Consider the following 57,104-nt stretch of genomic DNA (forward strand, 5'->3'; position numbering starts at 1 on the left):
TGCAAAAATACCCTTCGGCTGATATTTACGGCATTCAAGATGATGTGTTTGGAAGGTGGCTAGGAACTGCTGTAAGCATCATATTTATAATCTATTTCATATTGACAGCTGGAATCATTCTTCGCAGCTACATCGAAGTTGTCCAAACCTGGGTGTTCCCGAATTTACCTACGTGGATTTTAGCTGGAATCATCCTTTTTCTTGCGTTCTACACCATCGTGGGAGGGATAAGAGTCATAGCTGGCTATACGTTTTTTTCCATTATAGCAACGGCATGGCTAGTCTTTGATTTATATTTCCCTTTGGAATTCGCACGATGGGAATATTTGTTTCCGATTATGGATACCAGCTTTGAGAACCTTTTCAGAGGAATGATGGCCATGTCATTGACCAGTGTCGGTTTTGAGGTTCTCTATGTCGTCTATCCCTATGTACAGAATAAGGACAGGGTAAATAAAAGTGCACAGTTGGCGGTGCTGGTGACTTATCTTATCTATTTATTGGTCATGATCGTGACCTTGGTCTTTTTTAGCCAAGGTCAGCTCATGAGGACGATCTGGGCGACACTCAATCTGCAAAAGATGGTGTACCTGCCCATTCTGGAAAGATTTGAGCTGGTCGTTATCTCGCTGTGGCTTATCGTCATTTTGCCGAATATCATGCTGTATTTGTGGTGCTCGGCGCGAGGACTCAAGCGTTTGTTTTGCTTCAACTTGCGAAGTTCATTGTATTGGATTTTATCGGTGATTTATCTTGCTTCCTTGACGATGCTTTCCAGACAGCAGATGAATTGGCTTTATACTATGCATGGGAAAATTAGCATATGGGTTGTGTACTTGTACCCCTATTTTTTGTACGTTATGGTCTTGCTGAAGCAGCGAACGCAACGGGCAAAATCGAAGAGCAAAGGAGAGAGTGCCTGATGCTTGATGAGCGGAAAAAGAGGATGCCCTTTATCAAACGGTTTTTGGCGTTGTGGTGTTCTGGCGTCATGATAGTCACAGGCTGTGGAGATCGGCAGATTTTTGATGAAACTGGACTTGCCACAGCTGTCGGTTATGACTTGTTAAAGGATGGAAACATTCGTGGGACTGCAATCATGCCCTCCATTAATCCAGAGGCCAAAAAAAAGATACAGATTTTCTCAGCAACGGGGGAGACCAGCAAATCAATCCGGGATCGGGTTAATCTACAATCAGATAAAAGAGTATTGGGTGGGCAGATTCGTGTCGCCCTCTACAGTGAAAACTTGGCAAAACGCGGGCTTGGCAGTATCGTTGACACGCTGTATCGGGATTCCTCTATTTCCAGCAGGGTTTATCTTTGCCTGTTTGAAGGCGAAACATATGATATGTTAACGTATCCCTATTCTGAAGAAGGGAATATCGGAATCTATTTATACCGTATGATTGAGCAAAATATTGAAGGGGAAAAAATTCCGTCTTCCACCATGCATGAGTTTTTTCGGGCCTATTATGACAAAGGAATCGACCCGATCATGCCGTACATTGCAAGAAAGGGAAATGAGCTGCAAATCAAGGGTATCGCATTATTTCAAGGGGAGCGTTATGTAGGGTGGATCACACCAAAGGAAGCCTTTTTAATCAAGCTCATGCATGGAAAATTCAGCATTGGCAGCTACGATACTTCTGTTCCTGCTCATATTTTTGGGGAGGAGCCAAAGAGCCGCGGAAGTAAAAAAGATCGTGTGCAGCTTGTCTTTGACACCATTTCCAGCAAATCTCAAATTGATCTGACCCAAGTGTCCCCCCCGGTCTTTGATATTCATATCCGATTACATGCGAGAATTTTGGAATTAACCCTTCCGCTGAAGCTAGAGAATGCAAAGCTGATGAAAATCATGGAGAATGCACTGGAAAAAGAGATCGAAAAAGAATTGCAGAAAGTAGTCAGTAAATTGCAGGGCCTCGATGTCGATCCCGCTGGATTCGGGATGGTGTATCGTGCAAATAGAAGAGGGATGGCAAACATGACGCAGGCCGAGTGGAGAAAAATGTTCAAGGAAGCAAGGTTTCGCTTTCACGTAAAGTCGACAATCATCCGCAACGGCGTCATGGATTAAAAAACTTTTCCTGCTATTACTATTGACGTGATATTTTCAAAAAGGATATAATCCGTTTTGTATCATCATGAAATAGAAAAAACGAACATAATATACGTAGATATCTTTCTTATCAAGAGAGGCGGAGGGACAGGCCCTATGAAGCCCGGCAGCCGGTTCATTTTCGAATGAACGTCGCGGTGCCAATTCCTACAGGATTGTTTGGATCTTGTGTAGATGAGAAGGGTGGATGCGAACGTATACATTGCGTTGCAGCCCCTTTTTCGTTTATTGAAAAAGGGGTTTTCATATTTTATCAAGATTGTGGTCGGGAGGTGGATGCGTTGATCCAACTGCGTCATTTGCATAAAAGCTATCAAGTACAAGGTAAAACCATCCCAGCATTAACGGGGATCGACCTTTCCATAGAGCAAGGAGAAATATACGGGATTATCGGACACTCTGGTGCAGGGAAAAGTACGTTGATCCGGTGCATCAATTTGCTGGAGCGCCCAACTTCAGGGGAAGTTATTGTGGACGGCGTCGATTTGACTAGGCTGGATGAAGGGAAGCTGCAAGAAAAGCGCCGCTCAATCGGCATGATTTTTCAGCACTTCAACTTGCTGTCTTCTTCGACAGTCGGTGAAAATGTCGCTTTTCCGCTCAAGCTGGCCAAGCGTCCAAAGGCAGAGATTGATAAGAAAGTAAACGAGCTGCTGAAGCTGGTTGGCTTGGAGGCCCATAAGGACAAATATCCGTCCCAGTTGTCTGGCGGACAGAAGCAGCGTGTCGGGATCGCCCGGGCGCTCGCGAATGATCCAAAAGTGCTGCTCTGTGACGAAGCCACATCGGCTCTCGATCCGCAGACGACGAACTCCATTCTGGCACTGCTCTTGGACATCAACCGCAAGCTGGGCTTGACCATTGTGTTGATTACCCACGAGATGCACGTCATTCGCTCCATTTGTGATCGTGTCGGCGTAATTGACGGCGGAAAGATCGTCGAGTCGGGTAACGTACTGGATGTATTCCTTCGTCCGAAGCATCCAACGACACAAGAATTTGTGGAACAAGTAGCGGATTCTACAGAGCTGCGTGAAGCAGTCGAGCACGAAAAGGCTTCGGGGAACCGCACCATTGCTCGTGTCACCTTCCTCGGAGAAAAAACGTACCAGCCGATCCTGTTCCAAACGATGCAAGAGACTGGTACGGTGTTCAGCATTTTGCAGGGAACAATCTCCCGCATGAAAGATACGCCGTATGGTCAGTTGGTGATCGAGCTGGAAGGCGATGTTGCACAGAATCAAAAGACCATTGAGACGCTGCGCCAACGTGGCTTGGAAGTAGAGGTGATATAAATGGACTGGACATTCGAGAATGTGGATTGGGCTGAAATCGGCTTAGGTACGATGGACACGCTCACGATGCTCGGCTTTTCCACCCTGTTTACCGTCCTGATTGGTTTGCCATTGGGAATCATTCTGTTTTTGACTTCACGCGGACAGCTTCTGCAAAACCGCACTTTTTATACGATCGCATCATTCGTTGTCAACGTATTGCGCTCGGTACCGTTTATCATTTTGATGATTTTGCTGATTCCTGTGACGAAGATGATCGTAGGAACCTCACTCGGCGTATTGGGGGCCATTCCGCCGCTCGTATTTGGTGCCGCTCCGTTTTTTGCACGCTTGGTGGAAACCTCTCTGCGTGAGATTGATAAAGGCGTGATTGAGGCCGCACAATCTATGGGGGCTTCCAATTGGCAGATCGTCTGGAATGTCCTTTTGCCAGAGTCTAGATCTGGACTAATCGCGGGTATTACGATCACGACGGTTACGCTGGTCTCCTACACCGCGATGTCTGGGGTAATTGGCGGTGGTGGTTTGGGTGACTTGGCGATCCGATACGGTTATCAGCGTTTCCAAACCGATGTCATGATTGTGACTGTTGTTATTTTGCTGGTGATGGTACAGATCTTACAAACGCTGGGGGACCGTCTGGTTCTGAAATTCAGCCGCAAATAGGATCTTTCCATATAGATTTTCAAAAAATAAGATGAAATACATGCAAGGGGGAAATCATTCATGAAAAAGCTAGTCGTATCTGTACTTTCTACTGTATTGGCATTTTCTTTGGCAGCTTGCGGAGGCAAAACGGAAACAGCACCTGCTCCAGCTGAAGGCGGCGCACAAGGCGGACAACAGGAAGTAACATTGAAGGTAGGCGCTTCTCCCGTTCCACATGCAGCAATCTTGAAATTCGTTCAACCAAAACTGAAAGAACAAGGCGTGAACCTGGAAATTAAAGAGTTCACCGATTACGTACAACCTAACGTTCAAGTGAACGAGAAACAACTCGACGCTAACTTCTTCCAGCACAAGCCTTACCTGGAAGACTTCAATAAAGGACAAAACATGAATCTGGAGCCAGTAGTGGCTGTACACATCGAGCCATTCGGCGCTTACAGCAAAAAAGTAAAATCTGTGGATGAATTAGCTGATGGCGCAACAATCGCGCTGCCAAACGATCCAACAAACAGCGGTCGCGCACTCGCACTCTTGGAGAAAAACGGCGTGATCAAGCTGAAAGAAGGCGCTGGTATCAGCGGTACTGTGAAAGACGTTGTTGAGAACAAGAAAAACCTGAAGTTCAAAGAAGTAGAAGCAGCAATGCTGCCACGCGTTCTGGAAGAAGTAGATCTGGCGTTGATCAACACCAACTACGCGTTGGAAGCAAAGCTCGTTCCAACCAAAGACGCGCTGTTTATTGAAGATAAAGATACTCCATACGCAAACTTCCTGGTAGCTCGTCCTGACAACAAGGATTCCGAAGCAATTCAAAAGCTGGCAAAAGCACTGAACTCACCTGAAGTGAAAAAGTTCATTGAAGATGAATACAAAGGCGCGATTGTTCCAGCGTTCTAATAGTATAAATAATTGATCGATCAACAAAGTCCAACTGGCCGAAAAGCTGGTTGGGCTTTACTTTTGTTTATAATGTAGTGAATTTTCATAAAATTAAATTAAATCTACAGCAACCCCGTTTTCAACCCAATTCCGGTCGAGTATATTGTGTTTGAAATGAGAAAATATAGATAAGGTGGAATTTTCAGATGAAAAGAAATCTCAAGTTGTTTCTTGGCGCGATGCTGGTCGCCGGAAGCGTGTTAGCTGGATGCTCCACGAGTACGCAGCCATCAACAACAACCCCTCCAGCTGAGGGAACCGCAGCGCCCGCTGAAAAGCCTGTAAATGCAAAGCCGCAGGTATTTCGGGCGAACATCATGAGTGAGCCTTCGACAGCGGACCCCGGTCTTGCGAAGGATGCCACATCGGGAGCGATTGTTCGTGCTACGTTTGATGGTTTGACTCGCTTCGATGCAAACGCAAAGCCAGTGAATTCAGTAGCATCCGATATCAAAATCTCGGATGACAAACTGGTGTATACGTTCACGCTGCGCGATTCTAAATGGAGCAATGGTGATCCGGTGACTGCCCATGACTTCGTATATGCATGGAAACGTGCACTTAGCAAGACCCTCGGTGCGGAGTATGCCTATCAGCTATACTACATTAAAAATGCGAAGCTGATTCACGAAGGCAAGGCGAAACCCGACGAACTCGGTGTGAAGGCAATCGATGACAAAACACTGGAAGTCACGCTGGAGAATCCAACGCCTTACTTCCTGGAGCTGACGGCTTTCTACACGTACTACCCGGTTAACCAAAAAGTAGTGGAGGCCAATCCGAAATGGGCAAACGAAGCGGCGACGCACGTAAGCAACGGTCCATTTAAGATGACAGCGTGGGAGCACAAGAGCAAGATCGTATTGGAAAAGAACGAGCACTACTGGGATAAAGACGTAGTGAAGCTCGATCGCATTGAGTTCGCGATGATCGAGGACGATAATACAGCCCTGTCCATGTTCGAGAATGGTGAGCTGGATTGGGCAGGTCAGCCACTCGGTGGACTTCCCACCGATGCGATTCCGTCACTGAAAGACGCAGGCAAACTCGTTGTTCATCCAAAAGCGACGATGTACTGGTACAAGATGAATACGACAAAAGGGCCGCTCAGCAATGTGAAAATTCGTAAAGCATTGGCATACTCGGTAGATCGTCAAACCATCGTAGATAACATCACACAAGTGGGCCAAGTGCCAACGATGGGGATGCTGCCGCAATCCATGATTATCAAAAAAGAAGGATACTTCAAGGATAATGATGTAGAAACAGCGAAAAAGCTGCTGGAAGAAGGCATGAAGGAGCTCAACGTGACAACGCTACCTCCAATCACCTTGTCTTACAATCCAAGCGACAGACATAAGAAAATTGCCGAAGCGATTCAGGACCAATGGAAACAAAAGCTCGGCATTGAAATAAAAATCATGGTGAAGGAGTCCGCTGTTCATTTGCAGGATATGCATGAGCTCAATTACGAGATGGGTCGTATCGGTTGGAATGCGGACTTCAATGATCCGATGAACTACCTCGAAATGTTCCGAGATGGTAAAACAGGTAACAACGACACGGGTTGGGAAGATCCACGTTACCAAGAACTGCTGAAACAGTCATCGGTAGAAACTGATCCAGAGAAGCGCAAGCAACTGTTTGCAGAGGCTGAACAAATCTTTATGGATGCCATGCCGTTGATCCCGCTGTTCACGGATGTGGATGTGTGGGTGCAAAGTGACAAGGTGAAAGGCGTTCAAGTGGATGGACTCGGATTTATCGACCTAAAGTGGGCAGAAATGACAGAGTAAGAAAATAACAAAAATCCCGAGGTCAGGGTAACTCCTGGTCTCGGGACTCTTTTGTATTAGTAGCCAAAATCAAGTGTCTTGCCTGTCTCCGCATACGTCTTGATCGACGAGAGCATCATCGGCCAATTGTTGCTGGCACTTACGTGGGAGGGGTGGTTTTCTGTCCATTGATCTTGAATCAATGTCAGCTTGGTGCAGCCACCAACCGGTTCTAAGGTGATGGTGACACGAGACTGCAATTCCGCATGATTTTCGTAATAGGCAGGACCAGGATGTTCAGTGAAACTGAAAATACGATGAGGTTCGAACTGCAAGATTTTCCCGTATACATGCACCGTGTCGTCACCGGCTTTTCCCGGACCAACATAAGCCATCTCGTCGCCTACTTGAAAAGTCGAGCGGATCGTACAGCCAAAGAAAGTACTCTTTACACCTTCATCGGAAGTCAGGACATGCCAGACTTGCTCTGGCGTAGCACCAATGTAGAAATCGAAGCGAAGATCCATCGTTTTACCCCCTGATTTTTTCATTTGGGAATTGTAATCAAGTCTCCCAACTACTACTCTTACTATAAGAAGAATTCGGTAGTGTGTATTGTAAAAACACGACAGGAGGCGCACCTTGGAAAATCAGACTGCCAAACTCCCAAAGGGTGTACTGCATGCCATGATTGGACAGAAGAAATTTTCGCTGAACAGATACGAGCCATCTGCTGAAATCAGCTACTTCGTGCAGCACTACTGGGTCGTCCGGTGGGATTTACGTACGGAACTGCCTTACTCGCAAACTGTCCTGGCTCATCCCAATGTGAATCTCGTGTTTGAAAAAGGAGCAACTGGCATTTTTGGTGTAGCCCGCACGACTTCCTCGCATCTTTTAGAGGGGCAAGGTCACGTTTTCGGAGTAAAATTCAGACCCGGAGGTTTTTATCCGTTTCTGAATGCCCCGGTATCAGAGCTGAGTGGCACATCTACGAGTCTGGAAGCCGTATTTGGTGTTGCAACCGAGCAGCTTGAAAAAGAAGTGCTAGGCCTGCCAGATGATCAGCAAATGATGAAAAGAGTAGAAGCCTTTCTATTCGAACATTTGCCGAAGCCTGACCCGAATGTAGCGCGCATCAGTGAAATCGTCAGGATGATCCAGGCAGATCGATCCGTATTCAAAGTCGAGGATGCAGTACAATTGACCGGAATGAATATGCGGACGATGCAGCGCTTGTTTGATCGGTACGTAGGCGTCAGCCCGAAGTCGGTCATCCAACGATACCGACTACATGAAGCGGCAGAGCAGATTGACCAGGGAACGGTCCAAGATTGGCTGGACCTGTCTACCACACTTGGCTATTATGATCACTCTCACTTTATTCGAGATTTTCGAACAATCGTCGGTGTAGCACCGAACGAGTATCGACGGGCCCAAATGTAATCATAGTGAACCCCTTCGCCTATGGCCGGAGGGGTTGCTTTATTGCTGCATAAATTTTTATGTACGAGGCATACTTCATCATGATGAAAATACCGAATTTATTTCCTTTAATAGAATTTGATGTTTGAATAAAACATAATTAATTTTACTTAAAATGTCTTCAATATTACTAAAAATGCAGTATATTTGTGGAGTAGCTTTCAATGAAGTTTTACCGATAGAAATAAAGGGGGTCAACACCGTGAAAAAAAGCGTTTTTGCAGCAATGAGTTCTATCCTGGTTCTGAGTGCGGCGCTGGCAGGCTGTGGCGGCGGCGAGAAAGCAGGCGAGCAAGGTAGCAAACCTGCTGGTGAGCAAACAAGTGGTCCTAAAGAATTGAGAATGAACATGATGTCCGAGCCACCAACTGCTGACCCTGCATTGGCTGAGGATTCTACTTCCAGTGCGGTTCTGCGTGCAACATTTGATGGTCTCACTCGTATTGGCGAAGATGGCAAACCACATCCATCTGTAGCAGAAAAAATTGACGTATCCGAAGATGGTCTTACTTATACATTCACCCTGCGTGACAGCAAATGGAGCAATGGAGAGCCAGTTACTGCAAAGGATTTCGAATACGCTTGGAAGCGAGCGCTCGATCCGAAAACAGCATCTAACTACTCCTACCAATTGTATTACCTGAAAAACGCAGAAGAATACAACAAGGGTAAAGCAAAAGCTGATGATGTTGGCGTAAAAGCGACTGACGATAAAACACTCGTCGTAACTTTGAAAAATCCAACACCATTCTTCTTGGAGCTGACTGCGTTCTATACGTACTACCCAGTTAACCAAAAAGTAGTCGAAGGCAACGATAAATGGGCGGGCGAAGCAGCTACACACGTAGGTAACGGTCCATTCAAAATGGAAACATGGGAACATAAGAGCAAATTGGTTCTCGTGAAGAGCGATACCTACTGGGATAAAGACGTTGTAAAACTCGACAAGCTCAACTTCTCCATGGTTGAAGACGCAAATACAGAGCTGTCCATGTTCGACAATGACGATCTGGATTGGTCCGGAGCGCCTTTGAGCTCACTTCCTACCGATGCGATTCCTGCATTGAAAGAATCCGGCCAAATGCAAACACGCCCGATCGCGGGTACGTACATGTACAAATTCAATACGGAAGTTCCGCCGTTCAACAACGCGAAAATCCGTAAGGCGTTTGCTTATGCAATCGATCGTAAATCTATCATCGACAACATCACGCAAGCAAACCAAGAACCAGCTATGGGTCTGATCCCGCCAACAATGGCAGTGGCAACAAGCCCGTACTTCAAAGATGGCGATGTAGAAGCAGCGAAAAAATTGCTGGAAGAAGGTATGAAGGAAGAAGGCATTACCAAAATGCCGACCCTGACACTTTCCTTCAACACGTCTGAAGGTCACAAGAAAATTGCCGAAGCGATCCAAGACCAATGGAAAAAAGCACTCGGCGTAGACATTAAGCTGGAGAACAAAGAATGGAAAGTATTCTTGGAAGATGTGAACCAAGGTAAATTCCAAATCGCTCGTTCCAGCTGGACTGGTGACTACAACGATCCATACACGTTCTTGGACCTGTTCAAGGACAAAGATGGCGGAAACAACGACACGAAATGGGAAAATCCGAAGTACAAAGAGCTGCTGAACCAGTCTGCTCTGGAAAAGGACCCAGAAAAACGCAAACAAATCCTGGCACAAGCAGAAGCCATTTTCATGGACGAAATGCCAGCAGTTCCAATCTACTACTACACACATTCTTATGTGAAAAAAGACAAAGTAAAAGGTGTAGTACTCGACGGTCTCGGTTTCGTAGACTGGAAATGGGCAGACATTCAATAAGAAAAAGCGCATAACTCGTTGTAAAAAGGAAGGGTGCTACGGCACTCTTCTTTTTTTGTAAACCATTTTCAGAGAGAACAATCGAGCCGAGGATGGACGGCGATATGATAAATTATAAAATTATAAATTAAATTACTATTGTCACTTTACTGAATGTGGATAAAATTGGGTGAATGAAAAAATAGATCAATAAATGAAGCTTGAATCCTCGAGTCTGAAAAAGCTTGATATTATGCGGTTTTTCTTAGAAATATCGGGGGAGGTATGTTCTGGAAATTTTATTTATCGATCAATATGTTTTATAATTCATTAATTCTCTTTATAAATAAATAAAAATTTATTAAATCATTCTAAAACATATTTAAAAAATATATAAAACCATGTATATTGATAAAAGATTTAGAAAAGGGGGATTACTTGTATGAAAAAGAATGTTTTCGTGGCAATGAGTTCTATCCTCGTTCTTGGCGCGGCACTCGCAGGATGCGGTGGCGGAAACCAGGCGGCACCGGCAGATAACAATGCTTCCGGAACAAAGACAGAAAATTCTGCACCAGCAACTGGCTCTAAACTACTGAAACTGAACCTGCACTCCGAGCCACCAACAGCTGACCCAGGTATTGCGGAAGATACAACTTCCAGCACCATCATCACTGCTACCTTCGAAGGTCTGACTCGTGTTGGTAAAGACGGCAAATACCATCCAGCAGCAGCAGAGAGCTACACTGTTTCTGAAGACGGTAAAAAATATACATTCAAAATTCGTGATAACAAATGGAGCAATGGCGATCCTGTATCGGCAAAAGATTTCGAATATGCCTGGAAACGCGCTCTTGATCCAAAAACAGCTTCCAACTATGCATACCAACTGTACTATGTGAAGGGCGCAGAAGCCTACAACAAAGGTAAGGGTAAAGTAGAAGACGTTGGCGTAAAAGCAATTGACGATAAAACACTCGAAGTAGAATTGGCGAACCCAACTCCATTCTTCCTGGAGCTGGTTGCATTCAAAACATACTTCCCAGTTAATCCAAAAGTAGTAGATGGCAACGAGAAATGGGCTACCGATGCGAAAACAGTTATTGGTAACGGTCCATTCAAAATGGATTCCTGGGAGCACAAGAGCAAGCTCGTAGTTTCCAAAAACGAAAACTACTGGGATAAAGACAATGTAAAATTGGACAAAATCGAATTCTCCATGGTAGAGGATGAGAATACTGAGCTGTCCATGTACGAAAACGGTGAACTGCACTGGGCAGGCGCTCCAACTTCTGCGTTGCCAACTGACGCGATCCCGGCTTTGAAAGATTCCGGCAAAATGACAACACAGCCAATCGCGGGTACTTACTTCTACCGTTTCAACACAGAAAAACCACCGTTCAACAATGTGAAAATCCGTAAAGCATTTGCCTATGCGATCGATCGTCAAAGCCTGATCGACAATATCCTGCAAGCTGGTCAATTGCCAGCAACAGGCTATGTACCACCAAGCATGGCGCTGAACAAAGACGGTTTCTACAAGGATAATGACATCGAAACAGCGAAGAAATTGCTGGAAGAAGGAATGAAAGAAGAGGGTCTGACCAAATTCCCGGCACTTACTCTTTCCTTCAACACTTCCGAAGGTCACAAAAAGATTGCTGAGGCAATCCAAGACCAATGGAAGAAAAACCTCGGCGTAGACGTGAAGCTCGAGAACAAAGAGTGGAAAGTATACCTGGATGACGTACACCAAGGTAAATACCAAGTGGCTCGTGCAGGCTGGTTGGGTGACTTCAACGATCCAATCAACTTCCTGGAAATGTTCAAGGAAAAAGACGGCGGAAACAACGATACTCGTTGGGAAAATCCGAAGTACAAAGAACTCCTGAACCAATCCGCTCTGGAGCTGGACCCAGAAAAACGTAAAGCAATCCTGGCTCAGGCTGAGCAAATCCTGATGGATGAAATGCCGATTATGCCAATCTACTACTATACTCAATCTTGGGTTAAGGACGACAGAGTACAAGATGTTATCATCGATGGTCTGGGTGCTGTAGACTACAAGTATGCAGATTTCGTAGAAAAGAAATAATAGCTGTGCATGTAAAAGAAGAGAGGTGTTATCACCTTTCTTCTTTTTTTATCTATTTAATATCCAAATTTTTACTTTTTATTGTATACTATTTTTGGAAGATTCTATCAGGGTTTATTGGAGGGTATATGATGAAGAAGAGTGTTTTTATGGTGTTGAGTTCGGCCCTCGTTTTCGGCGGAATGATGACAGGGTACGAAGGCGCTATCCAAGCGGCTGAGCCGAAGGTATTAAGAATGAATCTGCAATCGGAGCCGCCTACAGCAGACCCAGGAATTGCGGAGGATATAACCTCTAGCACGATTATCACTGCTATATTCGAAGGTCTGACACGTCTCGGAAAAGACGGAAAGGTGCACCCAGCAGCGGCAGAGAGCTATACCGTTTCTAAGGATGGAAAAACCTATGAATTCAAAATTCGTGAAGCAAAATGGAGCAACGGCGATCCAATAACGGCATATGACTTCGAATATGCTTGGAAACGTGCGCTCGATCCAAAGACAGCATCCAACTACGCCTACCAGTTGTATTATGTAAAAGGTGCAGAAGACTTCAACAAAGGGACCGGCAAGGCGGGAGACGTTGGCGTAAAGGCGATTGACGATAAGACGCTAAAAGTGGAACTGACAAACCCGACACCATTTTTCCCGGAGCTGGTTGCTTTTCAAACATACTTCCCGGTGAACAAGAAGGTAGTCGAAGGCAACAGAAAATGGGCTGACGAGGCAAAGACGATTGTTGGCAACGGACCATTCAAAATGGAAACATGGGAGCACAAGAGCAAGCTCGTAGCTTCCAAAAACGAAAAGTACTGGGATAAAGCCAATGTAAAATTGGATAAGATCGAATTCACCATGGTAGAGGATGGGACTACGGAATTGGCTATGTTTGATAACGACGAGCTGGATTGGGCGGGTGCTCCAAACTCTTCCCTGCCAATCGATGCACTTCCGGTTTTGAGAGAAGCTGGCATCTTGAAGACACAGCCAATCGCCGGTGCCTACTTTTATCGTTTCAATACAGAGCAAGCACCGTTTAGCAACGCAAAAATTCGAAAGGCCTTCGCGTATGCAATTCATCGTGAAAGCATCACCTCCGATATCCTGCAAGCGGGTCAAGTACCGGCAACAGGCTATGTACCACCGAGCATGGCGTTGAACAAAGACGGTTACTTCAAAGACAATGATCTTGAAGTTGCGAAGAAATTACTGGTAGAAGGTATGAAGGAAGAGGGTATCTCCAAACTCCCTCCAATTACACTCAGCTACAACACATCCGAAGGTCATAAAAAGATCGCAAAAGAAATACAGGATCAATGGAAGAAAAACCTTGGTGTAGATATCAAGCTCGAAAATAAAGCGTGGAAGGTATACTTAGAAGACGTACACGAAGGTAATTATCAAATCGCTCGTGGAGGTTGGCTAGGTGACTTCAATGACCCCATCAACTTCTTGGAAATGTTCCAGGAAAAAGACGGCGGAAACAACGATACACGTTGGGAAAATCCAAAGTACAAGGAGCTCCTGAGCCAATCCGCTCTGGAGCAAGACCCAGAGAAACGAAAAGCAATTCTGGCTCAAGCTGAGCAAATCCTGATGGATGAAATGCCAATCATGCCAATCTACTTCTACGCCAACTCTTGGGTGCAGAATGAAAATCTGAAAGATGTCGTAATGGATGGTCTGGGTGCTATCGATTTCAAATACGCAGATATTACTCCATAATCAAAACACGGATGAGAAGAGGTTTTTTACGACCTCTTCTTTTTTTCTGTCTCATGGACAAATGACCAATCCATTACGCCCGTGGCTACATAGAGTAAAAAGGAACTAACTGCAACCAGGGGGGATATTGATGGATATTGGTTCTTTGCTCAACATTGTTAAATCCATTCCTAAGGAAAAGCTAAGGACAGATGCGGGAATCAAGGAAGTCATTCGTGAAATGGCCAGAAAGTCAGGGAAAAAATTGACCGAGCAAGAGGTTAACAGTTATGCTGCGCAGTTTCGTCAGATGCAGAAAACAGAAAATGTCGGAAGCCTGTTGAATAAGCTTTCGAAAAAAGGTGTCACTGCAAAGGATTTGGAAAATATAAAAAAACGTTTTAGATAAGGGGGTAGAGTGAGGAGGGAGGTGGGATTATCGTTGAGAAAATGAAAGCGAAAAAGAAGCAGGTTGTCCCCAAGAACCATGTGCTAGAATCGATCAACAAGCTTGCGGATGCACAGCATGCAAACAATGCCCAAATAATGAAAGAAATGAGTCAGGTGCGACAGGAGCTACAGGATATGAAGAATACACTGGGGCGTCTTAAACAGGCGCCTCCAAAAAGTACAGGAGAACGGCGAGGTCTGCTGTTTGGAGGCCGACGGAATGCCCCTCAAGTGGAAGCTGTAACCCAACCACAAAAGCCTGCCATTTCTATCGAGGATTTACTGCCGCTTTTACCGCATCTAGGCGACGCTATTCCCCAGTTGAAAAACCCCAAGGTAGCCGACTCCATTAAGGTGTTGTCGAATCCAGCTGTGATTTCGCTGATACAGCAATTTCTTGCCAACGGGGGCTTGAACATGATAAAAAAACCGGTTCAACAAGTAAGTAGGCAAGAGAGAAGGGGATTTTTTCGGTAAAAAACTCAGTTGCAAAGACTGTCTCGCGGGGCATGCGGAGGCGGTCTTTTCATTTTGGTACCAAAAGACTATAAACTTTACAGATCATCTAGCGTCTAATAGAATGGTGAACGTTGCACATTGGCTGACGCCACATAACGAAGAAAACAGACATCACGGAGGAGGTCAGGATGAAGAGACGATTTTACCCTCTGCTTTTTGCGCTGCTGGTCCTGCTGCTAATCCCCGGTTGGGCGGTTGCAGCAAGCAGTGCCTCAGAGGAAGCTGTCAATCTCATGATTGGTGGACAAGCAGTGAATGCTGAAGTACCGCCAGCCATCAAGAATGGACGCACGTTGGTTCCCGTCCGTGTTATCGCCGAAGGACTAGGTGCAAAAGTGGATTGGAATGAGGCTACTCGAACAGCTGTCATTACCAAAGGCACACAGCAGCTCTCCCTTACACTTGACTCCCGTACAGCAGTGTTGAACGGCAAACAAGTGAAGCTCGATACGCCACCTGTTATTTCACAAAAGCGTATGCTGCTGCCACTGCGTTTTGTCGGGGAGTCACTTGGTGTTACAGTCGGGTGGGACAACAGCACACGAACTGTCATTGCGAACGAAACACCACAGGTAAAGCTGAATGGCAAGGCACCAACCCAGCCGATCAAGCTGTATCAAGTGGAGGACACGCTGTACGCGTCCGCACAGACTGTGGCAGAGCAAGTGGGACAAAAAGGCTTTGCGTGGAAACGACCTGAGCGCGGGATGACGATTGATGATCAGTTGGTCCTCCCATTACGTCAATTGGAGGAGGAGCTTGGAGGGTCATTTGCATGGGACAAGAAAAATAATCAGGTTGAGATCGATCGCCTCAATATTTTGAAAGATGTATCTGAGGACGGCGACCGTGTTCGTATTGAAACGACTATACCTGTCATTCCTCAGTCCTTTGTGATGACAGGTCCTCACCGGATTGTCTTGGATCTCCCACAAACAGCATTGGATGATGATTTAGTCGAAGATCTAAAGCGTCAAGACGAGAAAAACGATAGCGTAGGCGAATCTGAGGAAACGTCCTCCGCTAATGATGAAGACCAAGGCACAGATTCAGATTCTGACGAACTGAATCAGGCAGAACAAGCAAAAGAAGAACCTCTCATCGCTGACCTGCGTTACAGCCAATACAGTGCATCTCCTGACACGGTTCGCGTCGTCATTGAGCTGAACCAAAAGAGCACGTATGAGCTGGCTTACACGAAAGATGGTCTCGAAGTAAAATTGACGCCAAAACCGAAGAAAACAGGCTACCTGATCGTCGTTGATGCCGGTCATGGAGGGAAAGACCCAGGCACGAAGGGCTCCGCTGGCAACAATGAAAAAGATTACAACTTGGCTGTCTCCAATAAGATTGTGGCTTTGCTGAAGCAGTACCCAGAGTTTCAAGTCGTTCCCGTACGCACGACAGATGTGTTTTATGAACTGTCAGAGCGTGTCGCTTTTGCCAATGAGTTAGAAGCCGACTTGTTCTTGTCTATGCATGCCAACGCATTCCCGAAACCGACGGCTGCAGGAACAGAAACTTTCTATTATAATGAAAACAGCAAAGACTTTGCCCAAGTGGTACATAAACATTTGCGTGGGGCAACGCAGTTCCCGGATCGAGGCGTCAAACAGAGCGGCTTTTATGTGATCAAAAACACGAAAATGCCTGCTGTGTTGACCGAAACTGGCTTCCTCTCCAATCCACAGGAGAATGCACAACTGACGAATCCGGCATTCCAAGATAAAATCGCGAAAGCCATTGTTGCGGCTATTCGTGAATACTACGAGTCTTATCAGTAAGGGGGCTTTTCACGATGAAAAAAAGTCGAGTGATCTGGATGGCAGCGTTAGTGATGCTGCTTTTGGCCGGATGTGGGCAAAACGCGACAGAAACACCACAGCCAACCACACCAGTAGAACAGCCATCTGGTTCAAACACTGATCCATCGACAACAGAGCCGACTCTGAAAAAGCAAATGGTCACCGTTTACTATTCGGATAATAATTTGATGGAGCTGCAAAAAGAAGAGCAAGAGATCACGTTTGCAGAAGATATCGAGAAGTACAAAAAGACACTTGCCCTGCTGGAGACGCCTGTAAAGCCAGACGTGCACATTCCACTGTGGAAAGACTTCAAGTACCACTCCATTACAATCGATAAAGGCACTCTGACGATTGATGCAGATAGCAAGAATCAGTTCAATATGGGTTCAAGTGGCGAGACGATGGCTTTGGATGCGTTGAAGAATACATTCTTTCAGTTCTCGGAAGTAAAGGAGATTGTCTTCTTGGAGGATGGAAAGAAAGTAGAAACGCTGATGGGGCACGTAGATCTCACCGAGCCACTGAAACGAGACAATTAATCATCACCATAAAAGCGGCACACCCTGTTAATCGGGATGTGCCGCTTTTTTTCTCGTATAGTAGCTGCCGTGGGGAGAAGAATATTTCCAGTCTAGGCTCCAGGCTCCGTCCTGCTGAGGGCTGAGACTGCCCGCTCCGAAGCGATTAGCGGGGAAACGCAAAAGTGGTAGCCGCTTCGTCGCTCGGGCACGTTGCGTTTCTTTTGCCCGCTAATCGCTTCTCCGCTTGGTAGGACTCCACAAGTCGCTACGTCTGGAAATATTCTTCTCTGTCGTGACTGATTACATTCTTCATTCATTTAAGGATATTAAACCAAGGTGAATACTGTAAGCTCGTAGAGGAAACAGGAGAAATAAGCGAAGATCTTTGGTACACCGACCGAGACGGAATGCAAAAAGCGAAACACGTTCTTAAGCGTCCACCTCTGAAAAACATCCTGAAAGAACTACTTTGGACGCGGTTTCGCTTTTTGCATGGAGACGGGCAGTGAATCCCTCAGCGGGTGGGACAAGAATCTGAGCGTTTTCTCCTGTTTCCTCCTCTCCCCAACAGCCGGACAAAGTTTTTTATGTTGTAGGTGTTTCTTCCCGATCCGTGAAAAGAAACTTGATGGCATATACCCCAAACAAGCCTACCAACGTATACACGATTCGACTTACGATAGACTCCGCTCCACCAAACAAGCTTGCGACTAAATCAAACTGAAATAACCCGATTAATCCCCAGTTCAGGGCACCAATGATCACAAAAAGCAAGGCCAGCCGTTCCACATGGACACCCCCAGAAAAGAATAGGGACATTATTCCCATGTTTTCGGTTTTACAACAGGAATTTCTCCATCTTTAAGAAAGCTTTACATTCACAACATAATACGACAACATTCCCGCTGTATAGTTTGTACTTGTAAGAGAGAAAAAACAAACCGAACCTTTTAAGGAGGATTTTCATCAAATGAAAAAACTCAGCAAAATGTTTATTGCGCTGACATGTGTAGGGGCATTACTCGCGGGGTGCGGAAGCGGCAATACTGCACAGACACCAGCACCAGCGCAACAACCAGCCCAGGAGCAAAGCAACTCTGGTTCGACAACAAAAACTTCCGGTGAACCTGTAACAGCAGTAGGTTCTACCGCTTTACAGCCTCTGGTCGAGCAAGCGGCCAAAGACTTTATGGCAAAAAATGCAGGCGCACAAATTCAAGTACAAGGCGGAGGAAGCGGTACAGGCTTGAGCCAAGTAGCAAGCGGTGCAGCAACGATCGGTAACTCCGACATTTTTGCAGAAGAGAAAAAAGGCATTCCAGCAAACGAACTGGTAGACCATAAAGTAGCGGTTGTCGGTATGGCAGCAGCAGTAAGCCCACAAGTAAAAGTAGACAACTTGACCAAGCAACAATTGATCGACATCTTCACTGGTAAAATCACCAACTGGAAAGAAGTTGGCGGCGAAGACATGAAGATCACGTTGGTTAACCGTCCGAAATCTTCCGGAACTCGCGCGACATTCAGCAAATTCGCGTTGGATGGCAAAGAAGAAGCAGAAGGTATCACAGAGGATTCCTCCGGTACTGTTCGCAAAATCATTGCTGAAACACCAGGTGCAATTGGTTACTTGGCACTGTCCTACTTCAATGACTCGGTAAAAGCTCTGAAATTGGATGGCGTGGAAGCAAACGCAGAAAACATTACAACGAACAAATATCCAGTATGGGCGTACGAGCATATGTACACCAAAGGTGAAGCAACTGGCGATGCAAAAGCGTTCCTCGACTTCATCCTGACTGACGAAGTACAAAAGAAAACTGTAACAGAATTGGGCTTCCTGCCAATCACAGATATGAAAGTGGAACGTGATGCAGAGGGCAAAGTAACACAAAAATAAGCGTTATCGTCAACAGCAAAATAGAGGGGTAGGGGGGCCTTCCCCTCATTTTGCTTGCGTACAGTCGTTTTCTTTCCAGGAGGGAGAACATGAGCCATCGTACTGAAGGGGTAAATACAGAGCGTCAATCGATGATTGCGCAAAAAATGCTGACAACGAACAAGCGTCAAAAGACAGAGAATATTACAGGCAAAACCATCGCGATGATTTGTGCGGGTTTGCTCGTTATTGTTGTTTTATCGATCACCTATTTTATTGCTTCAAAAGGGCTGTCGACGTTCTTCGTCGATGGAGTAAGCTTCAAAGAATTTTTAACCCATGACAAATGGGACCCAGAAGGTGAACCATCCGCGTATGGTGTCCTGCCTTTTATTCTTGGTTCGTTTTTCGTAACGGCACTGGCTGCTTTAATTGCCGCGCCACTTGGAATCGGCGCCGCTATTTTTATGACAGAGATCTTTCCGGGCTTCGGGAAAAAAGTATTGAAGCCGGTAATCGAGCTGTTGGTTGGTATCCCATCGGTCGTTTACGGTTATGTTGGACTAACTTTGCTTGTTCCATTTATTCGCGAACAATTTGATGTTCTTGGTTTCAGCTTATTGGCAGGGGGACTTGTTCTTGCCCTGATGATTTTGCCTACGATTACGAGTGTGGCAGCAGATGCTATCGAGGCTGTTCCGCAAGATTTGCGCAACGCTTCGCTCGCGCTGGGTGCTACTCGCTGGCAAACTATTTGGAATGTCGTGTTGCATTCCGCGCTTCCTGGCTGTTTGACGGCCATTGTTTTGGGAATGTCTCGCGCTTTTGGAGAAGCTTTGGCTGTGCAAATGGTTATCGGTAACACAACGAAGCTGCCAGGCGGTTTGTTCGAACCAATCAGTACGCTTACTAGCGGTATTACATTGAACATGGGGAATACGATTCAAGGAACTCCGTATAACAATGCTCTATGGTCAATGGCTTTGCTGCTCTTGGCGATGTCTTTCATCTTTATCGTGATTTTGCGCCTGTTGGGCAGAAAGAGGTTGGCAAAATAGATGAAAGCGAGACTGATGGACCGCGCTGCTACTGTTGTTTTGACACTGATTGCCGTACTGATTATCGGTACCTTGGTGGGACTATTGGGTTTCATTCTCTCACAAGGCTGGCATAAGCTGAATCTCGACTTTTTGACCTCTCCACCGGATATCGTCAATGCGGGTGGCGGGATTGGACCACAGCTTTTCAACTCGTTGTACTTGCTGGTCCTGACCATGTTGATCGCGTTGCCGCTCGGGATCGGAGCAGGCATTTATATGGCTGAATATGCGCCGGATAACAAGATTACACAGTTTATCCGCATGAGTATAGAAGTATTGTCTTCCCTTCCGTCTATTGTAGTTGGTTTGTTTGGATTGCTCGTGTTCGTAAATATGACTGGATGGGGCTATACCCTGTTTGGTGGAGCACTTGCGCTGACGGTATTTAACCTGCCGCTCTTGGTTCGTGTAACAGAGGATGCACTGCGCAACGTACCACGCAGTCAAAAGGAAGCGAGTCTCGCGCTTGGTATTACCAAATGGCGTACCATCGTGTCTGTCATCCTTCCAGCAGCACTCCCAGGTATCATTACAGGTGCCATTTTGGCGTCTGGCCGTGTATTTGGAGAAGCGGCTGCCTTGCTGTTTACAGCGGGGATGTCTTCACCGAATCTGGATTTCACCGACTTCTCATTGAATAGTACGACCTCACCGTTGAACCCGTTCCGTCCTGCCGAGACATTGGCTGTGCATATTTGGAAGGTAAACAGCGAGGGGCTGACACCGGATGCGCGTGATGTCGCAGATGGCGCGGCTGCTGTTCTGATTATTGCCGTCTTGCTCTTTAACCTTTCCGCTCGTTGGTTCGGGAATTGGGTTTACAAAAAGATGACGTCAGGATCAAACTAAGAAGAGGTAGGTGGCAGCCATGTCCGTACTGACCATGCAAGAAACGATCATTCAGACGAATAACGTGAATGTATACTACGGAGAGAAGCACGCCGTAAAAAATATATCGATGGATATTGAACGCAACTCCGTGACGGCCTTTATCGGCCCGTCCGGATGCGGGAAATCGACGCTTCTACGGAGCTTGAACCGGATGAATGATCTGGTTCCTTCTTGTCGTGTAGAGGGTTCCATTATTGTAGATGGTATCGACATTAACAGCTCGCAAGTAAACATCGAGAGTCTGCGCCAAGTGGTAGGAATGGTGTTCCAGCGAGCGAATCCATTTTTCAAATCGATCTATGAAAACATCGCATTTGCACCGCGTTTCCACGGGATGACCAATAAACGTGATTTGGATGAATTGGTTGAGTCGAGCCTGCGAAAAGCAGCGCTTTGGGATGAGGTAAAAGATCGTCTTCGCGACTCTGCTCTCTCCCTTTCCGGTGGACAGCAGCAACGGCTATGTATCGCGCGTGCAATCGCGATGCAGCCAACCATTTTGCTGTTGGACGAACCAGCTTCCGCTCTCGATCCGATCTCTACCATGAAAATCGAAGAGCTGGTCATGCAGCTAAAGGATGAGTATACGATCGTGATCGTTACCCATAACCTTCATCAGGCAGCGCGAATTTCTGAGAAAACAGCCTTCTTCCTGATGGGTGAGCTGATCGAAATGGATGAGACAGGGAAAATCTTCACATCACCTGAAAACGAAAAAACGGAAGCGTACATTAGCGGACGTTTTGGGTAAGACAATAGAAAAGCACAAGAAGCCCTCCCAAGCAAATCAGCTTGCAGGAGGGCTTCTTGTTTTATTGGTTTCAGGCTTTCCGCAAATATCGTAAATAAAGACCATAGTAGGCAATAAACAGACCCAGGAAAAAGAACGCGATGACAGTGCCGTAGTCTTCGCTGGAAGCCTCATAGCCTACCACAGCTTTTACGCCATATTTGATAGCCATATAGATGAGGGCAAAAGCAAGTATAAATCCATATTTGTACCATTTGCTTTGATGCTGCATGTTCTCGCTTTTGACCTTCATCACATATCGAACATAACCGACTATCAAGCCAACAAAAAATATCGCCACAAACAAGTAACGCAGATAGTCGCTATGAACAAAGACCTTGATAAAAGTTCACATTCACTTTATGATATCATGAATTTTTCAAAGAATGGGTTGTTTCTCCCGCTCGAAAAAATTGGATGGTTTGCTCCAGATCCTCTACGATTTCTGTCAGGCGCAGGGAGTCATCGAGAAATTGCTCTGATAAGGAGAGGCTCTCTTGATTGGCTGCTACGGCTTGCTGTGTGCCTGATACGACTTGTTGTGCAGAAGCAGACAGGTTATCGACCCGCTGTGAAATGACTTGGCTTTGCGCAGAAATCGTCCCTGTGAGTGCTCTGATGGTCTCAAATTGTGTTGTAAGAGCTTCGCTGAGCTGTACGGTATTGTTAAAAATAGAAGCTGCTTGATGCAAGGTTTGAATACCGTTTACAGTGGCATGATCAGTCGTTTCCAAGCAGGCTGCTACGTGTTCCATTCTCTCTTCCCCGGATGCGATTACCTGTTGAATACGGGCCGATGCCTCTTCGGTCTGATCAGACAGCAAGCGGATTTCATCCGCGACGACACTGAAACCGATTCCTGCTTGCCCCGCTCTTGAAGCTTCAATACGGGCATTGAAGGACAAGAGCTTGGTTCGTTTTGAGATAGCAGATATCAAACCGAGCATTTCGTTGATATCTCCCATACTTTCTCGCATGGAAGACATGGCTTGAATGGAGGCTTTCATGTCTTCCGAGATGCTGTGCATATTTTGCTTTAACGTATTCATGGAGGCTGCGGCCATGGCGTTCTGTTCACGCGATTCTTGGCTTTGCAAGATCGCCTCTTCCATCGAGCTCGTGATACGGGACATTTCTTGGGTGATTTCGTTCATCGTGAGATTTATTTCTTCAATCTGCTCCTGCTGATTATCCATTTCTTGAGCGAGTCGTTCAGTTACGGAGACGACCTCGGTCTGCATCGCGTGCGAATGGCGGGAGCCTTTTCCTACATGATCGGCAACTTGCTTGACGTCTGAGATGACATATTGAATTTTACCGATGATCGTCCGGATTTGTTCACTCATTCGATTGAAGCTGTCAGCTAGCTGGCGTATTTCATCATTGCTCTGTACCTGCATCGTTTGTAGGAGATCACCCTCGCTAAAGGATGTCATTTTTTGCTGAGCTTCCTTGATCGGATTGATAATTCTGCGTACGTACACGTACAGCATCAATGCAAGTGCCACGAGTCCGACCAATGAGACGGCCAAAATGGTTAGCTGCAGGCGACGGACCTCTTGTTTTACCTCCGATACAGACTGAACGACGATTACGCCCCATTTCAACGATGGCTCGAATTGATAGGCAGCAAAAGAATCTATTCCATTGATCTTGCTCGGTTCGTAGCCAGATTGACCGGCGATGACATTTTGTACGACCGGAAGCTCAGTGAGAAGGGGACGCTGCAACGCATAGGATTGATCGGGATGAGCGACCAGCTTTCCTTGATGATCCACGATCATGGCATACCCGGTTTCCCCGAGTTTAATCTGACCGATGGACTCGCTCAGCTTCGGGACAGAGACAAAAGCCACCACTACCCCGACAGGCTCCTCCTCTTCGTTGCGCAAGGGGAGGGAGACGGCAATCTTCGGAAACTCCGTCTCGGAAAACTGAAAGACATCCGAGACAAAAGCACCATGCTGCGTTTGATTCAAAGCCCCTTCATACCAGTCTGTTTTTCGCGGATCATATGAGCTGTCGAGCGGTGATCCGGGAAAGGTCAAATACCGCCCGTCTGTGGTGACGATCTGTAATTCTGAAATAGTAGGATTGTTGATAGTCATATCCGTAAAGATGCCAAATATTTGGCTGTTGGTAACCGTGCTGTTTTTATAAGTAGAAGCAAATGATTGCAAGGCGGTCACGATGTCGTAGACCCTGCTATGTACGTTCTGTAAAGCGGCACCGGATGCGTCATGTAATTGCTGCTTTGTTTTTTCATTTAGTGTGGCTTGTGATTGATAGCTGATGAAGAATGCAGCAATGGCCATCATACAGACAACCATTCCCATAATGCCTGCAAACAGCCTGGTGAAGATTGAACGATAATGAAACGACGAGTGACCCCATATCTTTTTTATGCCCGCCATCGATTGTTCTCCCCTTATTTGTCAAAACGTTCAGCTTCATTGTAGGGTTAGTCCAGGGGAGCGTATATGGTTTACCAGAAACATTTACCATAACTTAATGTAGGATGACCTATGTAAAAAGTCCTAAGACAAAATCTTTATCGAAACTTAATAAACATCACACGGAAACCTAACATTGATGCGCTATAGTGGGGAAGTAAAAGGACGTAACAACCACGAAGGAGCGAAGACCGTATGAGCGTTATTTCGGTGAGAGAGTTGAATCTCTTCTACGGTAATAAGCAAGCCCTCTATAATATAAATCTGGATGTAGAGTCTGACTCCATTACAGCCTTAATCGGTCCGTCAGGCTGCGGTAAGTCTACATTTTTACGGACGTTGAATCGAATGAACGACTCTGTACCGAACACCAAAATTACAGGAACGGTAAAAGTGTTCGAGGAGGATATTTATAGCTCTCGCGTAGAAGTTGAGCGACTTCGCAAAAATATCGGTATGGTGTTTCAGCATCCGAATCCATTTCCGAAGAGCATCTATGACAACATCACGTACGGGCCGAAACTTCATGGCATGAACGATCGTAACAAGCTGGACGAGTTGGTAGAGACAAGCCTCAAGGCAGCAGCACTTTGGGATGAAGTGAAGGATGTATTGAAAAAGCCAGCAACAGGGCTTTCCGGTGGACAGCAACAACGCCTCTGTATCGCTCGGGCACTCGCTGTTCAGCCACAGATCATTTTGATGGATGAGCCAACCTCAGCCTTAGACCCGATTTCTACAGCCAAAATCGAAGAGCTGTTAGAAGAGCTGAAGAACCGTTATACGATTGTGATCGTGACGCACAACATGCAGCAGGCAGCTCGTATTTCCGATAAGACTGCGTTTTTCTTGAATGGAGAGCTAGTCGAGTTTGACAATACCCCGACGATCTTCCAAAATCCGCGTGACAAAAGAACAGAGGATTACATTACTGGACGTTTCGGATAATTCAATAGGCAAGATGGCAAGAGAGCGGACTTTTTGAGGTCCGCTCTTTTTGATTTTCCAACGTTTATAATTGTAACCCAAATCTCTTTAACTCAATGAAAATACCTTCCAATCGTTTCCCTTTCTCCGTTAACGTATATTCCACGCGCGGAGGGACTTCCGGAAACACCTTCCTTTCCAATATGCCGTGCTCCTCCAATTCCTTCAGTCTGAGCGACAGTGTTTTCGGACTGATTCCATCCATGGATTTCAACAAGTCGCTGAATCGCAGCGTTCCTTCGATAAGCAGGTCTCGAATGATTAAAAAGGTCCATTTGGTCCCGATTACGTCAAGCGTTTTGGCAATGGGGCAAGGTTGGCCAGGGGTTCCTTTGTTCAGTTCGATTGGCTCAAGAACGTTCATCGGAATATCCTCCAAAAAAATTAGTAGGGTTTTTGGCTATTATAGCGCAATAGTATCTTTACGGAAACTATGTGAATTAAATATCACTACTTCCATAAAGGAAGTTAGTGTCCTTACAATAGCAATGTAAACCGATACCTCCACTCTAAATAAGGAGTTGATTAGAACAACATGATTCCACGCACCAAAAAAATGAGTTCGATAGCTGGTATTGCTGTCATCTTCGGGACGATGCTGTTCACAACAGCATGCGCTACTGATTCGAAAACATCTGCTTATGATAATCAAACTACTCGGTTGTCCTCCAAGACAGACATGCAACTATTGAAGGATCTTCCTCAACCCGTTTCAATGACGATTGACTCCTCATTAAACGCAACGGAGGCTACCGAAATGGTACAGGCCGCACAACGTTTCTACGGCTTCTGGAACACTGGGAATGAGGATCTCCTTGCACAAACCGTTTCTCCAAGCTTCATAGATAACACGTTGCCGAAAGGAAGACCTCAAGGCCCCGATGGCTTGTTATTCGCTTCTCGCAACTTTCGTAAAGCAGTCCCCGACTTGCAATGCAAAATAGAGGATTTACTGGTAGTGGGGGACAAGGTGACAGCTCGTCTTTCCTTTACGGGTACGAGCAAAGGCGAGTTTATGGGAAAACCACTGTCCGGGAAGCCCATTCAATTTATGGCGATCGATGTTTTACGCATCAAGGATGGGAAGCTTGTTGAAGACTGGCACCTGGAAGACAATTTAACCTTTATGCAACAAATTGGCGTCGTAGCGGAAAATTGAATTGTCTTAACGTAAAGGAGATGTAAAAAATGAAAAAAATTCTTATCATCAATGGTCATCAAAAATATGGCTCATCAGAGGGGAAACTGAACCAAACGTTGATGGATCATATGGTGAGTCTGCTCGAAAAAGAGAACCATGTACGAACTACCATTATTCTAAATGGATACAAAATCGAAGAAGAGCACCAGAAATTTCTCTGGGCAGATATGATCATTTATCAAACTCCCATCTACTGGTTCAGTGTCCCTGGGTTATTGAAAACATACATGGATGAAGTATATGCGTACGGCTTGTTTTTCAAGGGTGCTAATCAATACGGGAGAGGCGGCTTATTAACCGACAAAAAATATATGTTCTCGACAACTTGGAATGCTCCAGAAAAAGCATTTAACGATCCGACCCAATTTTTTAAAGGGGAGAGCCTGGAAGATGCAATCAGCCATTTGCACCGCGTACAGGAATTTTTAGGCATGCAACCTGTAAAGAGCTTTGCTTGCTATGATGTCATTAAAAATCCGCTGATCGATCGATTTGTATCCGAACTCGAGGCGCATCTCAAACAGGTATTGTGTTTCTAAATGAAAATCTCAAAGGAAAGGGGAGAGATCCTATCATGTTGGACAATCAAAAGATAGTAATCATCGGCGGAAGCTCTGGAATTGGTTTAGAGACAGCCAAACAGGCAGTAGTGCTAGGAGCAGAAGTAATCATTGCGAGCCGCTCCGAAGAAAAATTGCAGAAGGCAAAAGAGAGTCTGGGCTCCAAAGTCTCGGTGTATACGCTAGATACCACTGATGAGCAGCAAGTTGAGGCCTTTTTTGAAAAAGTAGGCACGTTTGATCATCTGGTCGTCAGTGCGGCGGAAACATCTGGCGGTTCATTCCTTCAAACGGATACAGCCCAGGCGCGTAAGTTGTTCGATAACAAATTTTGGGGTCAATACTATGCGGCGAGGTACGGAGCGCCGAAGATTTCAACAAACGGTTCCATCACCTTATTCTCCGGGGTCGTCGCCTACAAAGCGATGAATGGTTCGTCTGCCCTTGGCGCAGTCAATGCGGCCATTTCGAATCTGGGGCAAACCCTCGCCTTGGAACTGGCACCAATCCGAGTGAATATCGTTTCACCTGGCATTATTGATACACCATCACGCAGTAAAATGCCTGAAGACGTGCGCGAAAATTTCTATGCAACGTTGGCAGACAAGCTCCCTGTAAAGCGAGTTGGACAAGCAAAAGATGTTGCACAAAGCGTACTATACCTGCTCCAAAATAGTTTTGTAACCGGAACTGTCCTTCATGTAGAAGGTGGCCATATCTTACTTTAAAGAATTCTATTACCGGACGTTTCGGATCATTTCAATTTGTAGTATGGTAGGAGAACGGACTTTTCGAGTTCCGTTCTTTTTGGTTTTTGGAAAGGAGATACTTGCAGTGGTTTGGATTTCATTCATCCTTTTTCTGATCACGTTGACTTTGGTTATCTGGCAACCGCGGGGGCTGTCAATTGGTTATCCGGCTGTCGGTGGAGCACTGTTGGCCTTGGCGATCGGGGTAGTCACGTTCGGTGATGTCGCAGAGGTAACCTCTATTGTTTGGAATGCGACGCTAGCATTAATCGGGATTATTATTATCTCGCTCGTATTGGACGAAATCGGTTTTTTTGAATGGGCTGCGCTCCATATGGCTCGTTTTGCCAAAGGGAATGGGCGGCTTATGTTCGTTTATGTCATCCTGCTTGGTTCACTCGTATCTGCCTTGTTTACGAATGATGGGGCGGCCCTGATTTTGACACCGATTGTGTTGGCACAGGTGCGGGCATTAAAGCTGGATGCAAAAACGGTTTTGGCATTTGTCATGGCGAGCGGGTTTATTGCAGATACGAGTTCTTTGCCCTTTGTGATTAGTAATCTAGTGAATATTGTTTCCGCTGACTATTTTGATATTGGCTTTGCTGCGTATGCAGCCAAAATGATCATTCCGACTTTGTTTTCGATTGGTGGAAGTCTGCTGGTTTTGTACCTGTATTTTCGCAAAAGCATTCCGGCGCGGGTTGACCTTTCCCATCTGAAAAATCCGAGTGAAGCGATTCGCGACCATAGAATGTTTCGTCTGGCGTGGCCAATTCTTGCGGTTTTGTTGATTGGCTTTTTTGTTAGCGAGTCCATCCATACGCCTGTTTCAATCATCATTGCAGGGGCAGCTATCATTTTTTGCCTGGCTGCAAGAAAAAGTGAAGCGATCGCCATGCGGCGGATTATGAAAGAAGCGCCGTGGGTAGTCGTTGTTTTTTCGATTGGCATGTATGTCGTGGTGTGGGGACTGCACAACGCGAGATTGACTGACTTGGTCAAGGACACCCTGGATTGGTTCATGGCACATGGTTTATTGGCAACGACCTTGGGAACAGGCTTTTTGGCTGCTGTTCTTTCCTCTGTCATGAACAACCTTCCGACAGTGATGTTCAACGCGCTGGCGATTGCCGGGACACAGGCAGACGGAGTTTTGCGGGAAGCGATGATTTACGCGAATGTGATCGGGAGCGATCTGGGACCGAAAATGACGCCGATCGGATCACTTGCGACCTTGCTCTGGCTACATGTCTTGGGACGCAAAGACGTGACGATTACGTGGGGGCAGTATTTTCGGACGGGTGTTGTTTTGACCGTACCGACATTGACGTTCACCTTGCTCGGTTTGTATCTGACGTTGGTCTATTTTTCATAGGGAATGAATGGAAAGCCTGCTGGCTAATAGTCAGCAGGCTTTTTCTTTAATCATGCGGCTTCACAGTGGAACAGGCAGAATAGGACAGGACAAGATAGGAAAAAATAGGCGCAATGTACGTAAAAAGGAGGATGTTTCCATGTGGCATGGCTGGCCGATCGAACGCGTACTCATTCTTTTTACTGGATTGGCGTTTGCCCTGATTGCGGTTCAGGTCACACTTTTTCACTCTAGACAAAACTTCCGACATTGGGCGATGTGGATTCCTGTGCTTGAGCTTCCTGTATTTGCGGTTACTGCTATTGTTTTATCGTTTGTGAATGCGGGGTGGCTGCGTTGGGTGTTTGCCTTGATGATGGTGGTTGGCATGGCTGGTGGTTTGTACGGAGCCTATTTACATACGGTCGGGGTTGGGCAGCGTGTGGGAGGTTATTCACAAGGTCAAAATTTTCTCGTCGGTCCTCCTGTGATTCTTCCTTTACTGATCACGGCAATGTCAGCATTAGGGCTTCTTGCGCTGTTTTGGTAAAAATCGTTTTCGAAGGGGTGAGAGGACATGGAGAAGCCTAAACGTTACCCATCCTATGATGTTTGGGATCAGCATACAGAGTGGGATGCTCACACCAGGAAAGTAGTAGGGGCAAGAAAAATGCCCGCGATTGCCAATCAATTTTTTACGAAGCCTGAATCCTTGCTCTTGCAGACAGTCGTAGGAGTATTGGTCAATGATCACCGTTTAGAGGTGCTGACCTTTGTGGTGGAGCATCTGGATAATACGACGGCTAGTAATATCGGCGAGTCGCAACGAAAGGTCGGAGTTCCACCAAAAAAAGAGCTCTACCGCTCGGGCTTGAAAGGGATTGATGCGGAGAGTCATGCGGCTTATGGAACTGATTTTGTTGCGTTGAAGCTTGACCAGCAGGAAGCCGTTCTTCAACACGTCGCGAATGGGGGCATTCAAAACCAGGAGGCGTGGACAGACCTCGCTCCCGTAGATTTTTTCAAGCGGCTGCTGCATGACACAGTCAGTGCGTACTACTCACATCCGTTGGTTTGGTCGGATATCGGCTACGGAGGTCCCGCTTATCCGCGCGGCTATGTCCGGGTGGAAAAAGGATTGACGGACCCATGGGAGGCGAAAGCAAATGACGAGTCATGACCATCGTACGATTACTCATCGCCCCACTCCTGTGGATCAAAGAAAATACGCCGATGACGCAGATGTATGCATTGTCGGTGCTGGAGCGGCAGGGGGCGTGCTGGCTTATGAGCTGGCAAAGGCCGGGTTGCGTGTAGTCGTCTTGGAAGCAGGACCGTTTTGGGACCCGCAACACGATTTTGCCAGTGATGAGCTGTCGATGCGGAGATTGGCCTGGCAGGAAACGAGGCTGGTAGCAGGCAATGACCCGCTGCGTTTGGGACATAACAACTCAGGACGGGGAATTGGGGGAGGCACCGTACATTTTACGGGGGTATTCCTGCGTTTCCACGAAAGTGATTTCAAGACAAAAACCGTAGACGGCGTAGGGGAAGACTGGCCAATTACGTATCAGGATCTTGCCCCGTACTACGACAAGATTGAACGGGAGATTGCGGTTTCCGGTCCGAATCATTTTCCGTGGGGTTCCTTTCAAGGCCCATATCCGTACCCTGTTCGAGAGCCAATCAGTGCCAATGCCCAACTGTTCCGGGAAGGATGCGAGAAGCTGGGGATCGAGAGTGTGGTTGCCCCTCTGGCGATTTTATCGGGTCCTTTTGATGGACGTCCCCCCTGTATCAATCGTGGCTTTTGCAATCAAGGGTGCATGCCGAATGCGAAGTACAGCGGGTTGATTCATCATATCCCCAAGGCGATAGCGGAGGGGGCAGAGGTGCTGTCCGACTGCATGGTGACGGAAATTTTGATGGCTGGCGACCGGGTCAGTGGTGTGTTGTTCAACCATAATGGTTTGACACACAGGCAAATGGCTCGTGTGGTCATTTTGGCCGGGTTTGTGGTGGAGACTCCCAGATTGCTGCTCAGTTCGGCGAATGCTCAGTTTCCACATGGGCTGGCGAATTCGAGTGGATGGGTAGGAAAAGCAATTATGCCCCACTCCAGTCATGATGTATACGGACGACTACCGGAGGAAGTGCGATTGTATAAAGGAACACCTGTCCTTGCCTTGACCCAGCATTTTTACGAGACGGACCGGGAACGAGGATTTGCCCGTGGATATACGTTGAGTGCACACGGGTCACGTCCGGTCGGGATGGCGGCTGCTATTGCTGCCGAGAGGGAAGATGGCTCGTATTTATGGGGAAAACAGCTTCGAGAGACCATGCTGGATTACAATATGTATGCGCGGATCACCTTGGTCGGGGAAGTACTGCCTCATCCTGATAACAGAGTGACGCTCTCTGGGGAAAAAGATGAATATGGTATGCCAATCCCTACGGTAACGTTCAGCTATCAGGAGAACGACAAACAACTGTACAAGCATGCTATTGGACAAATGAACCGGATTGTACAAGCGATGGGGGGACAGCCGGAACATGTGGTATCTGATACCGCTCATCTTATGGGGGGATGCCGAATGGGGAATGACAGGGAAACCTCCGTTGTGAATGAATTTGGGCAGTCACATGACATACCCAATCTTTTCATAGCGGGTGCTTCTACGTTCGTTACCTCGAGTGGCAGCAACCCGACAAATACAGTCATGGCGCTGGCTGCACGCACTGCAGACAAGATCGTTGAGGCGATGAAAAAGCAAGATGTATAAGCTGGGTTCACATAACTTTTGCGTTCTATCTTCCCCATCATATAAGCCATATAGTATACTGATAAACAGATATGTAAGGCAAAGGTGGGTATCCTTATGGAAATGGATTTGATGCAGGTTCTGTTTTTGTCAGAGACTTATAAGCTACTTGGTGACAAGACGCGCTTGACGATCATGGCTCTCCTGCAAGTACAGTCCTTATGTGTCCGTGATCTCGTGGAAATTTTGCAAACTTCCCAGCCTTCTGTTTCCCAGCACTTGGCTAAGCTAAAAACTCATGGTTTGGTCAAAGAGCGTCGGAAGGGACCGTGGGTATATTACTCCGTTAATACAGAATGCGGTCCTGAGGTTAAGCAAATTTTGTCTAACTTGCCGGATATGTCGCCAATCGTCAAACAAAAATCAGTTGCAAGTGAACCTTCATTTGGCTGATCAGTCGTAAAAAGCGTTGGATCAATTGAGATCCAACGCTTTTTTTAGTTCTTCCTTGTCAAATCCATGGATGACAATTTGCTCGCCGTTTTCCTTTTCAATGTAGGTTACAGGTGTCATGCTGGCGCCTAATTGAATGGCTTCCTGAAAATAAGCCTCGTTTTGACGAATGTCTCTGTCTTCGAAAGCAATGTTGTTTGAAGTCAGCCACATTTTTTCTTCCTGACAAGGACCGCAAGTGACTTGCGTATAGATAATAACCTTGTGAGCCATACAGTATTGCCCCTTTCAAAAGCAGAGTAAATGCCTTGCTCTTTCCAATATGAATGATCGGTCCTGACAAAGCAAGTAAACAACAGCATGGTTTGGAAAAATGAGGATGGATACGCACATAGGGGGCTGTACAAATTATATTCAGTGACGTCGAGGAGGTGAATGTAACGATGCCTAAACAAAACAGAGGTATGGGCCAAGCGAACCAAGCTAGCCAAGCAGCAAACACTGCGACTGAATTCGCAAGTGAAACAAACGCAGCAGAGGTTCGTCGTCAGAACCAACAATCCGCACAACGCGCTGCTTCCCAAGGCGCTGCGACTGAGTTCGCAAGTGAGACAAATGTTGCGGAAGTTCGTCGTCAAAACCAACAATCGGCTGCACAACAATCTTCTGGCCAAGCTACTGAGTAGGAGAGCCAGCGGACAAAAGCCCTCGCAATTTGCGGGGGTTTTCTTATTTTTACGTAAAGTCTATGCATGGAATGTGGTTTCTATCCTCACACTGCACTTGCAAAAGCCTGGAAGTGGATGATACTGTGATTCGTAAATCAGCCCACTAGGAGGCAATTTCACATGATCATTGGAACAGGCATAGACATTGTGGAAATAGAGCGCATTGCTACTTTGATAAAAAGACAAGAGCGTGCGATCAAACACTTTTTGACCACAGAGGAACAACAGCTCCTGAATGGAAAGCCAGAGACGAGACAGGCGGAAATGGTTGCAGGCAGATTTGCTGCCAAGGAAGCAGGTGCAAAGGCTCTTGGCACAGGCATTGGTGCTGTACTCAGCTTTTTGGATATGGAAATTCTCCCGAATGATTCGGGCAAGCCAATCATGACCATAAAGCACGAGGTGTACAGCAAACTCGATCTGGACCCTGCTCGCGTTCATATTCATGTGAGTATTTCGCATAGCCAGACGCATGCGATTGCGCAAGTCATTGTAGAAGAACGATAGATGTTTTGAGCAACCTCGAGAAACTTGTCTGCATATTGGGACGAGGATGGACATACATTTATATCGCGTAGATCAGGAGGGACTACCTGCTCTTACACAGGAAGGCTAAGTCTGTAGCCGATCCAAGCGATATATCGCCAACTTCGTATCCATTCGCAACCATTGACACGATGTGCGCTGCATGGGCGAGAGACTGACAGATTTCCCAGGAAATAGACAGGGATGCCCTTCTTTGTCGAAAATATTGACAAGGAGGAGTTCATTGAATGAAACGGGTAGCTTTACCACTGGTGTTATTGTTGGTTTTCACCCTGTTCCTCGGCGGTTGTTTCGGTCAAAAAACACCGGAAGATGTGGTGAGCGACCTGAACGGTACGCTGGGAAAAATGACTGGGTACAAGTCTCAGGCTGTTTTGACCATGCAGACAGGCTCTACCCCCATGGAGTACGATGTTCAGGTCTGGTATGAAAAGCCAACCAACTATCGGGTAGCTCTCACCTCGAAGCAGCGTGGCATTACACAAATCATCTTGCGAAACAATGAAGGAGTCTTTGTACTGACCCCGCATCTGAACAAGAGCTTCCGCTTCCAAAGTGGCTGGCCTGAGAACAACGGACCGTTGTATCTATACGAAACGCTGGCCAAGAGCATTATCGACGACACTGAGCGCCAAATGAAGATGGAAGAAAAACAGTATGTATTCGAAGTGAAAGCGAACTACAGCGGCAATCGTTCATTGACCAAGCAAAAAATTTGGCTGACAGAAGATTTCAAACCGACGCACGCCGAAATTATGGATGCTAGCATGAATCCGCTCGTACGAATTGATTTCACTGATTTTTCGTTCAACCCTATGTTTGACAAAGATGCCTTTGACAAAGAGCGCAATATGACAACAAGCTCGTTGACAACGATCCCAACAATGGCGCAAGCAAATGGACAGGTCGTGAAACAGCCGAACAGCCAATTCGGTGTCATCGTCCCTACGTATATGCCAGAAGGGGTTACGCAAGGAGATATAGAGCCAGTTACCCGTGATGGGGAGAGAAAAGTCATCTTGACCTACAAAGGGGCCTACAACTACAAGGTAATCGAAGGACGCCCGACAGCAGCATCTGTGTCGTATGAGCAAGGTATGCCTGTGAACCTCGGCTTTACGGTTGGTGTGCTTGCGCAGACAGGTGAAAATCAGCGACTGCTGACGTGGGAGCTCGACGGCATCGAATATACAATCGCAGGGGATCTTCCAGAGGAGGAAATGGTGAATGTCGCACAGTCGACATATGGTCTCAGCGCGAAATAAAAGCGTGGGAGAGGGGACGGTGAATGCCGTCCTCTTTTGCTGCCTTCCGGGAAAGTAGCTACGGTGGAGGGGAAGAAGCGCATTTCCAGTCTACGCTTCGGCCTACGCCCCGCTGTTGGTTGGACTGTCCGTTCCGAAATAAATGACGGGAGCGCTTCAAAAGTAGTCAGCTCGATGAAGGATTCGCAGAGGTTGAAGCTGAAAACCCCCGTCATTTATTTCGGAACTGGGTCGGGCTCCAGAGGCGCTTGGACTGGAAATGTACTTCTTCCTATGTGGCTTTGTTCTACTAACTAAGAAAAATTCCCCCAGTTGATACTCAAAGGATGATGCACAGGGCTCGCAGACCTTGACAACGCCTACCCAGTCGGAACTCCAAAAAGGGGACCACGCTTGTCGAACACTTCTTCCCTGAGAAACTTCCGCCCGTAGGGTGGCTTTGGATCGACGGGCCCCTTTTTGGAGTGGAGACGGCCAGTGAATCCCCCTGATGGCGTGTCAGAGTCGAAGAGAACTGTGCTTTTTCTTTTCCTCCACTATGTTGACATAGTTTTCTACGATTTTCCCTCAAGTTTTCCTTTTTTCTCAAACGGGAATCTAAAAATACCCAGGTACACTTGGTCTTGTAACAAAGAGCAAGCACACTACACGAGCAAAGACGAAAGGGTTGAGTGTATATGTTTAGCAAAACGAAAATGGGAATGCTGATGGGAACGATGGCAGTGGTTCTGAGTCTGGGTAGCATAGGCGGAGCAATGGCAGCCGATTCAGCAAAGCCAACTTCATTGAATAAACCGGCAGAAGTAAAATTCAAAACAGGCAAGATGGGTCACCATGGTGGAGTGGGCTTCAAAGAAAATACAGAGCTGCTCTCGCTGTTGAAGCTGGACGCTGACAAGCTGAAAGAAGAGCTTGCTGCAGGGAAAACACTTGCAACGATTGCACAAGCCCAAGGAGTTGATACAGCAGATGTCGTCGCACTTCTGGTTGAGCAGCAAGAAGCCAAACTGAAGGAAGCAGTAACAGCAGGCAAGCTGACACAGGAGCAGGCAGATAAGCTGTCTGAAAACCTGAGCGATCGCGTAAAAAAACAGGTAGAAAACACGAAACCGGATAAAGGCTTCGGAAAAGGAGGCTTCATCGGTGGCTTCGAGAAAAACGAAGAACTGCTGTCCCTCCTCAAGCTGGACGCCGACAAGCTCCAGGAAGAGCTGAAAGCGGGCAAATCGCTGGCTGCAATCGCAGAAGCCCAAGGTGTATCCGTGGATGATCTGGTGGCGTTGCTGGTGAAACAACAGGAAGCCAAGCTGAAAGAGGCGGTAACCGCCGGGAAGCTGACACAGGAACAAGCCAACAAAATGAATGAGCACGCCAGTGAGCGGGTAAAAGAAATGGTGCAAAACACGCATCACGGACGTGGACCAGGTAAAGGGATGGGCATTGAGAAAAATGAAGAACTGCTGTCCCTCCTCAAGCTGGATGCAGACAAGCTGAAGGAAGAGCAAAAAGCAGGAAAATCGTTGGCGACTATTGCCAAGGAGCAAGGCGTAGAAGCGAATGACGTCATCGAGCTCTTGGTAGGTCAGCACGAAGCCAAGCTAAAAGAAGCAGTAGCGGCAGGCAAGCTCACACAGGAGCAAGCAGACAAGCGCAGCGAGGAATTGACAGCGATGGTGCAAAAGATGGTGGATGGCAGCTTTGAAAAAGTCGTTTTCCCTAGACATGAAAAAGAGGAAAAAGACCAGGAGGAAACCATGTAGAAAAGTCAGCAGGTGGGAGCTAATCCCATCTGCTTTTCTATTTTCTCGGGATTGGTCGATGAGGGGCGATTTGTACATAAAAACCAACGTGCGAATGAGGTGAAAGGACAATCCGCGAATTGACACACAGCGGGAAAACACGATACATTCAGAGTAACTTATTGAATGAGGTGGCATGCTTTACATGAAGAAACCGTCTAACGAAGTTTTGTACCAGGAAGCATCGACCTACAAAGACATGCTCCTGCGAAAAAGCTGGAAAATGCGCATTAACGAGACTGTCATGTTTGTGCTGGGGATGATGATACTCGCTCAATTTTTCCCGACCAATGACACGAGATTCAAGGTGCTTGTTTTCGCCATTGCCATTGCTGTTGTTGGATTGTCTCCGTTTATGTACAAATCGGTATTGCGTCCGGTGTACAAGCTAACCAAGACCCACCTGATTATATCCATGTCAGGGCAGGAAAAGAGCTACCCGTTGTCTGAAGTCGAGCAAATTTATGAAGGCCGTCATTTTTATCGTGTAGGCGGCAAAAAGGAATCACTGATGGTTTCCAGGCAATTTCTCAGTCATTTAAATGAGCGCTTGTTTTACTATAAAAAAGGGAACAAGAGGAGATAGGAATGAAATCGTTTTGTCGTGACACTTGGGTAGAGGTTGATTTGGATGCCATCCGGGCAAACCTCGAGACATTCAAACGCCATTTGCCAGAAAAAACGGGTATTATGGCTGTTGTGAAAGCAGACGGGTATGGTCATGGCGCTGTCCATGTCGGAAAAGAAGCGTTGGCGAGCGGTGCAGATTCACTTGCAGTCGCATTGCTCGATGAAGCGCTTATTTTGCGGAGGGCAGGGATCACAGCGCCGATTTTGGTGTTGGGATACACACCTGTCGAATCCATTGTCACTGCAAGCGAGCTGGAAGTGGAGTTAACTGCTTACAGCGTCCAATGGATCACGGAAGCGAACGACATTCTTCAGAAAAACGATCACAAGACTGTCGGGATTCATGTGAAGACCGATACGGGCATGGGACGTTTGGGCGTTCGGACAAAGGAAGATTTACTTGCCGTTGTAGGTGCCCTTGAAGAATGCTCTAAGCTTAAGTGGACAGGCATTTTTACGCATTTTGCCTGCGCGGATGAACCAGATACAACCCATGTGCGACGACAACACGACTTGTTTCAATCCTTTTTGCAAGCACTGCGTGAAGCAAATAAAACTTTGCCGACCGTTCATTGCTGCAATACGGCTGCGGCTATCGCATTTCCCGATTGGGGGTATGATACGATTCGTTTAGGCATAGGTTTATACGGATTGTATCCTTCTGTGTACATGAAAGAACGTGCGGATGTCATTCTTACCCCCGCCCTGGCGCTCAAGACGAGAATTGCCCACGTAAAGAAGGCAGATGAGCCATTCACGGTCAGCTATGGTGCTACGTATGCAGCAAGGCCTGACGAGTGGATTGCAACGCTGCCGATCGGATACGCAGATGGCTATTCTCGCCTTTTGTCCAATCGTGGCGAGGTTTTGTACAATGGATCGCGCTACCCGATTGCAGGCAGAGTTTGTATGGATCAAATCATGGTCAGCCTGAATTCGACAGAAGCAGCGGTCAATGATGAGGTCGTCTTGTATGGTAAGCAGGGTGACGAGGAAATCTCCTTGGATGAAATTGCCGAATTGCTGGGAACAATCAATTACGAGGTTCCTTGTATGCTGAATTACCGAATTCCGCGCCTCTATTTGCGCGACCAGAAAGTAATTGACGTATTTCACCCATTGACGATGAAGTACTCGTCCCGTGAAAATGTAAATAACTAGCAAGGAAAATCAGCAGGAATTTTCCCGTGGAACACGAATACTAGTTAAGCGAAAAAGCTGGCTTTTTTGGGTAAACGAAGTCTTCACCTGCACCTTTAGATTGTTTACACTCACGTTTTCTCACCGAAAAAGCGACAGTAGGTATATTTTTGCAATGGATTCGACATAATGGTATTGTTCATATTGGCTGTTCTTTCTAGAACCAGCATAGCGGATGGAAGTTACGGTCATGGTTGGAGGTGGATTTGTCTTGTCGAAGTCAAACACGAAACGCATCATGATCAGCTTGCCACAACACTTGCTTCAGGAAGTGGATGGCGTTATTCAAAAGGAAAAATCCAATCGCAGCGAGTTTATTCGTCAAGCGATGCATTTGTATTTGAAAGAGCGAAAAAAACGCACAATCCGTGAGACCATGCAAAAAGGGTACATGGAGATGGCGAAGATCAATCTGAATATGGCATCGGAGGCTTTTGGCGCTGAAGAAGAGGCTGACCATACTCTTGTCCGCTTAGTTAGCGGGGTGTGACTGGTGATTGTCAAACGTGGCGATGTGTTTTTCGCGGACCTGTCCCCGGTCGTTGGCTCTGAGCAAGGAGGCGTACGGCCTGTTTTAGTCATTCAAAACGACATTGGAAATCGATTTAGTCCGACGGTCATCGTCGCAGCCATTACGGCGCAGATTCAAAAGGCGAAGCTGCCTACGCATGTGGAAATTGACGCAAAAACTTATGGATTTGATCGTGACTCCGTTATTCTGTTGGAACAAATACGAACCATTGACAAACAACGTCTAACTGATAAAATAACGCATCTCGATGACGAGATGATGGATCGGGTTAATGAATCCTTGCAAATCAGTTTAGGACTCATTGATTTTTAACGTGTGAAAAAAGATCAGATGATAGGAAAAGCCACTTGAGTGAAGCAAGTGGTTTTTTGCTGTCAAATTTGCAGGGATTTTATAGGTGCACAGCGAACTGTTCGAAATGAGAATATAAGACAAAAAGTGACACAATATGATTTATTTTTCGAGGTAGAGAAAAAACTCATTTCTACCTACCAAGCGAGGCGGAAGGGGTTTTTTTGGTTGTGGCAGACTATTCTCCTGAGACAATCAATATAGAACAAGAATCAGACATTGTGACGGCGCGGCAAGTGGGGCGAAATATGTCGAAGTTGTTTTGCTTTGGCACGATCACGCAGTCCCGCATCGCCACGTCAATCTCTGAATTGGCTCGCAATATTTATTTGTATGCGGGTACGGGGACGATCACGATTTCGCCGATTGAACGCGGAGGAGTGATCGGCTTGCAAATAACAGCGAATGACAGCGGTCCAGGGATTCCTGATATTCGCCAGGCGTTAGATGATGGCTATTCGACTTCAGGTGCCCTCGGGGCCGGATTGCCGGGTGTCAGGCGCATGATGGATGAATTTGAGATCCACAGTACCCTTGGTGAAGGGACGCGTGTCGTTGTTGTGAAGTGGAGCGATCAAGCAAAGGAGGAATGAGATAAATGGTAACCCGGAGCTTCCAAGAAGAGTATGTAAAAATTCTTCGGGATTACCTGAGTGCTCAAGGGGAAGACCAGCTCTACGGAGCCCAGCAGTTGGGCAAATGGATGCTTTCTCGAGATATTTCGCCAGAAGAAATTACTGATTTGCATGCGCAAGCGCTTGAGCAGCTCGGGGAAGTGCCTGAGTTTGTGCGCTCCTCCTTCTCCATTTTGACAGAGGTCATGATTGAATATGGGAACGAGCATCGATCCGTAAATAGCTGGCGCAATCGGCATCAGCAGATGGAATCAGAAATAGCCGTGGCAAAAGCGATGCAGCAATCACTTTTGCCAAGTGAGGTTCCAGTCTATCCAGAGCTGGAGATTGGCGTAGTGAGTGTTGCCGCGAAACAAATCTCGGGTGACTATTACGACTTCATTGAACAAACCGAAGGGCGTTTCGGCGTCGCCATTGCAGACATTACCGGAAAAGGAATGCCTGCTGCGATGTGTATGTCGATGGTGAAATATGCGATAGACAGCCTTGGACAAATGGAGCTGGGTCCCGATGAAATGCTGCACCATTTAAACCGGATCGTGGGAAGAAATATTGATCCGAGCATGTTTGTGACGATGATGTTTGGCAGTTACGACTCGAAGGAACACTGCTTTCGTTATGCGATGGCAGGACACGAGCCAGGATTTTTGTACAGGTCAGCCGAAGGGAAGTTTTACGATCTCGAAGGGCGAGGGAATGCACTCGGTTTACGCCCAAACAGTGAATACGAGGTTCAGGAGATTTATTTAGAAATAAATGATGTTCTGATTCTTCTGACGGATGGTGTAACAGAATGCAAAAATAACCGATATTATTTGCAAAGGGAAGAGCTTGTACACCATTTGCAAAAAGAGGTTGGCGAATCTGCCCAAAAGATGGCAAACGGCCTGTACAATAGACTGCTTCTGCTCTCCCAGTTTGACCTGCTGGATGATTACACCATGATTGTACTTCGAAGAACCTAAGCAACGTACGGGGGGAGACGCAGATGGACCTGTTGATTAAGACAACGAGCCTTGAAACTGAGTACCGAGTGGTCCTTGGTGGAGATATTGATGCTTTTACAGCACCGAAAGTAAAGGAAACACTCATGTCACTCGTCACCAAGCCGGATATCAATCGCATTACGGTTGATTTGGAAGCAGTAGAATACATGGACAGTACCGGAATTGGAATTTTCATCGGGATTATGAAAGAGTGCATCCAACGAAATCGTACATTTGAGGTGCACAAATTGTCTCCGCGTGTGGAAAGGCTATTTCGCATTACTGGCTTATACGATCATATTGCCATCCGCAAAGGAGAGAGCGAGTAATGGGTCCAAATAGACCTGAGGCAGACGTGATTCAATTGACTTTGCCAAGCAAGGCGGAGTATTTGGGAGTAGCTCGTCTGACTGTATCCGGTGTAGCCAACCGTATGGGCTTTTCTTATGACGAGATCGAGGATATCAAGCTTGCCGTCGGAGAAGCATGCACGAATGTAGTAAGACATGCATACAAGGAAACAGAGAATCCTGGCTCCATTCATATCCAATGCCACGTTTTTGAAGATCGATTGGTGATCGAGGTAAGCGATCAGGGGGTTGGATTTTCAAATGAGCTCATTGCTGAGCAACTGACGCCGATTTATGCAGGGAAAAGCATAGAGGATTTGGATGAGGGTGGGCTCGGGCTCTATCTCATTCACACGCTTATGGATGAGGTGGAGACTCGCTCTGAATCAGGGGTAGTAGTCTCCATGACCAAGTATGTTCGGCAGGATGGGGTGGCTGGCAATGACTGGACAATCTCGGAAGCAGAAATATAGTCCAGAGGAGTTGAAGGAGCTCATCCACCTGTATGGTGAAACAAAAGATCCTGCGATACAGGAACAACTGGTGAGGGCCTATACTCCTCTTGTGGAATCGTTAGCGAAGAAGTTTGTTCGCGGACAAGTCATGTATGAAGACCTCGTGCAAGTCGGATTAATCGGCCTGCTTGCTTCCTTTCGTCGGTTCGACCCTAGCTTTGAGCGGACATTTGAGAGCTTTGCGATCCCGACCATTGTAGGGGAGATTAAGCGTTATATTCGGGACAAGACATGGAGTGTCTATGTTCCGCGCAGGGTTAAGGAGCTGAGCCCGAAGATCAAACGGGTGGTCGACGAGCTCACGATCAAGCTGCAGCGTTCTCCCCAAATTGCGGACATTGCCAACAGCCTCGGCGTTACAGAGGAAGCAATTCTCGAAACTTTGGAGATGGGGCGCAGCTATCATTCTCTCTCTATGGACAGCGAGCTGGAAGCGGATCTGGATGGCAACACCATTTCTTTACTCGACCTAGTGGGGACGACAGAAGAGGGGTACGGAGCAGTCGAGCAGAATCTGATGCTGGAGCGGGCCCTGCAAATTTTGGATCACCGTGAAAAAGAAATCATTCAATTAACTTTTTATCAAAATTTGAGTCAGAAACAAGCTGGGGACATCATGGGGATGTCGCAGATGCATATTTCCCGCCTTCAGCGCAGGGCGTTGGGCAAGCTGAGAGAAGCATTGAAAGTGGAACAGCTAGAAACCGTGACGTAGAGGGGCCAAGTGGCTCCTCTTTTTTCTTCCCTTTTTCCAGTCCTTGTTAGCAAATGTGGTACAATAAACGACGAAGAATGAGCGCAGGAGGACAGGTATGGAGCTTACGTTGATGATCCAGACAATCGCCCAAGATACGGGTGTCAAACCTCACCAGGTGGAGCGCACGGTTGCCCTTTTGGATGAAGGAAACACGGTTCCTTTTATTGCCCGCTACCGCAAAGAAATGACGGGGCAGCTAGATGAAACACAAATTCGAGCGATTGAGGAACGCGTTCGCTATTTACGCAACCTGTCAGTGCGGAAGGAAGAAGTCGTTCGGCTCATCGATGAGCAAGGCAAGCTGACGGACGAGCTGCGCACAGCAATTGAACGTGCGACAAAGCTCCAAGAGGTAGAGGACCTGTACCGCCCTTACCGCCAAAAACGCCGCACGCGTGCAACCATGGCCAAGGAGAAGGGACTAGAGCCGCTTGCCAACTACCTCATGAGCTTACCGAAAACGGGGAATCCGGAAGAAGAAGCAAAACTATACATCAACCCGGAAAAAGGCGTAGAGACGACTGAGCAAGCTCTGCAAGGAGCAATGGACATTGTGGCGGAAATTCTGTCTGATGACCCAGAAATTCGCCAGTGGGTCCGCCAGCGCTCGGTTCAAAAAGGATTGCTTCTGACGGAGCAGAAAGCCGAAGAAGCAGACGAGAAAAATGTATACCAAATGTATTACGCATATAGTGAGCCTCTGAAAAAGGTCGTTCCACATCGGGTACTGGCCATCAATCGGGGAGAGAACGAAGGTATTTTGAAGGTTTCTATTGAAGCGCCTGTCGCAGAGATTTTGGCTTGGATGCAAAAACGCATACTTCCTCGTGATACCGTTGCCCGCGATCTGCTAACATTGACAGTCGAGGACGCGTATAAACGTCTGATAGCCCCTTCTATTGAACGAGAGGTGCGCGCTGAGCTGACAGAGGCAGCCGAGGAACGTGCTATTCACATCTTTGCAGAAAACCTGCGCAATTTGCTGCTTCAACCGCCTGTAAAAGGAAAAGTCGTACTTGGGGTTGATCCGGCGTTTCGAACAGGCTGCAAGCTCGCCGTTGTAGACGAAACCGGCAAACTGCTGGAGGTTGCCGTCGTTTATCCGACCCCTCCGGCCAATAAAGTGGCTGAAGCTACAGTGAAAGTGAAGCAGTTGATCGAAACCTATGGAGTTACGGTTGTTGCGATTGGGAACGGTACAGCTTCGCGGGAGACAGAACAGTTCATTGCCACGCTACTGAAAGAGCTGAAGCGAGAGGTAATGTACATCATCGTGAACGAGGCAGGTGCATCCGTGTATTCCGCATCTACCCTGGCCAAGGAAGAATTCCCGGACCTGGATGTAGCAGAGCGAAGTGCGGCCTCTATTGCACGTCGCTTGCAGGACCCGCTCGCTGAGTTGGTCAAAATCGATCCGAAGTCCGTCGGGGTCGGTCAGTACCAGCACGATGTTTCACAATCGAGGCTGGCAGACAGCCTACAGTTTGTGGTTGAGTCTGCCGTAAACCATGTCGGAGTAGATGTGAATACCGCTTCCCCTTCTCTATTGCAGTATGTATCAGGGATCAGCCGTCAAGTAGCAGGGAATATCGTGAAAAAACGGGACGAGATCGGGAAGTTCACGGAACGCTCCCAACTGAAGGCAGTTCCGCGCTTGGGTGCCAAAACGTATGAGCAGTGCATCGGGTTTCTCCGTGTGATGGATGGAGCGAATCCACTGGACAAAACACCGATTCACCCGGAATCGTACGATGCGACACACCAGTTATTGTCGATGCTGGGCATTAGCGCTCAGGAGATCGGCAGTGAGAACTGCAAGGAACGCGTGCAGTCTTTGGATGTAAAAGAGACCGCTGCGAAGCTCGGGATTGGTGAGCCTACGCTGCAAGACATTGTGGACAGCCTCTTGCGTCCTGGTCGCGACCCGCGTGACGAGCTGCCAAAACCACTCTTGCGAAGTGATGTCCTCCAGTTGTCTGATCTGAGTGTGGGCATGAAGCTGCAAGGGACTGTGCGCAACGTGGTCGACTTCGGAGCGTTTGTGGATATTGGTCTGAAAAACGACGGTCTCGTGCACATTTCCCGTTTGAAGAAGGGCTTTGTGAAACATCCACTTGAAGTGGTGACTGTTGGCGATATCGTAGATGTATGGGTAGTAGAAATTGACGAGAAACGTCAGCGTGTAGGGATGACCATGATCGCGCCAACGGAAGGATAAGAATGAACTAAAAGGCGGCCTCCTGTCAGTCAGGGCGGCCGCCATTTTTTTCTAAATATAAGAACCAGCAACTGTTGAGCACACGAATTTGGCGAACGTCCTTTCCATTAAAGGCACGTTGCAACTGCCTGCGCATCCATTGTGGCATGAAAGTACCTCCTGGAGAGATTCGTCTATAGGCAATGTATGCGCCGAGACGAGCAGGAGGTGCCTACAATTTTCATTTACTCTTCTTCTTCGTGCAAATATTCCAATTGGGCTTGCAGGGCACGAATCTCTGTCAATAAAGAGATGAGTGGATACTCTGTCTCTTGTAGGGCAGCGAAGCGGCGCTCCAGACCACTGACGTACTCCAGACCATCCACGATCGAAAGCTCGTTTCCTAACCGTTCCACATCCGCACAGTCTGCCAGAACCGTAGGCAATTCTGGGCGCTCTGTGATCGTCAATTTGTCAATTTCCTTGTAAAGTCGTTTCAATAGAGCGATTAATTGATACATATGCGTTTCGGGCAACGAGACAAACTGTAGTCCGTCACTGGACTGCAATAACAAATAGCGCATGAGCTCCTCCACCATTCTGTCTATCGTTTAAACGGTCACAACCATTTATTTGCACATAGTGTAGCCTATCTGTCTGGCACTTTTCAACTGGAACTGCTATGGTGAAAAGAAGGAAGCGGAGGAGATGAGATGACCGATTCGGAACTGCAAATGCTGGTAGAGCAGATATCCAGCGAATTTTTTGCCAAGCCCTTTCGCCATCAGGCCCGCTTTAACAGCAGATTGCGCACCACTGGCGGCAGGTACTTGCTGCGCTCGCATGACATTGAATTGAATCCGAAGCATTTGCAGGAGCATGGTGTGGAGGAATTGATTGCGATCATCAAGCATGAGCTTTGCCATTATCATTTGCACATAGAAAAGCGCGGGTATCGTCACGCTGATCTGGATTTTCAACTGCTTCTGCGTCAGGTGGGGGGAAGTCGATACTGCCAACAGGTAGGAAACGGTCGGACAACCCTGCCATATCGATACGAGCTGGTATGCAAGGCATGTGGCATGAGCTACAAACGCAAACGAAAGATGAACCCGAGCCGTTATCGTTGCGGACGCTGCAAAGGAAAGCTGCTGCTGCACGAGCTAACGACGTAAAGAATCAGAGGCGGTTGGCTTTCTTGCGCGTCTTTTGACAGCAGGGGTATAATGAACAGACGAAAAATGTTTTCCGCGAAGGAAAAGGAGCGTTTGAAGTGGCACACGACGAATTTTCCCTGATCCGGCAATGGACAAGTCGTTCTGCGGGGCAGGAAGGGAACGGTTTAACCGTCGGGATAGGGGATGATGCCGCTGTCTTCTCCCCAGCACCAGAAATGGAAGTCGTGGCCTGTTGCGATGCGATGGTGGAGACGGTTCATTTTTTGAAGAAAACGATGAATCCTAGTGATATCGGATATAAGGCTGTTATCAGCAATGTGAGCGACGTTGCAGCGATGGGCGGGGTTGCCCGGTACGCGCTTGTCAGTATCGCGGTAAGTCCGCAATGGACGCCTGACGAATGCCAGCAAATCTATGAAGGTATTTACGAGGCTTGTCTGGCATATGGAGTTCGTGTCATTGGTGGCGATACTGTTTCTGCGCCTGATGCCCTACACCTGAGTGTTACCGTTTTGGGTGAGGTGGAAAAAGGGCGTGCCATTCGTCGTTCACAAGCAAAGCCTGGGCAGCTTGTTTTTGTTACAGGGCATGTCGGAACTTCTGCAGCAGGACTACATCTTCTCCTGCAAGGAGAGACTGCTGAAAGAGGTGTCTCTTTACCTTGGGAGACATTGATGAATGCCCATCAGCGTCCCGTTGCCCAAATAAAGGCGGGCAGACTGCTCTTGGAATCAGGGGCATGCAGTGCGCTAAATGATGTAAGTGATGGGCTGGCGTCAGAGCTGTGGGAGATTGCCGAGGCGAGCGGCGTATCGATTTTGGTCGATGCTGCAATGGTACCGATCCATGACGAAGTTCGGGAGTATGCACGGCACGTAGAGAAAGATCCGCTGGAATGGGCTTTTTATGGCGGTGAAGATTATCAATTGGTCGGAACGCTTGCGAAAAGTCACTATGAAGCCGTAAGCAAGCAATTTGCCGCTAGTGGTGTACCGTTTACTGTCATCGGTGAGGTGGTAGGAAAAACGCATGAGCCAGAATTGATGCTTCAGCGCGATGATCAACAGCTCCCGTTACCCAAAGCGGGATTCAACCATTTTAGGAGTGGATGAAAGAGATGAGCTATACATGGAGGCTCACGGGAGCGCAGGAGACGCAGCGCTTTGCCGAGCAACTGGCAGGTCTGCTTGAACCAGGTGACTTCCTCGCGATGGAGGGTGATCTGGGAGCGGGCAAGACGACTTTTACCCAGGGGTTGGCCAAAGGACTAGGAGTCCGACAAGTAGTGAACAGTCCGACCTTTACTATCATAAAAGAATATCAGGGGCGCTTGCCGCTTTATCATATGGATGTCTACCGGGTAGGCGATGATCCAGACTCTCTTGGTCTGGACGATTACTTTTTTGGAGAAGGTGTCTGTGTCGTAGAGTGGGCCTCTTTGATCGAGGATGTCCTGCCGACACATCGGATGACCGTCTTCCTGCGTAGAGAAGGGGAGGAACAGCGGATGATCGAGCTGGTTCCTCAAGGGAATCGTTATGTGAAATTGTGTGAGGAGTTTGATTTTGATGCGCGTACTGGCGATTGATACATCGAATCTGGTGCTAAGTGTAGCTGTGGTAGAGGAAGAGCGGGTCTTGGCAGAAATGACGACGAACCAGCAAAAAAACCATTCCGTGCGTCTGATGGACTGTGTCAGTGAACTGCTCGATGCAACAGGAACAGCGCCAGAGGATCTCAGTGGTTTCGGGGTGGCAAATGGACCGGGCTCCTATACAGGTGTAAGAATCGGCGTTGCCTCTGCGAAAAGCATGGCTTGGTCACTGAATGTGCCAGTCATCGGTGTATCCAGTCTGGAGGTAATCGCCATGAATGCAACAGGCTTCTCTGGATTGATTGTACCGCTGTTCGATGCGCGCAGAGGTCAAGTGTATACCGGCTGTTATCGTTCCGATGGCATGGAGGCGGTACGAGCGCAGTCCACAGAACAAATCATCCTGTTGCGAGAATGGCTGCCACTGTTGCGAGACCTGGCGCAAGGAGAGCCGATCTTGTTCTTGGGTGAAGATGTAAGGCTGTATCGGGAGACGATTGTGCAAGAGCTCGGGAATCAGGCGAAATTTGCTTCTCCAGCGTTCAATCACCCGCGTGCTGCCCATATCGGCTATGTGGCACTGCGCAAGCTACAAGACGGCACAAATGCGCATGAACTGGTTCCGGAGTATTTGCAACTGGCAGAAGCAGAAGCGAAGTGGCTTGCCCAAAAGCAGGCGGGGGCCGTAAAGGAGTAAAAGCATGAGTCAACCAATCGATTTGGAATATCGTTATATGACGATGCAGGACGTTGGGGCTGTGGCAGAGCTGGAGCGCTTGGCTTTTACAACTCCATGGCCGCATGATGCATTTGTCAACGAGCTGACGAGAAATCCAAATGCACGCTATGTAGTCGTCGTTCACCAAAATCGGGTTATCGCTTATTGCGGCATGTGGATCGTGATCGATGAGGCACATATTACAAATATCGCTGTCCATCCACTATATCGAGGAAAAAAGGTTGGATTGGCACTGATGATCAAAATGATGGGTGTTGCCAAGATGCAGGGTGCCCATAGCATGACGCTGGAAGTTCGACCTTCGAACACAGTCGCGCGAAACATGTATATCAAGCTCGGCTTTAAAGAGCATGGGCGGCGCAAGGGATATTATTCGGATAACAATGAGGACGCAATCATTATGTGGGTGACATTGTAATGAACAAGACGTATACGTCGCGCTACGAGAAGCGCATACAGCAAAAATACGAAGCACATAGGGAATCAGGTGCTCCTACTTATATTTTAGGAATTGAAACGAGCTGCGACGAGACATCGGCTGCTGTCATCCGTGATGGTCGAGAGGTGTTGTCGAACGTCATCGCTTCCCAAGCCGATATCCATAAAAGGTTTGGTGGGGTCGTGCCGGAGGTGGCTTCTCGCAGACATGTAGAGAATATTACGCTTACCATCGAAGAGGCACTGACCGAGGCTGGGAAAACGCTGGATGACATCCAGGCAATTGCGGTGACGTACGGGCCTGGGCTTGTCGGAGCCCTGTTAGTTGGCGTGGCAGCAGCAAAAGCCATTTCCATGGCCAGAGGCATCCCGCTAATTGGTGTCCATCATATCGCGGGTCATATTTACGCGAATCGTCTGGTGCAAGAAATGGAGTTTCCGCTGATCGCACTCGTCGTATCGGGCGGGCATACGGAGCTTGTCTGGATGAAGGAGCACGGTCAGTTCGAGATTTTGGGGGAAACGCGAGATGACGCTGCAGGGGAAGCGTATGATAAGGTAGCACGAGCGCTGAACATGCCGTATCCAGGCGGACCTCATATTGATCGCCTTGCACATGAAGGGGAGGCAAATGTACCGCTCCCTCGTTCATGGCTGGAGCCAGACTCCTACGATTTCAGCTTCAGTGGCTTGAAGTCAGCGGTGCTCAATACCTTGCACAATGCTGCTCAGCGAGGAGAGACGATCGAACCGGCGAATTTGGCTGCGAGCTTCCAAGACTCTGTAACAGAAGTACTCGTAGAAAAGACGATTCGGGCAGCTCGTTCTCATGGAGCGAAGCAGGTATTGTTGGCTGGGGGCGTTGCAGCCAATCGTGGATTACGTGAGAGACTGCAAGCGAGGTGTGAGGCAGAAGGAATTCCGTTGGTGATTCCACCGTTCTCACTATGCACAGACAACGCTGCGATGATTGCAGCAGCAGGCTTTATCAAATATGAAAAAGGACAGTTTGAAGGGCTCGATCTGAATGGCGTGCCAAGTCTGTCGCTTTCTGAGCAATAGATGTAAATGCAAGAAGGGACTATCCAAGCCGGATAGTCCCTTTCTTTTTTACTTGCCGCCACGCACCTTTTCGAAAAAGGGCGCGGCTTTTTGGGGAAGTATCTCTTCAAACTGCTTTCGTTCCTCAGCAGTCAGCCGATCCTCGTGCATCACCCCGTTTTCATCGGTGATCTTTATTTTCAGATCCATGAGTTGCTTCATGATCGCCGAAAACTCCGCGTACTCTTCTTCAGTCAGCTTACTTTTTGCTTCCTGAAAGAATTTCTCGATTTCCTGATAATCCTCCTGTGTTCCACCACGCTCGATGATGGTTTGCGATGACCCGAAGATTTGATCAGCTAAATAAGGTGTCGCCAGGGCCGCTGTTGGGATCAGGATAGCCACTGCTATGATTCCACTTATCAAACGTTTTTTCATGGATAATCTTCCTCTCTTTTGCAAGAAGTCATTTTGATAGGAGAGGTACACACGACTCTCGATCTCGGGTGGGGTTTTCAACGATTCAGCATATTGAAGAAGCTCATCGCGTAGTTGTTTGTCTATGGACATAAGAGTCTCCTCCTGTGAATTCGCAATGCTTGCGTAGCGCCTTCAGTGCCAGATGATGCCTGGATTTCACGGTACCCAGCGGGATTTGCAGCAACTCGGCGATTTCATCCAGAGCATAATCGTGAAAATAGCGCAGAATGACCACTACGCGTAGCTTGTACGAAAGTGTACGAACGACTCTGAGCAATTCGAGCTGTGTCTCTGATTGGATCACTGCGGAATCTGCCCAATCAAATTGCGCTTCGTACATAAGGCGGTTTCGTTCAAAGAGCCGTATTCTTCGCCAAGCCTTCCTTTTCCAGTCCTGCACCTGACGAACGGTGATCCCGTGAAGCCAAAATCGAAATGGCCGACTCTGATCATAAGTGTGAAAAGAGCGCCACATACGAATATAGGTCTCGTTCGTGATGTCTTCGATGTCTTGCTTATTGTAGACAAGAAAAGAGATCGTACGATGAACATCGGTGTGCGTGGCTTGATAAACGACGCGAAAAGCTGCTTCGTCTCCCGTCAGCATTTTTTCCAGCCAAGGGAGTAACTCTTTATCATTCATGGGGGCCCCTCCAGAACGTATTACACCCTTATATTCGCTAACAGAGGCAAAAAGGTTCAGTTGTTTTTCGTCCTTCTACCTACGATTTATCCACATCATAGGATAACTTTCTGGATTGTTCACATATACTCCTGTGAATACTGGTGATAACACGAGAAAATGACCGGGAAAACCGCTTATACTCTGTGGATTATTCTGTGGAAAATGTGGATAAAAAAGTCGAGTTATCAACAGGAGGGGGACTCGTGAGAAAGAAACTCGCGCTGATTTTCTTGTCGTTCCTGATATTGTTTCTAGCTACAAATATAGGAAAACCATTGGTAGCAAAGGAAAAACAACAGGTCATCATGCTGTTTGTGGAGGGGATGTCATTTCATGATCTGGAGCAACTCAAAAAGTTATCTACTGTGGATAAATGGTTAGATGATGCAGGAGCTGGAGCTCTGTCCATAAGAACACCCGGATCGCGTACTGCCGCAAACGGCTACCTGCTCATGGGGAGTGGTGGTCAAGCGCTTTACTCCGAAAAGAGCGGGACAGGCTATCATCCGTATGAAGTACTCTCGTCCAGGGAAACAGCGGGTGAACGGGCGCAAGAGCTAGGTGGTGATCAGGCGCAGGAGGTGGCGCACTCCTCGATCATTTTTCCGGGTATTTTCCGGCTCTTGGCAGATAATCGGGAGAAACCGTATTCTGCGCAAATCGGGCTTCTTGGAACCGTGCTTGCTGCAAAAAACATTCAGGTCGCTTTATACGGAAACGGTGACTATGAGGATATCCGCCTGAGACATGCCGTTCTGTTTGCGATGGATCAGCAAGGAAGAGTTCCGACAGGGGACATTTCTACAAAAAGCATGGAGCTCCTTCGCGGTTATCCGTATGGAATCAAGACAAACTACGCTTACCTGGTTGAGAAAATCCACAGCGAGCGTCAAGCGGGCTTGATCATTGCTCAACTCTCAGATTTGTCCCGGTTATATCAGTTGAGTGCGGAAATGGACCCAGGTCAGTTTACCCGGCAGTATCACCGTGTTTTGCGTGATTTGTCCCTTTTCCTTGACCAACTCCTTGTGGAACGTAAACCACATCAACGCATTGTATTGGCATCACCAGCAGTCAATCATGTGGCGGCAAAAGAAAAGGCTCTCCTTACTCCGGTGCTCATTTGGGGAGAGGAAGCGAGTGGAGTTTTGACATCAGCTACCACCAGGCAGTCGGGATTAGTCAGTGGACTGGATATGGTACCAACAATACTGTCCTGGCTGGACGTACCCGTACCCAAAGGGTTGGCTGGTCATGTCATACGTGTCGAAAAAGGCAATGGTCTTACTGCCCTTCAGAATCAGGTAGGCGAGATTCATCATACGTATGCGACACGGCCAGCAGTGCTCTATACCTTCGTCATGCTGCAGATTGTCATTGTAGGGTGTGCGGTTGTTCTTTGGTGGTTTGGGCGGAAGAGAGAAGGGTCAGGATTTTTGCGGCTGCGTAGAGGAATACGACTTGCGCTGCTGGCTTTATTATGGTTTCCCGCATTACTTTTGGCGGAGAGCCTGCTCGACTGGCAAGTTTCTGGCGCGGTTGTCTTAGGGGGACTCATCATGACTGCCCTGATCGCGGCTTTTTGGCAGGAAGCCCATGCTCTCCCGCGAATCGTGATGACAGTCAGCGGAGTGACGACAGCCATTCTGCTGGTGGACGGATGGACTGGCGCTCATTTGATGCGGCAATCGTACCTCGGGTATGATCCGGTAATCGGAGCGAGGTTTTACGGGCTAGGAAATGAATACGAAGGGGTCCTGATTGGCAGTACGATCATGCTGGTGGCTTCGCTGTACGAGAGAATGCGTGGGGGACAAAAGGAGCTAGGTCGGGAAAATAAATGGTTACTTGCTGTCTCTGTAGCAATGTACAGTATCGTGCTTTATTATATGGTGGCACCTAGCCTGGGAACGGACGCAGGCGGTTTTCTTGCGGGAATGATCGGATTTACCGTGGCATTGTCACGCCTTGAGGGCTGGCGAATCGGCAAAAAAGGCCTCCTGCTGTTGGCAGGCGGCCTGGTTATGGGTGTATGCAGTTTGATGGCGATCAGTCTCATGTCAGATCAGCCCTTGACCCATGTCGGACGGCTTTCTCAGCAGATTGTACAAGGGGAATGGTCCGAGGTAGGGCAGATGATTGAACGCAAGCTGGCGATGAATCTCCGCTTGATTCGCGTTTCCATTTGGAGCAAAGCATTTGTCGTCTCCCTGATTGCACTAGGCGTTCTCGCTTTGAAAAACGACTGCTTTTTGCACCATCTGGCGAAGGACACACCATACTTGGTCAAAGGCTTTGCGGGTGTCATTGTCGGTGCACTGGCTGGGCTGATACTCAATGACTCGGGCATCGTCACAGCAGCTACCTGCATTACCTTTCTAGTGGTTCCTGCTCTCTATGCTGCCTTAGAGGAGCCTGTGCAGGAGCGCTGTTCGACGTGAAGATGGGATTACTCTTCTGATAGCGCGCTCCACTCGTCATACAACTGCTCCAGTTCTTCTTTGGCAGCATGGATTTGATCGTTGCGTTCTTTTGCCTGCACATGATCACTATAAATTTCCGGGAGACAGAGCTCTTCTTCCCATTTGACAATGTCAGCCTCTCGTTTTTGAATTGTGACCTCAATCTCTTCCAAACGGCGCTGACGTTGACGTTCGCGACGTTTCGCTTCCTTATCTAGCTCATAAGAGGATTTCTCAGGCTGTGCCGCTACGGTACCGCCTTGTTTTTTTACGGGCTGCGCTGCTTGTTCGGCTGCGAGCTCCTCCAGTTCCTGCTTTTTCTCCACGAAGTAATCGTAGTTACCCAAATAGCTGGTCACGCCATCACCTGTTAGCTCTAGGACGCGGGTGGCAATCTTGTTTAAGAAATAACGGTCATGGGAGACGAACAGGATCGTACCTGGATAATCATAGAGGGCATTCTCGAGCACTTCCTTACTGAAAATATCCAAGTGGTTCGTCGGCTCGTCGAAGATCAGGAAGTTTGCTTGCTTCAGCATGAGCTTTGCCAGAGAGACGCGTGCACGTTCTCCTCCAGACAGGTCGCTGATCTTCTTTTGTACATCATCTCCGCTAAACAAGAAGTTGCCGAGCAAGGTGCGGACGTCCTTTTCCAGCATGTTCGGGTATTCATCCCAAATTTCGCCGAGTACTGTATTCCGTTCGTTCAGGTTACGATGCTCCTGGTCGTAGTACCCGATCGTTACATTGCTCCCGAAATGAATATCGCCGCGCAGCTTAGGCAACTGTTCTACAATCGTTTTTAACAGTGTCGATTTCCCGATACCATTGGGACCGACCAAGGCCACACGCTCCTCGCGCTCGATTTCAAACGTAAGACCCTGAGAAAGAACAGCATCCGGGTAGCCAATCGCGACGTTGTTTGCTTTCATCACAATGGTGCCGCTCATTTTTGCCACATCAAAGGAGAAGTGGACGGATTTGTTGTTCATAATCGGCTTGTCCATGCGGTCCATCTTTTCCAACGTCTTGCGCCGGCTCTGCGCTCGTTTGGTCGTCGTAGCCCGGGCGATGTTTCGCGCGATGAAATCCTCCAGCTTGGCGATCTCTTCCTGCTGCTTTTCGAATCGCTTCAAATCCTGTTCGAGCCGAGCCGCCTTTTCATCGAGAAAGCGGCTGTAGTTACCGACATAGCGGGTAGCGCGTGTCCGCTCGATTTCATAGACAACGGTCACGAGCTTGTCCAGGAAGTAACGGTCATGGGAAACGACGAGAATGGCGCCCTGGTAGTTTTGCAAATACGTCTCCAGCCAAGTCAGTGTCTCGATGTCCAGGTAGTTCGTCGGCTCATCGAGCAGAAGAATGGTAGGAGATTGGAGCAGCAGCTTGGCTAGTGCCAGACGAGTCTTTTGTCCGCCACTCAATGTGCGGATCGGTGTCGTGTAATCGAAGTCCGCGAAGCGCAGACCGTGCAAAACCCCACGAATCGCACCCTCGTAGCTGTAGCCGCCTTTTTCCTTAAAGGCTTCCGAGCGGTGAGAGTAATTTTCCAACAGTTGCTGGTAACGCTTCTCATCAGCGAGAATAGCCGGATCACCCATTTTGGCCTCGAGCTCACGAAGTTCCAGCTCTTCTTTTTGCAGATGGGAAAAAACGCTCAACAGCTCATCCCAAATCGATCGTTCCGATTCAAGGCCGCTGTTTTGTGCCAAATACCCGAGAGTAACATCCTTTGGAATACGGATAATTCCTTTGTCGTAGCTTAGCTCGCCGGCGAGGATCTTCATCAGAGTCGATTTTCCTGCACCGTTTACGCCAACCAGACCAACCCGTTCCCCGGTTTGAATTTGCAGGGAGATGTCTTGTAGAATGGTTTCGATACCATACGTTTTTTCTATATGTTCAGCTTGTAGCAAAATCATCGGATTCACCTCTTTATATACTAATGCCAGTGTAGCCTAGAGAGAGCGCATGGGACAAGCCTCGCGGGAATGTCCCAAGCACGTTACGAAAGAGGGAAGAGGTTGTCATGGACCAAAAAACGAATAAAAAACAGCTGCGAAGCCATATTTTGGAGAGACGCAAGTCCATGTCTGCAAAGGAACGGGAGCAGCTTTCCAGGGAAGTATGCGATCACCTGCTGTCTCATGAAAGGCTGGCTGATGCCAAAGCAATCATGGCTTTCCATCCTTTTGGCGATGAACTGGATATTCTGCCCTTTCTACATGAGGCAAAAAAGCGAGGCCAAGACATATGGCTACCGTTCACCAATGTTGCCGAGAGACGTCTCATTCCGTATCGGTATACAGGATCACACATGCTAAAGCAAGGCGTCTACGGGATTTGGGAGCCGGACCCTGCCCTGGCAGAGGAAGCGGACGTATCACATTTGGATGCGATCGTTGTTCCTGGTGTTGCTTTTGACAGCAAGGGCGGACGAATGGGGTATGGCGGTGGTTATTATGATCGCTTTCTGGCAACGCTGAAAAAGCTCCCGTTCTTGGTTGGAGTCGGCTTCTCTATTCAGATTGTGGAGCATGTGCCGCTAGAGCCTCATGATGTTTTGCTAGATGCAGTTGTCACCGAAAAAGGTCTTCTGCATTTTTGAATGTTTTGTGTCAGCAGCTTTTTCATGCCTTCTCCAGCCGCGAATGGTACTATCCGCCAAGGAAAAACGACGAGACGTTTTTGACAGAAAAGTGTACAATACTATCGAATGAGAAACCGGAGGAATGTATCGTGAGCAAATGGAAGGTAGGCGTTATTTCTGCAAGTGATTCGATTGCCAGAGGAGATCGTGTGGACGATCGTATGCCAATCGTTCGTCATCTGACAAGGGAATGGCTTCAAGTAGATGTCGCTGTATACCGTGCCGTTAGTGATGATATGGAAGATTTGCAAGAACATATGATTGAGCTCGTAGACCGTGAAAAATGCGATCTGTTGATTGTTACCGGGGGTACGGGACTTAGCCCGCGTGACGTTACGCCAGAAGTGACAGCATGGGTCATTGACAGACCAGTCCCAGGCTTGGCCGAAGAAATGCGCCGTGCTGGTTTGCAGCAATCCCGTCGAGCGATGCTGACCCGTGCAGTTGCGGGAACGAGGGGGAATTCGTTGATTATCAACCTCCCTGGTAATCCGAAAGGCGTAGAAATCTGTTTCAATGCGATTGGCGATATGCTGTCCGACGCTTTGCACATTTTGCAAGGAACGGGAGAAGCAAACGAAGATTGGGGAGGATTGCATTGGTAGAAAAACCTCAGATGCGGGAAGTGCCAGTGCGTGAAGCGATCGGAATGATGCTTCCTCACGATATGACGCAAATTTTGCCTGGAGAATTTAAAGGACGCTTGTTCAAAAAAGGGCATGTTGTCACCGAGGCGGATATTGAGCCGTTGTTGTCCATTGGCAAAGAGCATATTTACGTGCTGGAGATGCCAGAAGGCTACATCCATGAAGAAGAAGCGGGCATTCGTATCGCGAAGGCCGTTTCCGGACAAGGCTTGACCTTGACGCCTCCTTATGAGGGCAAGGTGTCGATGAAGGCCGCGAGAACAGGGTTAGCCAAAATCAACGAGGAAGCTGTCCATGCGTTGAACAAGCTCGAAGGAATTGCG

Annotated in this window: 62 protein-coding genes and 1 riboswitch (2 of these 63 cut by a window edge); of the genes, 51 read left to right on the top strand and 11 right to left on the bottom strand. The window is 47.6% G+C overall.

Going from position 1 to position 57,104, the window contains the following annotated elements; genetic code table 11:
* The 6 genes from HP568_RS12805 to HP568_RS12830 form a co-directional block, all read left to right on the top strand.
* Nucleotides 1-923 carry the 3' portion of a GerAB/ArcD/ProY family transporter gene (locus tag HP568_RS12805; protein ID WP_173629268.1) on the top strand. The gene continues 202 nt to the left of window position 1, outside the view, so the window shows 923 of its 1,125 coding nt (coding positions 203-1,125); the start codon falls outside the window, past its left edge; it ends in the stop codon at nt 921-923.
* A complete protein-coding gene (locus HP568_RS12810) occupies nt 923-2,083 on the top strand; it encodes a Ger(x)C family spore germination protein (RefSeq protein ID WP_173629269.1) in 1,161 nt (386 codons plus the stop codon). The genes HP568_RS12805 and HP568_RS12810 overlap by 1 nt, the downstream gene beginning before the upstream one ends.
* Before the next feature lie 106 nt (nt 2,084-2,189).
* A riboswitch (SAM riboswitch) is annotated at nt 2,190-2,306 on the top strand.
* A gap of 100 nt (nt 2,307-2,406) precedes the next feature.
* Nucleotides 2,407-3,420 (top strand): methionine ABC transporter ATP-binding protein, encoded by a 1,014-nt coding sequence (locus HP568_RS12815; protein WP_048036193.1) that lies wholly within the window; start codon nt 2,407-2,409, stop codon nt 3,418-3,420.
* Nucleotides 3,421-4,086: a methionine ABC transporter permease gene (locus tag HP568_RS12820; protein ID WP_048036194.1), complete on the top strand. Its 666-nt coding sequence runs from the start codon at nt 3,421-3,423 to the stop codon at nt 4,084-4,086.
* Nucleotides 4,087-4,146: 60 nt separating this feature from the next.
* Nucleotides 4,147-4,986, top strand: a complete 840-nt coding sequence (locus HP568_RS12825) for a MetQ/NlpA family ABC transporter substrate-binding protein (protein ID WP_056488760.1) — start codon at nt 4,147-4,149, stop codon at nt 4,984-4,986.
* A 188-nt stretch (nt 4,987-5,174) separates the two neighbouring features.
* Entirely contained in the window at nt 5,175-6,824 is a 1,650-nt protein-coding gene (locus HP568_RS12830) for a peptide ABC transporter substrate-binding protein (RefSeq protein WP_048036196.1), read from the top strand.
* Nucleotides 6,825-6,880: 56 nt separating this feature from the next.
* On the opposite strand, the gene HP568_RS12835 is transcribed toward HP568_RS12830, so the two are convergent.
* Nucleotides 6,881-7,330 (bottom strand): SRPBCC family protein, encoded by a 450-nt coding sequence (locus HP568_RS12835; protein ID WP_048036197.1) that lies wholly within the window; start codon nt 7,328-7,330, stop codon nt 6,881-6,883.
* A 115-nt stretch (nt 7,331-7,445) separates the two neighbouring features.
* On the opposite strand from HP568_RS12835, the gene HP568_RS12840 reads away from it, so the two are divergent.
* From HP568_RS12840 to HP568_RS12875, 8 genes are all read left to right on the top strand, one after another.
* A complete protein-coding gene (locus HP568_RS12840) occupies nt 7,446-8,249 on the top strand; it encodes a helix-turn-helix domain-containing protein (protein WP_173629270.1) in 804 nt (267 codons plus the stop codon).
* 241 nt (nt 8,250-8,490) lie between these two features.
* Nucleotides 8,491-10,116, top strand: a complete 1,626-nt coding sequence (locus HP568_RS12845; protein WP_173629271.1) for a peptide ABC transporter substrate-binding protein — start codon at nt 8,491-8,493, stop codon at nt 10,114-10,116.
* Between the two features lie 421 nt (nt 10,117-10,537).
* Nucleotides 10,538-12,190, top strand: coding sequence for a peptide ABC transporter substrate-binding protein (locus tag HP568_RS12850; RefSeq protein WP_048036200.1), 1,653 nt, complete (start codon nt 10,538-10,540; stop codon nt 12,188-12,190).
* 131 nt (nt 12,191-12,321) lie between these two features.
* Nucleotides 12,322-13,914, top strand: a complete 1,593-nt coding sequence (locus tag HP568_RS12855; RefSeq protein WP_173629272.1) for a peptide ABC transporter substrate-binding protein — start codon at nt 12,322-12,324, stop codon at nt 13,912-13,914.
* Nucleotides 13,915-14,044: 130 nt separating this feature from the next.
* Nucleotides 14,045-14,302, top strand: a complete 258-nt coding sequence (locus HP568_RS12860) for a hypothetical protein (RefSeq protein ID WP_007721136.1) — start codon at nt 14,045-14,047, stop codon at nt 14,300-14,302.
* A 41-nt stretch (nt 14,303-14,343) separates the two neighbouring features.
* On the top strand, nt 14,344-14,820 hold the full coding sequence (locus tag HP568_RS12865; protein ID WP_173629273.1) for a hypothetical protein: 477 nt from the start codon (nt 14,344-14,346) through the stop codon (nt 14,818-14,820).
* 170 nt (nt 14,821-14,990) lie between these two features.
* A complete protein-coding gene (locus HP568_RS12870; RefSeq protein WP_048036203.1) occupies nt 14,991-16,646 on the top strand; it encodes an N-acetylmuramoyl-L-alanine amidase family protein in 1,656 nt (551 codons plus the stop codon).
* Nucleotides 16,647-16,660: 14 nt separating this feature from the next.
* Nucleotides 16,661-17,209 carry a GerMN domain-containing protein gene (locus HP568_RS12875; RefSeq protein ID WP_048036204.1) on the top strand — a complete coding sequence of 183 codons (549 nt, stop codon included), beginning with the start codon at nt 16,661-16,663 and terminating at the stop codon, nt 17,207-17,209.
* A 567-nt stretch (nt 17,210-17,776) separates the two neighbouring features.
* Here the strand turns inward: HP568_RS12875 and HP568_RS12880 are convergent.
* Entirely contained in the window at nt 17,777-17,980 is a 204-nt protein-coding gene (locus tag HP568_RS12880; protein WP_048036205.1) for a DUF378 domain-containing protein, read from the bottom strand.
* 181 nt (nt 17,981-18,161) lie between these two features.
* On the opposite strand from HP568_RS12880, the gene HP568_RS12885 reads away from it, so the two are divergent.
* The 4 genes from HP568_RS12885 to pstB (HP568_RS12900) all read left to right on the top strand — a co-directional run bounded on the left by HP568_RS12885 (nt 18,162) and on the right by pstB (HP568_RS12900) (nt 21,812).
* Nucleotides 18,162-19,091, top strand: a complete 930-nt coding sequence (locus tag HP568_RS12885; RefSeq protein ID WP_048036206.1) for a phosphate ABC transporter substrate-binding protein PstS family protein — start codon at nt 18,162-18,164, stop codon at nt 19,089-19,091.
* Between the two features lie 89 nt (nt 19,092-19,180).
* Nucleotides 19,181-20,128, top strand: coding sequence for a phosphate ABC transporter permease subunit PstC (gene pstC, locus HP568_RS12890; RefSeq protein WP_048036207.1), 948 nt, complete (start codon nt 19,181-19,183; stop codon nt 20,126-20,128).
* Nucleotides 20,129-21,019 carry a phosphate ABC transporter permease PstA gene (gene pstA, locus HP568_RS12895; protein WP_017247277.1) on the top strand — a complete coding sequence of 297 codons (891 nt, stop codon included), beginning with the start codon at nt 20,129-20,131 and terminating at the stop codon, nt 21,017-21,019.
* 19 nt (nt 21,020-21,038) lie between these two features.
* Nucleotides 21,039-21,812, top strand: coding sequence for a phosphate ABC transporter ATP-binding protein PstB (pstB, locus tag HP568_RS12900; protein ID WP_048036208.1), 774 nt, complete (start codon nt 21,039-21,041; stop codon nt 21,810-21,812).
* 70 nt (nt 21,813-21,882) lie between these two features.
* Here the strand turns inward: pstB (HP568_RS12900) and HP568_RS12905 are convergent, their stop codons facing one another.
* On the bottom strand, nt 21,883-22,152 hold the full coding sequence (locus tag HP568_RS12905; RefSeq protein ID WP_173629274.1) for a hypothetical protein: 270 nt from the start codon (nt 22,150-22,152) through the stop codon (nt 21,883-21,885).
* A 67-nt stretch (nt 22,153-22,219) separates the two neighbouring features.
* The gene (locus HP568_RS12910; RefSeq protein WP_173629275.1) at nt 22,220-24,265 is read right to left on the bottom strand and encodes a methyl-accepting chemotaxis protein; all 2,046 of its coding nucleotides are present in this window, start codon (nt 24,263-24,265) and stop codon (nt 22,220-22,222) included.
* A 234-nt stretch (nt 24,266-24,499) separates the two neighbouring features.
* Between HP568_RS12910 and pstB (HP568_RS12915) the strand changes: the two genes are divergently transcribed.
* Nucleotides 24,500-25,252 carry a phosphate ABC transporter ATP-binding protein PstB gene (gene pstB, locus HP568_RS12915; protein WP_048036210.1) on the top strand — a complete coding sequence of 251 codons (753 nt, stop codon included), beginning with the start codon at nt 24,500-24,502 and terminating at the stop codon, nt 25,250-25,252.
* 64 nt (nt 25,253-25,316) lie between these two features.
* Here the strand turns inward: pstB (HP568_RS12915) and HP568_RS12920 are convergent, their stop codons facing one another.
* The gene (locus tag HP568_RS12920) at nt 25,317-25,655 is read right to left on the bottom strand and encodes a winged helix-turn-helix transcriptional regulator (RefSeq protein WP_017247281.1); all 339 of its coding nucleotides are present in this window, start codon (nt 25,653-25,655) and stop codon (nt 25,317-25,319) included.
* A gap of 171 nt (nt 25,656-25,826) precedes the next feature.
* Here HP568_RS12920 and HP568_RS12925 point away from each other — a divergent pair, with 171 nt between their 5' ends.
* The 8 genes from HP568_RS12925 (at nt 25,827) to HP568_RS12960 (ending at nt 32,376) form a co-directional block, all read left to right on the top strand.
* A complete protein-coding gene (locus tag HP568_RS12925; protein WP_048036211.1) occupies nt 25,827-26,450 on the top strand; it encodes an ester cyclase in 624 nt (207 codons plus the stop codon).
* Between the two features lie 29 nt (nt 26,451-26,479).
* A complete protein-coding gene (locus tag HP568_RS12930; protein WP_173629276.1) occupies nt 26,480-27,031 on the top strand; it encodes an NAD(P)H-dependent oxidoreductase in 552 nt (183 codons plus the stop codon).
* Between the two features lie 35 nt (nt 27,032-27,066).
* A complete protein-coding gene (locus tag HP568_RS12935) occupies nt 27,067-27,780 on the top strand; it encodes an SDR family oxidoreductase (protein WP_173629277.1) in 714 nt (237 codons plus the stop codon).
* 106 nt (nt 27,781-27,886) lie between these two features.
* Entirely contained in the window at nt 27,887-29,179 is a 1,293-nt protein-coding gene (locus HP568_RS12940) for an arsenic transporter (protein WP_048036214.1), read from the top strand.
* 139 nt (nt 29,180-29,318) lie between these two features.
* Nucleotides 29,319-29,708, top strand: coding sequence for a hypothetical protein (locus HP568_RS12945; RefSeq protein ID WP_048036215.1), 390 nt, complete (start codon nt 29,319-29,321; stop codon nt 29,706-29,708).
* A 27-nt stretch (nt 29,709-29,735) separates the two neighbouring features.
* Nucleotides 29,736-30,338 (top strand): gluconate 2-dehydrogenase subunit 3 family protein, encoded by a 603-nt coding sequence (locus tag HP568_RS12950; protein ID WP_048036216.1) that lies wholly within the window; start codon nt 29,736-29,738, stop codon nt 30,336-30,338.
* Nucleotides 30,325-31,944, top strand: a complete 1,620-nt coding sequence (locus tag HP568_RS12955) for a GMC family oxidoreductase (RefSeq protein WP_173629278.1) — start codon at nt 30,325-30,327, stop codon at nt 31,942-31,944. The genes HP568_RS12950 and HP568_RS12955 overlap by 14 nt, the downstream gene beginning before the upstream one ends.
* 96 nt (nt 31,945-32,040) lie before the next feature.
* Complete coding sequence (locus HP568_RS12960; protein ID WP_048036218.1) at nt 32,041-32,376, top strand: ArsR/SmtB family transcription factor; 336 nt, start codon at nt 32,041-32,043, stop codon at nt 32,374-32,376.
* A 21-nt stretch (nt 32,377-32,397) separates the two neighbouring features.
* Here the strand turns inward: HP568_RS12960 and HP568_RS12965 are convergent, their stop codons facing one another.
* Nucleotides 32,398-32,649 carry a glutaredoxin family protein gene (locus HP568_RS12965; protein ID WP_007721101.1) on the bottom strand — a complete coding sequence of 84 codons (252 nt, stop codon included), beginning with the start codon at nt 32,647-32,649 and terminating at the stop codon, nt 32,398-32,400.
* Between the two features lie 170 nt (nt 32,650-32,819).
* On the opposite strand from HP568_RS12965, the gene HP568_RS12970 reads away from it, so the two are divergent.
* The 14 genes from HP568_RS12970 to HP568_RS13035 all read left to right on the top strand — a co-directional run bounded on the left by HP568_RS12970 (nt 32,820) and on the right by HP568_RS13035 (nt 44,888).
* Nucleotides 32,820-33,062 (top strand): gamma-type small acid-soluble spore protein, encoded by a 243-nt coding sequence (locus tag HP568_RS12970; RefSeq protein WP_048036220.1) that lies wholly within the window; start codon nt 32,820-32,822, stop codon nt 33,060-33,062.
* A gap of 162 nt (nt 33,063-33,224) precedes the next feature.
* Nucleotides 33,225-33,611 (top strand): holo-ACP synthase, encoded by a 387-nt coding sequence (gene acpS, locus HP568_RS12975; RefSeq protein WP_173629279.1) that lies wholly within the window; start codon nt 33,225-33,227, stop codon nt 33,609-33,611.
* Between the two features lie 266 nt (nt 33,612-33,877).
* Nucleotides 33,878-34,915, top strand: a complete 1,038-nt coding sequence (locus HP568_RS12980; protein WP_048036222.1) for an outer membrane lipoprotein-sorting protein — start codon at nt 33,878-33,880, stop codon at nt 34,913-34,915.
* 677 nt (nt 34,916-35,592) lie between these two features.
* Nucleotides 35,593-36,675: a hypothetical protein gene (locus HP568_RS12985; protein WP_173629280.1), complete on the top strand. Its 1,083-nt coding sequence runs from the start codon at nt 35,593-35,595 to the stop codon at nt 36,673-36,675.
* 184 nt (nt 36,676-36,859) lie between these two features.
* The gene (locus tag HP568_RS12990; RefSeq protein ID WP_048036224.1) at nt 36,860-37,300 is read left to right on the top strand and encodes a hypothetical protein; all 441 of its coding nucleotides are present in this window, start codon (nt 36,860-36,862) and stop codon (nt 37,298-37,300) included.
* 2 nt (nt 37,301-37,302) lie between these two features.
* Nucleotides 37,303-38,505, top strand: coding sequence for an alanine racemase (gene alr, locus HP568_RS12995; RefSeq protein ID WP_048036225.1), 1,203 nt, complete (start codon nt 37,303-37,305; stop codon nt 38,503-38,505).
* Between the two features lie 229 nt (nt 38,506-38,734).
* Entirely contained in the window at nt 38,735-39,034 is a 300-nt protein-coding gene (locus tag HP568_RS13000) for a CopG family ribbon-helix-helix protein (RefSeq protein WP_007721089.1), read from the top strand.
* Between the two features lie 3 nt (nt 39,035-39,037).
* On the top strand, nt 39,038-39,388 hold the full coding sequence (locus HP568_RS13005; RefSeq protein ID WP_005830205.1) for a type II toxin-antitoxin system PemK/MazF family toxin: 351 nt from the start codon (nt 39,038-39,040) through the stop codon (nt 39,386-39,388).
* A 203-nt stretch (nt 39,389-39,591) separates the two neighbouring features.
* Nucleotides 39,592-40,020 carry an anti-sigma regulatory factor gene (locus tag HP568_RS13010; RefSeq protein ID WP_048036226.1) on the top strand — a complete coding sequence of 143 codons (429 nt, stop codon included), beginning with the start codon at nt 39,592-39,594 and terminating at the stop codon, nt 40,018-40,020.
* 5 nt (nt 40,021-40,025) lie between these two features.
* Nucleotides 40,026-41,027: a PP2C family protein-serine/threonine phosphatase gene (locus tag HP568_RS13015; protein WP_048036227.1), complete on the top strand. Its 1,002-nt coding sequence runs from the start codon at nt 40,026-40,028 to the stop codon at nt 41,025-41,027.
* Between the two features lie 23 nt (nt 41,028-41,050).
* Nucleotides 41,051-41,377 carry an anti-sigma factor antagonist gene (locus HP568_RS13020; RefSeq protein WP_048036228.1) on the top strand — a complete coding sequence of 109 codons (327 nt, stop codon included), beginning with the start codon at nt 41,051-41,053 and terminating at the stop codon, nt 41,375-41,377.
* A complete protein-coding gene (gene rsbW, locus HP568_RS13025; protein ID WP_048036229.1) occupies nt 41,377-41,871 on the top strand; it encodes an anti-sigma B factor RsbW in 495 nt (164 codons plus the stop codon). The genes HP568_RS13020 and rsbW overlap by 1 nt, the downstream gene beginning before the upstream one ends.
* Entirely contained in the window at nt 41,840-42,628 is a 789-nt protein-coding gene (gene sigB, locus HP568_RS13030) for an RNA polymerase sigma factor SigB (RefSeq protein WP_048036230.1), read from the top strand. The genes rsbW and sigB overlap by 32 nt, the downstream gene beginning before the upstream one ends.
* A gap of 97 nt (nt 42,629-42,725) precedes the next feature.
* Nucleotides 42,726-44,888: a Tex family protein gene (locus tag HP568_RS13035; protein WP_048036231.1), complete on the top strand. Its 2,163-nt coding sequence runs from the start codon at nt 42,726-42,728 to the stop codon at nt 44,886-44,888.
* 25 nt (nt 44,889-44,913) lie between these two features.
* On the opposite strand, the gene cmpA is transcribed toward HP568_RS13035, so the two are convergent.
* Together cmpA and HP568_RS13045 are read right to left on the bottom strand one after the other, a co-directional pair.
* Complete coding sequence (gene cmpA / locus HP568_RS13040) at nt 44,914-45,036, bottom strand: cortex morphogenetic protein CmpA (RefSeq protein ID WP_012684250.1); 123 nt, start codon at nt 45,034-45,036, stop codon at nt 44,914-44,916.
* Between the two features lie 76 nt (nt 45,037-45,112).
* Complete coding sequence (locus HP568_RS13045; protein ID WP_012684251.1) at nt 45,113-45,451, bottom strand: hypothetical protein; 339 nt, start codon at nt 45,449-45,451, stop codon at nt 45,113-45,115.
* A gap of 129 nt (nt 45,452-45,580) precedes the next feature.
* Here HP568_RS13045 and HP568_RS13050 point away from each other — a divergent pair, with 129 nt between their 5' ends.
* The 6 genes from HP568_RS13050 to tsaD all read left to right on the top strand — a co-directional run bounded on the left by HP568_RS13050 (nt 45,581) and on the right by tsaD (nt 49,878).
* Complete coding sequence (locus HP568_RS13050; RefSeq protein WP_048036232.1) at nt 45,581-46,042, top strand: SprT family protein; 462 nt, start codon at nt 45,581-45,583, stop codon at nt 46,040-46,042.
* Between the two features lie 98 nt (nt 46,043-46,140).
* The gene (gene thiL / locus HP568_RS13055; protein WP_048036233.1) at nt 46,141-47,157 is read left to right on the top strand and encodes a thiamine-phosphate kinase; all 1,017 of its coding nucleotides are present in this window, start codon (nt 46,141-46,143) and stop codon (nt 47,155-47,157) included.
* 5 nt (nt 47,158-47,162) lie between these two features.
* Nucleotides 47,163-47,633: a tRNA (adenosine(37)-N6)-threonylcarbamoyltransferase complex ATPase subunit type 1 TsaE gene (tsaE, locus tag HP568_RS13060; protein WP_173629281.1), complete on the top strand. Its 471-nt coding sequence runs from the start codon at nt 47,163-47,165 to the stop codon at nt 47,631-47,633.
* Nucleotides 47,614-48,336, top strand: a complete 723-nt coding sequence (gene tsaB / locus HP568_RS13065) for a tRNA (adenosine(37)-N6)-threonylcarbamoyltransferase complex dimerization subunit type 1 TsaB (protein ID WP_173629282.1) — start codon at nt 47,614-47,616, stop codon at nt 48,334-48,336. Before tsaE ends, tsaB begins: the two co-directional genes overlap by 20 nt.
* A 4-nt stretch (nt 48,337-48,340) precedes the next feature.
* Nucleotides 48,341-48,796: a ribosomal protein S18-alanine N-acetyltransferase gene (gene rimI, locus HP568_RS13070; RefSeq protein WP_047074036.1), complete on the top strand. Its 456-nt coding sequence runs from the start codon at nt 48,341-48,343 to the stop codon at nt 48,794-48,796.
* Nucleotides 48,796-49,878, top strand: a complete 1,083-nt coding sequence (gene tsaD, locus HP568_RS13075; RefSeq protein WP_173629283.1) for a tRNA (adenosine(37)-N6)-threonylcarbamoyltransferase complex transferase subunit TsaD — start codon at nt 48,796-48,798, stop codon at nt 49,876-49,878. Before rimI ends, tsaD begins: the two co-directional genes overlap by 1 nt.
* A gap of 48 nt (nt 49,879-49,926) precedes the next feature.
* On the opposite strand, the gene HP568_RS13080 is transcribed toward tsaD, so the two are convergent.
* On the bottom strand, nt 49,927-50,427 hold the full coding sequence (locus HP568_RS13080; RefSeq protein WP_173629284.1) for a DUF3600 domain-containing protein: 501 nt from the start codon (nt 50,425-50,427) through the stop codon (nt 49,927-49,929).
* Nucleotides 50,399-50,980: a sigma-70 family RNA polymerase sigma factor gene (locus HP568_RS13085; protein WP_173629285.1), complete on the bottom strand. Its 582-nt coding sequence runs from the start codon at nt 50,978-50,980 to the stop codon at nt 50,399-50,401. The genes HP568_RS13080 and HP568_RS13085 overlap by 29 nt, the downstream gene beginning before the upstream one ends.
* A gap of 245 nt (nt 50,981-51,225) precedes the next feature.
* Here HP568_RS13085 and HP568_RS13090 point away from each other — a divergent pair, with 245 nt between their 5' ends.
* A complete protein-coding gene (locus tag HP568_RS13090; RefSeq protein ID WP_173629286.1) occupies nt 51,226-53,463 on the top strand; it encodes a hypothetical protein in 2,238 nt (745 codons plus the stop codon).
* Between the two features lie 8 nt (nt 53,464-53,471).
* Here the strand turns inward: HP568_RS13090 and abc-f are convergent, their stop codons facing one another.
* Nucleotides 53,472-55,406: a ribosomal protection-like ABC-F family protein gene (gene abc-f, locus HP568_RS13095; RefSeq protein ID WP_048036239.1), complete on the bottom strand. Its 1,935-nt coding sequence runs from the start codon at nt 55,404-55,406 to the stop codon at nt 53,472-53,474.
* Nucleotides 55,407-55,513: 107 nt separating this feature from the next.
* On the opposite strand from abc-f, the gene HP568_RS13100 reads away from it, so the two are divergent.
* From HP568_RS13100 to HP568_RS13110, 3 genes are all read left to right on the top strand, one after another.
* On the top strand, nt 55,514-56,092 hold the full coding sequence (locus HP568_RS13100) for a 5-formyltetrahydrofolate cyclo-ligase (protein ID WP_048036240.1): 579 nt from the start codon (nt 55,514-55,516) through the stop codon (nt 56,090-56,092).
* Nucleotides 56,093-56,223: 131 nt separating this feature from the next.
* The gene (locus HP568_RS13105; RefSeq protein ID WP_048036241.1) at nt 56,224-56,739 is read left to right on the top strand and encodes a MogA/MoaB family molybdenum cofactor biosynthesis protein; all 516 of its coding nucleotides are present in this window, start codon (nt 56,224-56,226) and stop codon (nt 56,737-56,739) included.
* Nucleotides 56,733-57,104, top strand: partial view of a molybdopterin-binding protein gene (locus HP568_RS13110; protein WP_048036242.1) — the 5' portion only. The gene runs 630 nt beyond the window's last position; only the first 372 of its 1,002 coding nucleotides appear in the window; it begins with the start codon at nt 56,733-56,735; the stop codon falls past the right edge of the window. Before HP568_RS13105 ends, HP568_RS13110 begins: the two co-directional genes overlap by 7 nt.

It is taken from the genome of Brevibacillus sp. MS2.2 (assembly GCF_013284345.1).
In the GTDB taxonomy this organism is placed as follows: Bacteria; Bacillota; Bacilli; order Brevibacillales; family Brevibacillaceae; genus Brevibacillus; species Brevibacillus brevis_C.

Coding starts and splice junctions, on each gene's coding strand:
- pstB (WP_048036208.1), top strand. CDS start 21,039: ATGTCCGTACTGACCATGCAAGAAACGATCATTCAGACGAATAACGTG.
- HP568_RS12875 (WP_048036204.1), top strand. CDS start 16,661: ATGAAAAAAAGTCGAGTGATCTGGATGGCAGCGTTAGTGATGCTGCTT.
- HP568_RS13085 (WP_173629285.1), bottom strand. CDS start 50,980: ATGAATGATAAAGAGTTACTCCCTTGGCTGGAAAAAATGCTGACGGGA.
- HP568_RS12820 (WP_048036194.1), top strand. CDS start 3,421: ATGGACTGGACATTCGAGAATGTGGATTGGGCTGAAATCGGCTTAGGT.
- HP568_RS13035 (WP_048036231.1), top strand. CDS start 42,726: ATGGAGCTTACGTTGATGATCCAGACAATCGCCCAAGATACGGGTGTC.
- HP568_RS12910 (WP_173629275.1), bottom strand. CDS start 24,265: ATGGCGGGCATAAAAAAGATATGGGGTCACTCGTCGTTTCATTATCGT.
- HP568_RS13100 (WP_048036240.1), top strand. CDS start 55,514: ATGGACCAAAAAACGAATAAAAAACAGCTGCGAAGCCATATTTTGGAG.
- cmpA (WP_012684250.1), bottom strand. CDS start 45,036: ATGCCACAATGGATGCGCAGGCAGTTGCAACGTGCCTTTAATGGAAAG.
- HP568_RS13000 (WP_007721089.1), top strand. CDS start 38,735: ATGGTTGGAGGTGGATTTGTCTTGTCGAAGTCAAACACGAAACGCATC.
- HP568_RS12925 (WP_048036211.1), top strand. CDS start 25,827: ATGATTCCACGCACCAAAAAAATGAGTTCGATAGCTGGTATTGCTGTC.
- tsaE (WP_173629281.1), top strand. CDS start 47,163: ATGAGCTATACATGGAGGCTCACGGGAGCGCAGGAGACGCAGCGCTTT.
- HP568_RS12945 (WP_048036215.1), top strand. CDS start 29,319: ATGTGGCATGGCTGGCCGATCGAACGCGTACTCATTCTTTTTACTGGA.
- HP568_RS13020 (WP_048036228.1), top strand. CDS start 41,051: ATGGACCTGTTGATTAAGACAACGAGCCTTGAAACTGAGTACCGAGTG.
- HP568_RS12990 (WP_048036224.1), top strand. CDS start 36,860: ATGAAGAAACCGTCTAACGAAGTTTTGTACCAGGAAGCATCGACCTAC.
- sigB (WP_048036230.1), top strand. CDS start 41,840: ATGACTGGACAATCTCGGAAGCAGAAATATAGTCCAGAGGAGTTGAAG.
- HP568_RS12955 (WP_173629278.1), top strand. CDS start 30,325: ATGACGAGTCATGACCATCGTACGATTACTCATCGCCCCACTCCTGTG.
- HP568_RS12850 (WP_048036200.1), top strand. CDS start 10,538: ATGAAAAAGAATGTTTTCGTGGCAATGAGTTCTATCCTCGTTCTTGGC.
- pstB (WP_048036210.1), top strand. CDS start 24,500: ATGAGCGTTATTTCGGTGAGAGAGTTGAATCTCTTCTACGGTAATAAG.
- HP568_RS12960 (WP_048036218.1), top strand. CDS start 32,041: ATGGAAATGGATTTGATGCAGGTTCTGTTTTTGTCAGAGACTTATAAG.
- rsbW (WP_048036229.1), top strand. CDS start 41,377: ATGGGTCCAAATAGACCTGAGGCAGACGTGATTCAATTGACTTTGCCA.
- HP568_RS12985 (WP_173629280.1), top strand. CDS start 35,593: ATGTTTAGCAAAACGAAAATGGGAATGCTGATGGGAACGATGGCAGTG.
- HP568_RS13080 (WP_173629284.1), bottom strand. CDS start 50,427: ATGTCCATAGACAAACAACTACGCGATGAGCTTCTTCAATATGCTGAA.
- rimI (WP_047074036.1), top strand. CDS start 48,341: ATGAGTCAACCAATCGATTTGGAATATCGTTATATGACGATGCAGGAC.
- HP568_RS12980 (WP_048036222.1), top strand. CDS start 33,878: ATGAAACGGGTAGCTTTACCACTGGTGTTATTGTTGGTTTTCACCCTG.
- HP568_RS12970 (WP_048036220.1), top strand. CDS start 32,820: ATGCCTAAACAAAACAGAGGTATGGGCCAAGCGAACCAAGCTAGCCAA.
- HP568_RS12865 (WP_173629273.1), top strand. CDS start 14,344: ATGAAAGCGAAAAAGAAGCAGGTTGTCCCCAAGAACCATGTGCTAGAA.
- HP568_RS12965 (WP_007721101.1), bottom strand. CDS start 32,649: ATGGCTCACAAGGTTATTATCTATACGCAAGTCACTTGCGGTCCTTGT.
- HP568_RS12860 (WP_007721136.1), top strand. CDS start 14,045: ATGGATATTGGTTCTTTGCTCAACATTGTTAAATCCATTCCTAAGGAA.
- alr (WP_048036225.1), top strand. CDS start 37,303: ATGAAATCGTTTTGTCGTGACACTTGGGTAGAGGTTGATTTGGATGCC.
- HP568_RS13015 (WP_048036227.1), top strand. CDS start 40,026: ATGGTAACCCGGAGCTTCCAAGAAGAGTATGTAAAAATTCTTCGGGAT.
- HP568_RS12830 (WP_048036196.1), top strand. CDS start 5,175: ATGAAAAGAAATCTCAAGTTGTTTCTTGGCGCGATGCTGGTCGCCGGA.
- HP568_RS12810 (WP_173629269.1), top strand. CDS start 923: ATGCTTGATGAGCGGAAAAAGAGGATGCCCTTTATCAAACGGTTTTTG.
- HP568_RS12935 (WP_173629277.1), top strand. CDS start 27,067: ATGTTGGACAATCAAAAGATAGTAATCATCGGCGGAAGCTCTGGAATT.
- HP568_RS12920 (WP_017247281.1), bottom strand. CDS start 25,655: ATGAACGTTCTTGAGCCAATCGAACTGAACAAAGGAACCCCTGGCCAA.
- HP568_RS12930 (WP_173629276.1), top strand. CDS start 26,480: ATGAAAAAAATTCTTATCATCAATGGTCATCAAAAATATGGCTCATCA.
- HP568_RS12950 (WP_048036216.1), top strand. CDS start 29,736: ATGGAGAAGCCTAAACGTTACCCATCCTATGATGTTTGGGATCAGCAT.
- pstA (WP_017247277.1), top strand. CDS start 20,129: ATGAAAGCGAGACTGATGGACCGCGCTGCTACTGTTGTTTTGACACTG.
- HP568_RS12855 (WP_173629272.1), top strand. CDS start 12,322: ATGAAGAAGAGTGTTTTTATGGTGTTGAGTTCGGCCCTCGTTTTCGGC.
- HP568_RS13050 (WP_048036232.1), top strand. CDS start 45,581: ATGACCGATTCGGAACTGCAAATGCTGGTAGAGCAGATATCCAGCGAA.
- HP568_RS12835 (WP_048036197.1), bottom strand. CDS start 7,330: ATGGATCTTCGCTTCGATTTCTACATTGGTGCTACGCCAGAGCAAGTC.
- acpS (WP_173629279.1), top strand. CDS start 33,225: ATGATCATTGGAACAGGCATAGACATTGTGGAAATAGAGCGCATTGCT.
- HP568_RS12825 (WP_056488760.1), top strand. CDS start 4,147: ATGAAAAAGCTAGTCGTATCTGTACTTTCTACTGTATTGGCATTTTCT.
- HP568_RS12870 (WP_048036203.1), top strand. CDS start 14,991: ATGAAGAGACGATTTTACCCTCTGCTTTTTGCGCTGCTGGTCCTGCTG.
- tsaD (WP_173629283.1), top strand. CDS start 48,796: ATGAACAAGACGTATACGTCGCGCTACGAGAAGCGCATACAGCAAAAA.
- HP568_RS12885 (WP_048036206.1), top strand. CDS start 18,162: ATGAAAAAACTCAGCAAAATGTTTATTGCGCTGACATGTGTAGGGGCA.
- abc-f (WP_048036239.1), bottom strand. CDS start 55,406: ATGATTTTGCTACAAGCTGAACATATAGAAAAAACGTATGGTATCGAA.
- tsaB (WP_173629282.1), top strand. CDS start 47,614: ATGCGCGTACTGGCGATTGATACATCGAATCTGGTGCTAAGTGTAGCT.
- pstC (WP_048036207.1), top strand. CDS start 19,181: ATGAGCCATCGTACTGAAGGGGTAAATACAGAGCGTCAATCGATGATT.
- HP568_RS13045 (WP_012684251.1), bottom strand. CDS start 45,451: ATGCGCTATTTGTTATTGCAGTCCAGTGACGGACTACAGTTTGTCTCG.